This window comes from Desulfosarcina variabilis str. Montpellier, from assembly GCF_048565275.1.
Classification (GTDB): Bacteria; Desulfobacterota; Desulfobacteria; order Desulfobacterales; family Desulfosarcinaceae; genus Desulfosarcina; species Desulfosarcina variabilis.
Map to the genome: position 1 here is coordinate 4,901,363 of NZ_CP159846.1, position 57,671 is coordinate 4,959,033.

The 57,671-nt window shown below is 41.7% G+C and carries 47 protein-coding genes (2 of these 47 running past the window's edge); 36 read left to right on the forward strand and 11 right to left on the reverse strand.

The window, feature by feature from the left end:
• From Dvar_RS22120 to Dvar_RS22230, 23 genes are all read left to right on the forward strand, one after another.
• Positions 1 to 2,055, forward strand: partial view of a hypothetical protein gene (locus Dvar_RS22120; protein ID WP_419655294.1) — the 3' portion only. Its footprint begins 210 nt before the window's first position; the window shows 2,055 of its 2,265 coding nt (coding positions 211–2,265); its start codon lies off the left edge, out of view; the stop codon is at positions 2,053 to 2,055.
• Between the two features lie 62 nt (positions 2,056 to 2,117).
• Entirely contained in the window at positions 2,118 to 4,082 is a 1,965-nt protein-coding gene (locus tag Dvar_RS22125) for a glycosyltransferase family 2 protein (protein WP_419655295.1), read from the forward strand.
• A 286-nt stretch (positions 4,083 to 4,368) separates the two neighbouring features.
• Complete coding sequence (locus Dvar_RS22130) at positions 4,369 to 5,088, forward strand: class I SAM-dependent methyltransferase (protein WP_419655296.1); 720 nt, start codon at positions 4,369 to 4,371, stop codon at positions 5,086 to 5,088.
• Positions 5,089 to 5,328: 240 nt separating this feature from the next.
• Positions 5,329 to 5,745 carry a sugar 3,4-ketoisomerase gene (locus tag Dvar_RS22135; protein WP_419655297.1) on the forward strand — a complete coding sequence of 139 codons (417 nt, stop codon included), beginning with the start codon at positions 5,329 to 5,331 and terminating at the stop codon, positions 5,743 to 5,745.
• Positions 5,745 to 6,842: a DegT/DnrJ/EryC1/StrS family aminotransferase gene (locus tag Dvar_RS22140; protein ID WP_419655298.1), complete on the forward strand. Its 1,098-nt coding sequence runs from the start codon at positions 5,745 to 5,747 to the stop codon at positions 6,840 to 6,842. The genes Dvar_RS22135 and Dvar_RS22140 overlap by 1 nt, the downstream gene beginning before the upstream one ends.
• 104 nt (positions 6,843 to 6,946) lie before the next feature.
• Positions 6,947 to 7,906: a hypothetical protein gene (locus Dvar_RS22145; protein ID WP_419655299.1), complete on the forward strand. Its 960-nt coding sequence runs from the start codon at positions 6,947 to 6,949 to the stop codon at positions 7,904 to 7,906.
• Positions 7,907 to 8,032: 126 nt separating this feature from the next.
• A complete protein-coding gene (locus tag Dvar_RS22150) occupies positions 8,033 to 9,274 on the forward strand; it encodes an acyltransferase family protein (protein WP_419655300.1) in 1,242 nt (413 codons plus the stop codon).
• Between the two features lie 188 nt (positions 9,275 to 9,462).
• The gene (locus tag Dvar_RS22155) at positions 9,463 to 10,395 is read left to right on the forward strand and encodes a hypothetical protein (protein WP_419655301.1); all 933 of its coding nucleotides are present in this window, start codon (positions 9,463 to 9,465) and stop codon (positions 10,393 to 10,395) included.
• 3 nt (positions 10,396 to 10,398) lie between these two features.
• Positions 10,399 to 11,469, forward strand: coding sequence for a hypothetical protein (locus Dvar_RS22160; protein ID WP_419655302.1), 1,071 nt, complete (start codon positions 10,399 to 10,401; stop codon positions 11,467 to 11,469).
• A complete protein-coding gene (locus Dvar_RS22165) occupies positions 11,391 to 13,154 on the forward strand; it encodes a thiamine pyrophosphate-binding protein (RefSeq protein ID WP_419655303.1) in 1,764 nt (587 codons plus the stop codon). The genes Dvar_RS22160 and Dvar_RS22165 overlap by 79 nt, the downstream gene beginning before the upstream one ends.
• Positions 13,147 to 13,767 carry an HAD family hydrolase gene (locus Dvar_RS22170; protein WP_419655304.1) on the forward strand — a complete coding sequence of 207 codons (621 nt, stop codon included), beginning with the start codon at positions 13,147 to 13,149 and terminating at the stop codon, positions 13,765 to 13,767. The genes Dvar_RS22165 and Dvar_RS22170 overlap by 8 nt, the downstream gene beginning before the upstream one ends.
• Complete coding sequence (locus Dvar_RS22175; protein ID WP_419655305.1) at positions 13,748 to 14,680, forward strand: hypothetical protein; 933 nt, start codon at positions 13,748 to 13,750, stop codon at positions 14,678 to 14,680. Before Dvar_RS22170 ends, Dvar_RS22175 begins: the two co-directional genes overlap by 20 nt.
• A gap of 327 nt (positions 14,681 to 15,007) precedes the next feature.
• A complete protein-coding gene (locus Dvar_RS22180) occupies positions 15,008 to 19,804 on the forward strand; it encodes a glycosyltransferase 61 family protein (protein WP_419655306.1) in 4,797 nt (1,598 codons plus the stop codon).
• Positions 19,805 to 20,216: 412 nt separating this feature from the next.
• On the forward strand, positions 20,217 to 21,086 hold the full coding sequence (locus tag Dvar_RS22185; protein ID WP_419655307.1) for a UbiA prenyltransferase family protein: 870 nt from the start codon (positions 20,217 to 20,219) through the stop codon (positions 21,084 to 21,086).
• Positions 21,087 to 21,269: 183 nt separating this feature from the next.
• Positions 21,270 to 23,411 (forward strand): hypothetical protein, encoded by a 2,142-nt coding sequence (locus Dvar_RS22190; RefSeq protein WP_419655308.1) that lies wholly within the window; start codon positions 21,270 to 21,272, stop codon positions 23,409 to 23,411.
• A 454-nt stretch (positions 23,412 to 23,865) separates the two neighbouring features.
• Complete coding sequence (locus Dvar_RS22195; RefSeq protein WP_419655309.1) at positions 23,866 to 24,813, forward strand: NAD-dependent epimerase/dehydratase family protein; 948 nt, start codon at positions 23,866 to 23,868, stop codon at positions 24,811 to 24,813.
• Between the two features lie 3 nt (positions 24,814 to 24,816).
• Positions 24,817 to 26,106: an NAD(P)/FAD-dependent oxidoreductase gene (locus tag Dvar_RS22200; RefSeq protein WP_419655310.1), complete on the forward strand. Its 1,290-nt coding sequence runs from the start codon at positions 24,817 to 24,819 to the stop codon at positions 26,104 to 26,106.
• Entirely contained in the window at positions 26,103 to 26,504 is a 402-nt protein-coding gene (locus Dvar_RS22205; RefSeq protein WP_419655311.1) for a GtrA family protein, read from the forward strand. The genes Dvar_RS22200 and Dvar_RS22205 overlap by 4 nt, the downstream gene beginning before the upstream one ends.
• A 17-nt stretch (positions 26,505 to 26,521) precedes the next feature.
• On the forward strand, positions 26,522 to 27,814 hold the full coding sequence (locus Dvar_RS22210) for an FAD-binding oxidoreductase (RefSeq protein ID WP_419655312.1): 1,293 nt from the start codon (positions 26,522 to 26,524) through the stop codon (positions 27,812 to 27,814).
• Positions 27,811 to 28,548 (forward strand): SDR family oxidoreductase, encoded by a 738-nt coding sequence (locus tag Dvar_RS22215; protein ID WP_419655313.1) that lies wholly within the window; start codon positions 27,811 to 27,813, stop codon positions 28,546 to 28,548. Before Dvar_RS22210 ends, Dvar_RS22215 begins: the two co-directional genes overlap by 4 nt.
• Before the next feature lie 20 nt (positions 28,549 to 28,568).
• Positions 28,569 to 29,159, forward strand: coding sequence for an HAD-IB family hydrolase (locus Dvar_RS22220; RefSeq protein WP_419655314.1), 591 nt, complete (start codon positions 28,569 to 28,571; stop codon positions 29,157 to 29,159).
• Between the two features lie 29 nt (positions 29,160 to 29,188).
• Positions 29,189 to 30,103, forward strand: a complete 915-nt coding sequence (locus Dvar_RS22225) for a glycosyltransferase family 2 protein (protein WP_419655315.1) — start codon at positions 29,189 to 29,191, stop codon at positions 30,101 to 30,103.
• A 29-nt stretch (positions 30,104 to 30,132) separates the two neighbouring features.
• Positions 30,133 to 32,271: a glycosyltransferase gene (locus Dvar_RS22230; RefSeq protein WP_419655316.1), complete on the forward strand. Its 2,139-nt coding sequence runs from the start codon at positions 30,133 to 30,135 to the stop codon at positions 32,269 to 32,271.
• Positions 32,272 to 32,320: 49 nt separating this feature from the next.
• On the opposite strand, the gene Dvar_RS22235 is transcribed toward Dvar_RS22230, so the two are convergent.
• The 3 genes from Dvar_RS22235 to Dvar_RS22245 form a co-directional block, all read right to left on the reverse strand.
• Entirely contained in the window at positions 32,321 to 33,124 is an 804-nt protein-coding gene (locus Dvar_RS22235) for a glycosyltransferase family 4 protein (RefSeq protein WP_419655317.1), read from the reverse strand.
• 266 nt (positions 33,125 to 33,390) lie between these two features.
• Complete coding sequence (locus Dvar_RS22240; RefSeq protein ID WP_419655318.1) at positions 33,391 to 34,008, reverse strand: class I SAM-dependent methyltransferase; 618 nt, start codon at positions 34,006 to 34,008, stop codon at positions 33,391 to 33,393.
• Positions 34,001 to 35,524 (reverse strand): flippase, encoded by a 1,524-nt coding sequence (locus tag Dvar_RS22245; RefSeq protein WP_419655319.1) that lies wholly within the window; start codon positions 35,522 to 35,524, stop codon positions 34,001 to 34,003. Before Dvar_RS22245 ends, Dvar_RS22240 begins: the two co-directional genes overlap by 8 nt.
• 120 nt (positions 35,525 to 35,644) lie before the next feature.
• Between Dvar_RS22245 and asnB the strand changes: the two genes are divergently transcribed.
• From asnB to Dvar_RS22260, 3 genes are all read left to right on the forward strand, one after another.
• Positions 35,645 to 37,579 carry an asparagine synthase (glutamine-hydrolyzing) gene (gene asnB / locus Dvar_RS22250; protein ID WP_419655320.1) on the forward strand — a complete coding sequence of 645 codons (1,935 nt, stop codon included), beginning with the start codon at positions 35,645 to 35,647 and terminating at the stop codon, positions 37,577 to 37,579.
• A 127-nt stretch (positions 37,580 to 37,706) separates the two neighbouring features.
• A complete protein-coding gene (locus Dvar_RS22255) occupies positions 37,707 to 38,681 on the forward strand; it encodes a GDP-mannose 4,6-dehydratase (protein WP_419655321.1) in 975 nt (324 codons plus the stop codon).
• Positions 38,682 to 38,725: 44 nt separating this feature from the next.
• A complete protein-coding gene (locus Dvar_RS22260; protein WP_419655322.1) occupies positions 38,726 to 40,597 on the forward strand; it encodes a glycosyl transferase in 1,872 nt (623 codons plus the stop codon).
• Here Dvar_RS22260 and Dvar_RS22265 read toward each other — a convergent pair.
• Both Dvar_RS22265 and Dvar_RS22270 read right to left on the reverse strand, forming a co-directional pair.
• A complete protein-coding gene (locus Dvar_RS22265; protein ID WP_419655323.1) occupies positions 40,581 to 40,973 on the reverse strand; it encodes a type II toxin-antitoxin system VapC family toxin in 393 nt (130 codons plus the stop codon). The two genes, Dvar_RS22260 and Dvar_RS22265, sit on opposite strands and share 17 nt — an antisense overlap.
• Positions 40,970 to 41,212 (reverse strand): type II toxin-antitoxin system Phd/YefM family antitoxin, encoded by a 243-nt coding sequence (locus Dvar_RS22270; protein WP_419655324.1) that lies wholly within the window; start codon positions 41,210 to 41,212, stop codon positions 40,970 to 40,972. The genes Dvar_RS22265 and Dvar_RS22270 overlap by 4 nt, the downstream gene beginning before the upstream one ends.
• 99 nt (positions 41,213 to 41,311) lie before the next feature.
• Between Dvar_RS22270 and Dvar_RS22275 the strand changes: the two genes are divergently transcribed.
• Together Dvar_RS22275 and glmM are read left to right on the forward strand one after the other, a co-directional pair.
• Positions 41,312 to 42,511 carry a protein GlmU gene (locus Dvar_RS22275; RefSeq protein WP_419655325.1) on the forward strand — a complete coding sequence of 400 codons (1,200 nt, stop codon included), beginning with the start codon at positions 41,312 to 41,314 and terminating at the stop codon, positions 42,509 to 42,511.
• 27 nt (positions 42,512 to 42,538) lie between these two features.
• Positions 42,539 to 43,903 carry a phosphoglucosamine mutase gene (glmM, locus tag Dvar_RS22280; RefSeq protein WP_419655326.1) on the forward strand — a complete coding sequence of 455 codons (1,365 nt, stop codon included), beginning with the start codon at positions 42,539 to 42,541 and terminating at the stop codon, positions 43,901 to 43,903.
• A gap of 141 nt (positions 43,904 to 44,044) precedes the next feature.
• On the opposite strand, the gene Dvar_RS22285 is transcribed toward glmM, so the two are convergent.
• On the reverse strand, positions 44,045 to 44,740 hold the full coding sequence (locus Dvar_RS22285; protein ID WP_419655327.1) for a Bax inhibitor-1/YccA family protein: 696 nt from the start codon (positions 44,738 to 44,740) through the stop codon (positions 44,045 to 44,047).
• A gap of 176 nt (positions 44,741 to 44,916) precedes the next feature.
• On the opposite strand from Dvar_RS22285, the gene Dvar_RS22290 reads away from it, so the two are divergent.
• The 7 genes from Dvar_RS22290 to fusA all read left to right on the forward strand — a co-directional run bounded on the left by Dvar_RS22290 (position 44,917) and on the right by fusA (position 52,674).
• The gene (locus tag Dvar_RS22290) at positions 44,917 to 45,210 is read left to right on the forward strand and encodes a hypothetical protein (protein ID WP_419655328.1); all 294 of its coding nucleotides are present in this window, start codon (positions 44,917 to 44,919) and stop codon (positions 45,208 to 45,210) included.
• A 77-nt stretch (positions 45,211 to 45,287) separates the two neighbouring features.
• Positions 45,288 to 46,658, forward strand: a complete 1,371-nt coding sequence (gene xseA, locus Dvar_RS22295) for an exodeoxyribonuclease VII large subunit (protein ID WP_419655329.1) — start codon at positions 45,288 to 45,290, stop codon at positions 46,656 to 46,658.
• Between the two features lie 11 nt (positions 46,659 to 46,669).
• Entirely contained in the window at positions 46,670 to 46,906 is a 237-nt protein-coding gene (gene xseB, locus Dvar_RS22300) for an exodeoxyribonuclease VII small subunit (protein WP_419655330.1), read from the forward strand.
• Between the two features lie 2 nt (positions 46,907 to 46,908).
• A complete protein-coding gene (locus Dvar_RS22305; RefSeq protein ID WP_419655331.1) occupies positions 46,909 to 47,802 on the forward strand; it encodes a polyprenyl synthetase family protein in 894 nt (297 codons plus the stop codon).
• A gap of 21 nt (positions 47,803 to 47,823) precedes the next feature.
• Positions 47,824 to 49,752, forward strand: a complete 1,929-nt coding sequence (gene dxs / locus Dvar_RS22310) for a 1-deoxy-D-xylulose-5-phosphate synthase (protein ID WP_419655332.1) — start codon at positions 47,824 to 47,826, stop codon at positions 49,750 to 49,752.
• Positions 49,749 to 50,495: a TlyA family RNA methyltransferase gene (locus Dvar_RS22315; protein WP_419655333.1), complete on the forward strand. Its 747-nt coding sequence runs from the start codon at positions 49,749 to 49,751 to the stop codon at positions 50,493 to 50,495. The genes dxs and Dvar_RS22315 overlap by 4 nt, the downstream gene beginning before the upstream one ends.
• A 112-nt stretch (positions 50,496 to 50,607) precedes the next feature.
• Positions 50,608 to 52,674 carry an elongation factor G gene (gene fusA, locus Dvar_RS22320; RefSeq protein ID WP_419655334.1) on the forward strand — a complete coding sequence of 689 codons (2,067 nt, stop codon included), beginning with the start codon at positions 50,608 to 50,610 and terminating at the stop codon, positions 52,672 to 52,674.
• A 78-nt stretch (positions 52,675 to 52,752) separates the two neighbouring features.
• On the opposite strand, the gene Dvar_RS22325 is transcribed toward fusA, so the two are convergent.
• The 5 genes from Dvar_RS22325 to Dvar_RS22345 all read right to left on the reverse strand — a co-directional run bounded on the left by Dvar_RS22325 (position 52,753) and on the right by Dvar_RS22345 (position 57,598).
• Positions 52,753 to 53,424, reverse strand: coding sequence for a thermonuclease family protein (locus tag Dvar_RS22325; RefSeq protein ID WP_419655335.1), 672 nt, complete (start codon positions 53,422 to 53,424; stop codon positions 52,753 to 52,755).
• 23 nt (positions 53,425 to 53,447) lie between these two features.
• A complete protein-coding gene (locus tag Dvar_RS22330) occupies positions 53,448 to 54,545 on the reverse strand; it encodes a radical SAM protein (protein ID WP_419655336.1) in 1,098 nt (365 codons plus the stop codon).
• Between the two features lie 48 nt (positions 54,546 to 54,593).
• Positions 54,594 to 56,780, reverse strand: a complete 2,187-nt coding sequence (locus Dvar_RS22335; RefSeq protein ID WP_419655337.1) for an exonuclease domain-containing protein — start codon at positions 56,778 to 56,780, stop codon at positions 54,594 to 54,596.
• A complete protein-coding gene (locus tag Dvar_RS22340; protein WP_419655338.1) occupies positions 56,777 to 57,145 on the reverse strand; it encodes a response regulator transcription factor in 369 nt (122 codons plus the stop codon). Before Dvar_RS22340 ends, Dvar_RS22335 begins: the two co-directional genes overlap by 4 nt.
• A 225-nt stretch (positions 57,146 to 57,370) precedes the next feature.
• Entirely contained in the window at positions 57,371 to 57,598 is a 228-nt protein-coding gene (locus Dvar_RS22345; protein ID WP_419655339.1) for a hypothetical protein, read from the reverse strand.
• Between Dvar_RS22345 and Dvar_RS22350 the strand changes: the two genes are divergently transcribed.
• Positions 57,597 to 57,671, forward strand: partial view of a hypothetical protein gene (locus Dvar_RS22350; protein WP_419655340.1) — the start only. The gene runs 132 nt beyond the window's last position; only the first 75 of its 207 coding nucleotides appear in the window; the start codon lies at positions 57,597 to 57,599; its stop codon lies off the right edge, out of view. The genes Dvar_RS22345 and Dvar_RS22350 overlap by 2 nt on opposite strands.

Consider the following 57,671-nt stretch of genomic DNA (forward strand, 5'->3'; position numbering starts at 1 on the left):
AATAATGATCATGATAGCGTGAGGCAGGTGATTGATACTTATAATTCATCTTATCCAATGTGGGGGTATAAAAGACCTGCTTCACTACAAAGCTTGTCTTTTCTTCACACTTATTTTCGAAATCCCTATTACATCGTAATTTTCAGAGATATATTCTCTATTGCCAACCGTAATAGGATTTCCATACAAGCCGATGTGCTCAATGATATGAGCGTTTCATTAAGAATGTATGAAACGATTATTGAGTTCTTGAAAAGAGAGGAACCCAGGGCCTTGTTAGCTGCTTTTGATAAAGCCCTTAACAATAAAGAAGCGTTAATCCAGCAATTGATATCGTTTTGCGGCCTTCCCCCTGACTCGGAAGCAATCCAGGCTGCAATAAACTTTATTTCACCAAATCCAAAAGATTATTTAGATGCTTCAAGAACAACTCAAACAAGGGGCCGGATTGAAAAAGCAGATTCAGGATCTGTCTCGGGGTGGGCACGGTATGTGAACAATGAACGGCCTGCAGAGGTCGGGCTTTTTGTCCGCGATGAGCTCATTGCAAAAACAACCGCAGATCGTTTTTCCCAACGCTTTATTGATAAAAAAATTCATTCAACTGGAGAATGCGGTTTTGTTTTTGACAATTTGCCGGATAATTGGTTCCAGGAAGCAGACTATTTCAGGGTTAAAGTCCTTGATGATATCCAGGATTTGGAGAATAGCCCGTTTTCTGTTCAGCATCAGTTCCAAAAAGAACCGAACTCCCAGGCAACGCATGATCCTATCGTTAGTTTTTCAAATGCAGGGCAAAAAAGAGCGAAACGTTCTGATATCCATACCATATATATTCATGCCGGGTTGCATGGAACCGGTACTTCAGAGATTCAGGATGGTTTGTATGAAAATCGGGATATTTTAAGGAATAATAACATAATTTATCCAGAAAGATGGCCCAAAAATCATAGTGTGCCTCTGTTCCTGATGTTCTGTGATAAGTCCAGGCGTTATTCGTACCATGTGTTTAAAGGCAAGGGGGTAGGCCCGTCGGAAATCGATGATAAAAGAAGACAGCACCGTATCAATCTGATTGATGAAATTCAAGGTGCGAGGCAAGGAATAATTGTCCTGTCTGGACAGGACGTTTGTGCACTGAGCCGCGCAGACCTGGCCGAAATGAAAAATTTTTTTGAATCAATTACAGCGAATTCAACAATCAAAATCATTTTTTCCCTCCGGTCTCCAGTCGATTTGATTACTGAAGAGGTCAAAAGGAGAATTATAAACGGCGGTCATTTTTCAGATACTTTTTTCGCCCAGAAGGGAAAAAGCGAATATCGACAAAGAATTGAAAAATTTTTTCCTGTTTTTGGAAAGGAGAATGTTTGCTCATTTTCCTATGAAGAAGGGATAAATCATTCCAAAAGACTGTTGGGTGCCGTGGCTGAAATTATCGGAATTCAAAAGCAAGCGCTTGATAAATGTATAGTCAAGTCTAAAAAGATACGTTTATCCGATAAGGCCATTGATATTATTTCTTTTATTAATGAAACTTATCCTTTAAAATACGGTGAAAAAATAACTCAGGATGACATAAGACCACTTTTTAATCTAAGCGGTATTGAATTCCGCCTTCCCGAGGATATTCAAAGTCAAATTGCGGCTGTTAATCGGCAGGACGTTGAATGGTTGAAAGACAATCTCGGAATTAATTATTCAAAAAATTTGGAAGAACAAAAACATTCTACAAAGCTTATTTTTGATAAAAAGTATGAAACAAATATAAAAAACATTTATCCAATACTCCCCCATAAAATCCAGGGATTAATTAAAGACTATATTGAACATCGACTGACTATAGCCGATGATGAATCCAGCCAAGATATCTTAAAACAGCTTGTCGGTTGGATAGAAAAAGACGAGTCTTACTCAAGAAGTAACAATGATTCTCATTTTCTGGAATCAATTAAAACGAAAGCAGTAAATAATACTGTGCAGGAAATAAATTATTCTTCCTGGATTGATAAATTAAAGGCGGTTCTGATTAAATATAAAACATTTATTCGCTAACTATTTTATTAATTTTCTTTGCGACTTTTTTATGAACTGTTTTTCTTTGGGTAAGAACTGACATGAAATCAGAGAACACAAATAGTATATGGTTATTTCCTCATTTCAATCGTGTTAGAAGAATGCCTGCCTTGATAAGGCAAGTAGTTGTAGATACTGGCGGAATTAGAACCTCGCTAAGAAAAGCTTGGGATGTATATCATAATGAAGGTTTTTCCGGTATTAAAAACAGAATTGCTATTCGTAGGCTACAAAATGAATCAAATAACCAGTTAAACAATGATGCTTTTGATTATAATGATTATCAAGAGTGGATACGGCGATACGATACGCTAAGCGAGGATTCTCGCCAACGCATCAAGGATAGGATTGGTACTTTTTTAAAAATGCCAAAAATATCTGTTGTAATGCCGGTTTATGATCCTTCAGTCCAATTTTTAAATGAAGCCATCGAGTCTGTTCGCAGCCAGCTATATCCAAACTGGGAATTGTGCATAGCCGACGACGCATCTAAAAAAGAAGCGGTTCGAAAGCTATTGGCCCAGCATGCCAAGCGTGACCCAAGGATAAAGGTTTATTATCGAAAAACAAATGGGCATATCTCTGTTGCCTCTAATTCTGCTCTCAAGCTAGCAAGCGGCGACTATATCGCCTTGCTTGATCATGACGATATTTTGCCCGAACATGCATTGTTTATGGTAGCACAGGCAATTATAAAAAATCCTGAACTGTGTCTCATCTATTCTGATGAGGATAAAATTACAGAAACCGGAGAACGGTGTTCACCCTATTTTAAGTCTGATTTCAATAAAGAACTTTTTTTCGCGCAAAACATGATTTCCCATTTGGGTGTTTATCGGCGAGATCTGATTGATTCAGTCGGTGGATTCCGTTCTGGCTTTGAAGGCTCTCAAGATTGGGATCTTGCGCTTAGAGTGATTGAACAAATACAGCCGGAAAAAATTGCACACATTCCCCATGTACTATATCACTGGAGGGCGATTCCGGGCAGTACGGCCTTGGCCAGTGATGAAAAAAACTATGCAGCAGAAGCAGCCCGAAAAGCAGTGGCAGAACATTTGGAAAGATGCGGTATTAACGCTGAAGTGGTACCGGCACCCGAGGCCCCAGCTATGAACAGGGTCCGTCTTGCAGTCCCCAAGCCTGAACCGCTTGTGAGCATAATCATTCCCACAAAGGATTGCTCAGATCTCCTCTCAACATGTCTCAACTCAATTTTTAATAAAACCACATATCCTGCATGGGAAATAATCATTGTCGATAACGGCAGCCAAGAGCCTGAAACAAAAAAGCTGCTTGAAAATTTTCAGCAAAAGGGTGTCACCGTGGTTTATGACGGCGCCCCTTTTAATTATCCACGCCTTAACAACAACGCAGTGCGTATAGCCAACGGCGACCTGATTTGCCTGCTCAACAACGATATTGAAATTATTTCGGATGATTGGCTTGAAGAAATGGTGTCTTTCGCGGTGCAACCAGAGATTGGTTGTGTGGGCGCGCGGCTTTGGTATCCGGACGGTCGACTTCAACATGGTGGGGTGCTCTTAGGTGTCGGTGGGGTTGCCAATCATGCGCATTACCAGCAGCCAAGGGGCGCCGTTGGCTATTTTGGTCGCGCGGTTCTGCATCAGAGTTTTAGTGCGGTGACTGCTGCTTGCATGATGGTTCGGCGCAAGCTTTACAATGAGTTGAACGGACTGGATGAAAACCTGGGGGTGGCCTTTAATGACATTGATTTCTGCCTTCGTGTCAGACAAGCCGGCTATCGAAACGTTTGGACACCATATGCAGAACTCTATCATCATGAATCTGCATCTCGTAGTTATGATGTCAGTGATGAAAAACAGGTTAGACTAAATAAAGAGACTGACTATATGAGGAAAAAATGGGCCGATATCATAGATGATGATCCCTATTATAATATAAACTTGACCTTGGAAAATTTAGATTTTGGTCTTGCGTGGCCTCCGAGAAAATGTGGGAAATGGAATTGTTTAGGATCTTAAAGACCATGCCGTCCTTCACGTTTAATCGAAAACCCATTGGGAATGTAAATTCGAATAACAGCAAATACGCGGTGGTAGAGTTTGTAATTTGGTCTAACGTGCGTAAAAGACAAGACATCAAGCTGACTCAACAAGCAACTAAAAAATTCGGAAAGATGTTTGAACGATCACCCGAAATTTAGAAATAACAGTAGAAATATTTTGTTGCCGAATGGCTTGTATTGTCGGCCGCAAATAGTTTTATAGGCCTTGCCTATTAAAGTTTCTTAAGAAGGTTTAAATAGTTATGAAAGAAAAAAATGATATTAATGAGAACTATGAAAACTACTATGGGGCCCGTAAATATTTAAAAGTTTACCCAACAGAATTTGTTATGAGGACTTTTCTTCAAACTAAGCTTCCAAAACTTAATATGGACAAACCAAAGATAGGAGATAAAATTTTAGAAGTAGGCTTTGGGGATGGGAGAAATACGGTTTTTTTATGTGAGCAGGGCTATGATGTTTATGGAATTGAAATAACCAAAGGGATAATAAAGCAGACTTCTGAAAGAATGAGTAACTTGGGATTCAAAAACTTTTCCTTTAAAGAAGGAAGAAATTCAAATATTCCGTATAATGATAATACATTTAATTATATTTTGGCATCTCATTCTTGTTACTATTGTGATGAAGGAGAAACCTTAATAGACAACATGAAGGAATACTCCAGGGTCCTTAAAAGAGATGGTTATGTGATTTTTTCAATTATTCATGTTAGACCTGATATTATAGATGAGGTTAATATAATGAATGATTCTGAAAAACTTACTGACGGGACTTATGTCATAAGAAATGATCCTCTTGGTATAAGAAATGGTTACCGATTTCATGCTTTTGAAACAGAAGAAGAATTAAAAGCATATCTAACTCCTATGTTTAAAAACTTTTCAATTGGTTTGGCAGATAATACTTTTTACGGTGTATCTGAAAGATTGTTTTGGGTAGTTTGTCAAGTTAATAAATAGAACCCATTATAAAATCGGGTGCTTGGTGTATGATGAAAGTGGTAATAACGTCCGGGATTTTGATCTTCAGGACAATGTCGATCTTTAATCTGTACCATGTATCTATAAATTTACCAAAGTATTTAGTCTCTCAGGCTGTAGGGGTATAAAAAGGACAAGAGACGATCCATATCGCAATGAACTATGCAGCCATATTCCTCAACTAACGCCCCGGCTACCCCTAAGTAACAACGAGGAACCATGAAAAATAATAACAATAAACCGTACATCATAGATTTCCCGAAAATTCATGATGCAAGAGGAAATTTAACCTTTATACAATCGTTTGATCATATCCCATTTGAAATAAAACGAGTATATTATTTATACGATGTCCCGGGAGGGGAAGCTCGGGGAGGGCATGCGCACAAACAATTACGCCAAGTGATAATTGCAATGTCAGGAAGCTTTGATGTGGTTTTAAATGATGGACAAAAGAACTATACTTATACTTTAAGACAGCCGTATTACGGATTGTTTGTTCCAGTCATGTATTGGCGTGAATTGATCAATTTTTCATCTGGTGCATGTTGCCTCGTTCTCGCCTCTGATATTTATAATCCAGATGATTATTTATACAATTATTCTAATTTTCTTGAAAAGAAGAAATATATATAATGCAAGAAATCCCATTCCTCGACCTTAAAGCAGCCACGGGTGAGCTTCGCATTGAAATTGACGAGGCGATATCCAGAGTTCTCAACAGCGGTTGGTATATTGGTGGCGATGAACTCCGATCTTTTGAGCTGGAATTTGCCCAATTTCTTGGTGTAAAACACGTAATAGGCGTTGGGAGTGGTCTTGATGCCTTGAATTTGGCTCTTCGTGCAGCAGGGGTTAAAAGCGGATTTGAGGTTATCGTCCCTGGCTTTACTTTTATAGCGACATGGTTGGCTGTTTCTGCAACTGGGGCAACGCCTGTGCCAGTCGAGTGCAACAGATATGACTACAATATAGAACCATCAGCAATTGAAGCAAGTATTACTTCTCGAACTAAAGCCATTGTTCCTGTTCACCTTTTTGGATTGCCTGCAAAAATGTCAGAAATAAAGCAAATTGCTGATCGTTATGGTTTGCTTGTTATTGAAGATGCAGCTCAGTCCCATGGTGCCAAATTCCAAGACCAACGAACTGGAAGTTTGGGTGATATTGCGGGCTTTTCATTTTACCCAGGAAAAAACCTTGGTGCATTTGGGGATGCGGGTGCCGTTGCGACAAACAATGATGCTTTTGCTGAAAAGGTTAGGTGGCTTGGAAATTATGGGTCTAAAGAAAAATATGTTCACCTTGAAAAAGGAATTAACTCACGCCTGGATGAAATACAAGCGGCAATTTTACGTATAAAACTGAGTAGATTAGATGAATGGAATATGCGCCGAAGAAAATTGGCACAATTTTACTGTACTCAGCTTGAAGACCTTCCCATAGTAATACCACAAGAGCCTGATGGTTATTATCATACGTATCACTGCTTTGTGATTCAAGCTAAGAAAAGAAATGCGTTGAAAAAGTTTATGGAGACGCACTCCATAAGTACGCTTATACATTATCCAATTCCAGGGCATAAACAAAATGCGTATGAGGAACTATCCTATTTATCTCTGCCTTCATGTGAGAGGTTGAGCGATAGCGTGCTTTCTTTGCCCATTGGACCTCATCTATCTATGAATCAAGCCAAGACTGTTGTCGAAGTTATACGTAATTTCTACCAGTGATTCATGAACAGCTCCATACATTTCTATGAAACCACATCATCTTGTGAGCTATAAATAGGAATAGACACTTTAACCACTTAGAAAAAAATGGAATCTTGAAAATAATGAACCATCCAAAATATTGTATTGGCGTTGGATTTCCCAAATGTGGAACAACATCTCTTTTTCATCTTTTGGCTGAATCTGGAAATTTTAATATCTATGAGGCAAAGGAATCAACCTTTTTGAATAAAGAAGATTTTTCTTTGGATGGGTATGACTCCATTTTTAAGCAAAGCATAAATCCATGGCCAGATATGCCGCTACTACCCTATATGGAGATTACGCCTCATTATGTTTATAATGACACTTTTTATGAGAATATAAAGTGTATCTCTAAAAAATTTCTGTTCACTTTTCTTGTGGTGCGTAATCCAATTTTGCGCTCGATCTCTCATTATGTCCATGATTTAAGACTGGGGTTTTGTCCCGTTTCTCCGGATGTTTTTCTTGATCCACAATACAAAGATTTAACTTACTATGTCCATTCTCGGTTAGGACATTATCTGGAACGCTATTTGTCTGCTGAGATTGGTAAGGTTTATGTGCTTGAGCTGCTAAAGGAAAATAATGCATGGGATCTTAAGAATGATATTTACCAGGCTTTTTTTGCATCGTATGTAGAACACACGGAGTTCATTCAAAGCTTTAAAAAAGACATGCCTTCAAATAATGGTGCTGGTTTTGTTCCGTATGTAACCTATTATCCAGAAGCTTGTAAGGTCGTTGCGGATGGAAAAAGTATTTCACTTCCAGCTAAGTCTTATCTAATTGAGAGGGTTCTTGTACCTTATGGCTATCAAACTGAAATTGTCACTGATTTTAATGAGAGACGGAAGACGGGTTTGGACCGCCTGCGCTATTTAAGTGGAAAGGCTTTGACCTTCAAGAAAGAAGATATTCAACGCGTTCTGTCAAAAGTTTTTATTGAAGATCTTGATGTCTTGGAGAAAAACGGGATTCAGTTCCCACCTGTAGAAGATGTCACCTATGAGTGCGTTGAGTCACGATTAACAATGATATAGCTTTTTACCAATTTTTTCGACCTATGCAGATAGTAAACACTTTGATAACACCTGTTTTGCAGGTTTCTAAGTCTTAGACGCCATTTTTCCAATATTGCGCTATATGCGAATAATTTTACTCATAACATGAAACTAACTGTTAACTATCTTGGAGTTAATGATAATCTTTTGTCATTGCGTGGTATTGCTGCGATGGCGGTGCTTATCTTTCATGCCATGCTTTCCTTTAAGGTTGATGGTTTCGATACTAAGCTTTATGAGATTAGAATTAACACAATTAGCAGTGTGTTTAACCAATTGATCGTGCTCTTATTTAATGGTAGTGCAGCTGTTATCTTTTTTTTTGTTCATAGTGGGTTTGTCCTCATGCTTTCTTTCCACAATCGTCTAAGCGATAAGGTGGGTGCATGGCCTCGTCTTGTCTGTTTGATTTCTTATTATTCAAGACGGACTTTTAGGTTATACCCAACCATCTTCACATCTATCGTTGCCGGATATTTTTTTTATCATTATGTGTATGTTCCAATTGAGGGTACCTATACTAGCAAGTGGATGTCAAGTTTTTTTCCAAAAGGCGTTGATTTTCAAGAGCTTATACATGGACTGATTCTTATCTCGCATAATTTGAATAAGTTTTTATGGTCTCTTGTTGTTGAGGTGCAGCTCTCAATTCTTATACCCTTTTTATATTTTTTTTTGAAAGATCGTCGTTTATCCGTTTTCTTTATTGCATTACTTGTGGCTATGGTTCTGTTGAATTTAGGAACACAATTACATGAGGCCACGAAGATAGACAACAAATCATGGGTTATTCATAAATTCATATTTAGCTATGTACTCTGCTTCTTTATAGGTGGTATTTGCACAACATTTTCTTTGGATCGAATGAAAATATGCTATGACAAGGCAAAGTATATATGGCTTGTGCAATTTGTAATAAAATACAGAATAGAGTTAAGTCTTTTTGTACTAATTTTTATTCGACCGACACATATTTTGTCTCCAGAACTTACAATCTGGGGCGAGATGATAGCCTCTGCTTTGATCATATATAATACCTACTATCACAATGAAGGTTGGCTCGCCAAAATTGCAGCTCATCCCATTAGTCGTCATCTGGGCCTTATTTCTTACAGTCTTTATATGTATAGTACAATTTGCATTTATGCTGCTGCAATGATTGTTGTTTCATATGCGCCCCGTGATTTTATTCTCCAATATGGACTAATAACTAATCTTATAACTACATGCCTTTCGATTATAATTGTTGTTCCTTTGGCAACTGTTGCTTTCTACATCGTCGAAAAACCACTTATGACGATGGGTAAACGTCTTTCAAATATTATTGAGCGTGAGCCTGATCGATAGTATTTGATATAGTAATAATAAAGTTAAGCGAATTTACGCATTTCCGATATTCCACATTGTAAATCGAATTACATTTAATTAATTGCATGCTCGTCTTATATCCTGTTGCGAAATTTTAAAATATGGATAAAATGTGTCTTTAATGAACAAACTTAGAATGGTTTTGGCTTTATTTTGGAGTAAGTTAAATGAAATGGAATAAAAAAGGTTTAATTTGTAATTCAGAAACATTTGAACTTTCTTGGTACAAAAAGAACACAATGGTTCCAATTCCTTATTTGATTGATGAAAAAAAACTTCGTATTTTTATAACAATGTGTGATGAATATAACATTGGAAGAATTGGCTATGTAGATGTCAACCCTGACAATCCATCAGAAATATTTGGCTATAGTAAAAAGCCTGTTATTGATATAGGAGAAGACGGTTCTTTTGATGACAATGGAGTGGTAACTGCTTCAATATTAGAAGATAGTGAAAAATTGTATCTTTTTTATTCAGGCTACCAAAGCTGTGTTAAAGTCCCCTATTTGATATTTGGTGGACTATCCGTTAGTGAAGATAACGGTGAAACATTTACAAAAATTTCGAGTAGAGCCCCTATCCTTGACCGATTGCATGGTGAGATATGCACACGTTGTGCTCCTTATATTATAAAAGAGGATGGTGTGTATAAGATGTGGTATACAGCTGACTGTAAAAATGGCTGGGTAAAAAAAAACGATAAGTTAATGCCCCTCTATGATCTTAAATATTTAACATCCGATGATATTGAAAAATGGAATCATAGCGCGGGACAAACGGTAATTTCTTTTAATAATGAAGATGAGCACGGTATAGCAAAATGTACTTTGTGGAAAGAAGATAATCTATACAAGATAATTTATTCTATAAGAAGTCTATCTCAAGGCTATCGATTGGGTTATGCTGAATCAAATGATGGGACAGACTTTGAAAGAATGGATGATAAGGTTGGTATAGATGTCTCAACTGAAGGCTGGGATAGTGAAATGATAGCCTTTGGTGAGAGGATTAAAATTAAAGACAAAACGTACTTATTTTATTGCGGTAATCACTACGGTATGGCTGGTATGGGATTTGCAGAACTTGATAAAGGTTAACTCATGAAAAAAATTATCATTACAGGAGCAGGAAGTGCTCAGTCTAATGGAGTGATAAATAGCTTAGTGAACTCCGGAGACGATGAACAAATTATAGGACTAGGAGCTGACCCAACGGAGCTTGTTATGTGCAAGGCTCATAAAAAATACCTTATGCCATATGCCGTAGATGCTAAATATAAAGAGACCCTTTTAAAAGTTTTAAATGCTGAAAAACCGAATATGATACATTTTCAGCATGATTTGGAATTGGCTATAGCTTTGAATTTTAGAGATGAAATTGAAGCTACTGGTGTTAAAATGCTTGTTCCTGATTATGACACTATTGACACTTGCGTACATAAGTATAAATCATGGCAAAAGTTTAAAGATGCTGGAATTAAAGTACCTGAAAATAGGGTCATTAACAATGATGAAGATTTAAAAGCAGCTTTTAGGGAGCTTGGCAATAAAGAAGGAACCATCTGGCTTCGTTTGATGTCAATTGGCGGTGGCGGAAAGGGTGCTCTTCCTACCAATGACTATCAAGAAGCTTATGAATGGATAGACAACTCAAAAGGTTGGGGTGATTTTGTGGCAGCTGAGCTTTTAGAAAAAGATACGATAACCTGGCTTTCTATTTGGAATGAGGGTGAGCTTATTGTAGGACAAGGCCGTAAACGCCATGGGTGGGCACATAGCGCACTAAGTGTGTCCGGCGTTACAGGTGTGACAAAAGTGGGTGAAACATGCCACGATGACCTAGTTGATAATGTTGCAATGCAATCTGTTAGAGCTGTAAGTAAAGTGCCAAATGGAATTTATGGCGTTGATATGACTTATGATAAAAATGGAATACCAAATCCTACCGAAATAAACATATCTCGATTTTTTACTACTGTTGAGTTCTTTACTCAAGCAGGTTTAAATATGCCTAAAATATTCAAAGATTTAGTTTTGTACAACAAAAAACCTGAGCTAAAAACCAATCTTAACCCTCTCGAGGATGGTTTATTATGGTTAAGAATAATGGATTGTGCTCCAATGTTAACAACAAAGGAAAAAATAGAAAGAGAACTCGTGAAAATATGGTAAGTAAATCAATTACAGTTGCAGAGTATATTGCTGATTTTTTTATCCAAAAAGGTATAAAATACATATTTGGGTTTCAAGGCGGAGCAATATTAAAAATATTACATGAGTTGATTGCAACTGGAAAAGTTGAATATATTCAAAATTATCATGAGCAAGCATCTAGCTTTTGTGCAGACTCATATTCAAGGATCTCTCAAGATATTGGTGTTGCAATTGCTACTTCAGGGCCTGGAGCTACAAATCTTGTGACCGGAATAGCTAATGCCCAATTGGATTCTATTCCGACCCTTTTTATTACAGGTCAAGATTATACACAAAACGTGACAAGAAATAATGCTGCAAGGTTAAATGGATTTCAGGACTTAGATATTGTAAGCGTAGTCAAGCCAATAACAAAATATGCAATTATGCTCACAAATCCTCAAGATGTGAAATATGAATTTGAAAAATGCTATCATATGGCTAAAAATGGTCGGCCAGGAGCAGTTTTAATAGATGTACCTATCGATGTTCAATTTGCACAAGTTGATGTTGATTCGACAAAATCATTTACCCCTCCAAGAGAACAACCATATCATCTTGATAAAACTGTTGAAGTCATAAACTTATTAAAATCAGCGAAAAGGCCAGTTGTTTTAGCTGGGGGTGGGATACAAATCGCTAAAGCTACACCTGAATTAGAAGAATTTGTAAAACTATCCAAAATTCCTGTAGTTACAACTTTAAATGGGTTGGACTCTGTAAAACATTCATATTCATTTGCAGGTTTGCACGGTAATGTTTATTCAAATATTATTATTAGAAATGCTGACTTGATATTAGCGATAGGAGCTCGGTTTGGTCAAAGGCAAGTAGGAAAAATTCCTAAAAATTATACACGAGCCAAGATTATTCATGTTGATATTGATTTTGAAGAATTTGATAGATCAATAAAGTCTTATATAAATATTTTTTCGGATCTGAAGCTTTTCTTAAACAAGTTGAATAAAGAGCTTAGAAAAACAAATATAGCTAACTACACAGATTGGAGTAATACTGCTAAAAAATGGAAAAATAAATATAATGATACTGCTGAAATTAATACGGAAAAGCTAAAACCGATAATGGCAACTAAAAAAATTATTGATTTATTAAATGACAATTCCGTTATAACCTGTGATGTCGGACACAATCAGATGTGGGTAGCTCAAGCCTTCAAAAAAAAAGGAACTATGAGACTTATAAACTCTAGTGGATTAGGATCAATGGGATACTCTATACCGGCGGCCATTGGTGCCAAATACGCAAACCCACGAGCGAAAATAGTCTCATTCACTGGTGATGGTGGATTTCATATGAATATGCAAGAGCTTCTTTTAATTGGGCAGAAACAGTTAAATATAAAAGTTGTTGTATTCAAAAATAACACTCTTGGAATGATGAGAGAAGTTCAAGCAAGATATTACAACTCAAATTACCATGGAGCTAATCCTAAAGAGTTTGTTTGCGTTGATCTGAAAAAAACTGCTGATACTTTCAATTTACAATTTGCAAAAATAGAAAAAGAAGAACAGCTGGAATCTATAAGTGATCTAATAAATAATAATAAGCCTTGTATTATTGAGTTGGATATAGCTTTTGATTCTAAACTTTCTAATCGCTATGACGAAAGTCATATTATTGAGGAAAACATATTGGATGAATAGGATTAATATTTTTTTTGATTTAGATGGTACTCTTGTTGACTGTAAGTATAGATTGTACAATCTTTTTCAAGAATTAGTTCCTCAATCTAATTTTAGTTTTAATGATTATTGCAAAATAAAATCAAATAAAATTGACCAAAAAAAACTGCTCCAAAAATACTTCAATTATTCAAATGATGAGGTTGTTTCCTTTAAAAAAAATTGGCTGAATAATATTGAAGATGAAAGCAGACTTAAACAGGATAAACTTCTCTTTTCTTTCAAGTTAAGCAAATTTTCAAATCGGCATGATCTTTTTGTAGTGACAAATAGGCAATATAAAGACAGAGCGATAAAACAACTTGAAAATTTGGGTATTGCTAAATACTTCAAAAAAATATTAGTAACAGAACAAAAAATGTCTAAGCTGGATTTGATAAAAGCTAACGTCATTTATTCTTCCAGAGATATTATTGTTGGTGATACCGGAGAAGATTTAATAACTGGAAAAGAGCTAAATATAAAGACTGTTGCAGTTTTAACAGGAATTTTGAAAAAAGAAATTTTGATGGAGTATAATCCTGATCTATTAGTAAAGGACATTAAGGAGTTTTATGCAAGTACAGGTTTATAAATCTGAAAATAAAAAAATATGGGATGAATTTATCTCAAACTCCAAAAATGGTCTTTTTATGTTTAAAAGAGATTTTATGGATTATCATTCAGATAGATTTGATGATAATTCTTTGTTGTTTTATTACAAGGATAAGCTATTGGCTGTATTGCCAGCCAATATCAGAGAGGATGTATTATATTCACACCAAGGTTTGACTTTTGGCGGAATTATTAGTGACAATAGAATGAAAACACCTGTTATGTTAGATATTTTTGAATCTATCAGAATATATATGCAAAATCGATCTTTGAAAAAGCTTGTATACAAAGCTATCCCTTATATTTACCACCAAATTCCCGCTCAGGAAGACCTATATGCCTTATCGAACATAAAGGCCAGTATTTTTAGAACAGATGTCTCTTCAACAGTTGATTTAACTAAAAGACCTTCTTTTTCATCAATCAGAAAAAGAGGGGCCAAAAAAGCTTTAAAGAAAGGGCTGATTGTTGAAAAGAGCGAAGATTATGCCCAGTATATTCAGGTTTTAAATGATGTTCTATTAGAAAATCACAACACACAAGCTGTTCATTCGATAGAAGAAATTGAGCTTTTGGTTTCAAGATTTCCTGATAATATAAAACTTTATACAGCTTCTAAGTACGGAGAAATATATGCTGGCACTTTAATTTTCGAGTATCCAGAAGTAGTACATGCCCAATACATTGCGTCCTCTAATAAACATAGGAATTCAGGATCTTTGGATCTGGTTTTCTCTACACTAATAAATGAAACCTATCAGGAAAAAAAATATTTTGATTTTGGAATTTCAACAGAAGATTGCGGCAAGATGTTGAACGAGGGACTTATTGCCCAAAAAGAGGGCTTTGGGGCAAGGGCTGTAGTGCACCAGTTTTGGGAAATGAACGTATAACTTACATTTTATACGTTACGAAAACATTTCTAAAATAACTATTATGCTGAATTCAAAGAGTAATCGATCACGAGATGGGGCAGAAGCGCTGTTTATTCTCATGCACCCTTCAAGGTGACGAACTTTTGATGGATTTATTATGAAATAAGTATCGCCTATTGCGAAGGCGAGATTTAATGGATCTTTACTTTCCCATCTTATCTTTTGCCATATTCCTTAGAATCTTTCGTTCACTGGGAAGATGGCATTTTTTTTGGTCGGCATTCCAACTTCCTGATTAAATTATGGTGTTGACGGGATGACCACTGATCGTGAAAAGGACTCAACATGTCTGTTTTTTTAGGAAAAGATACAGTTGATACTGCTATTCGTTTAACTAATATAGAATCAGGGAACTATCTCGCCCAAAATGGGTATAAAACCACAACTGAAAAACGGCTTTTACATTTTTTGGAAATTGGGCAATTTTCTGGGGCATGCTCTTCCGAGTTTTCGATCAATAAATTTAAGAAAACTTCAGGCGTAAATTGGGATAAGTATTTAGATTTTCATCAAGACATTGCTAAACAAAAGAAGTTGAATTCCAATTTTTCAATTATACAACATTATGTTGAATTTGGATTCAAAGAAAATCGTTCTTTGTTTTTCAGAAAGGATGCTTGTAAATCAACGGAAATTTTATTCGATTTTATCGGACTAAAAGTCGATTTTGAGACATTTTCTAAAGATTGGACAGAAATTTTTCCTAATTTATCCTTGCCGAAACTCAAAGAGATTGTAAATTATTTCATTAATAATAATCTGACAGCTCATATCGGTAGCGATGTCCTCATATTTTTGCATAATGCGGCTCTTAAATTGCAGCGACCTGTTTCAGCGACATACTTTCTTCAACTATATCAGTTTGGATGTGCATGGTGCTTTCCCAATTGGCGAACACATGATCCAATAATGGTTTTTCCAAAGGCTTCAGCACAAGAATACTGCAGATCTCATTTAATAAAATATCAGATAAAAGCATTAGATCAAAGCCCCTTCGAAGCAAATGAGTTTATTCATTGCAAACTTAAAAATGCGACTATTATTTTTCAACCATCGGTTGTTTTAACTGAAAACAATTGGTGTATTGATTGTGAGCAGTACCATTTTAAATCAAATTGTTCAAAATGTGATACACATCAAGTTGTTTTAGCCGATACAAATAAGTATATTTCTTTCCGTATTCCAGGGGAAAATTTAAAATTAGATTCGCATGGATTCATGTTAAATCATTATGAATGCAAAGACATTATACATTTCTTGATTTATGGTTTTCCTAAAATCTTGTTTTTCTTAAAAAATAAATCTAAAGATCTCATTTGTTTTGTTAATAAACATGCTTTTAAAATATATGGGAAAGCATTTTCTCTTCTCGGTGGTAAAGTTAATATCAGAGGGTATAATCAAAATGTAGGAAATGTTGTAAAAAAACTGGAATTATTAGAAAGGATCCAGTCTACACATAACAACGAATATAATAACCGTAGTTATTTTGCGAAGCAATTTTGTGCCTTTATCAATAATCAGAAGACAGAAAAAATAAAATTTATTGAAACAATAAAATCTATTCAATCTCCAAGTTGCAATAATAATGTTGTTAAATATATAAAAACACAGAAACATGTGTGCTCAAATTTTATTAATGAGGAAGAGCTATTAAGCCGTTTCAAAACAGGAAGTATTGAAGAAATTATCATACATAACGATAATAACCATGATATAATAAAGATCTTTACATCAAATAAGAAAATAATTGTCCACCCATCAGTGGATTTAGGCTATTTAATTTTTTGTCAACCAGGCACTATTGTTTTCTCTCTTCATCAAAATATATATGACCCTTTGATCGAAACATACAAAACTTTGGCTGCAAGGTTGAGCGTTAAAATTATTTTCAATCCAGGAATAAAAATATCAACACTGGCAGATAAATGTAATTTCAACGATTTCTATATTAATGTCACATCCTTTTTGGACTTAGCTAATTCTGAATTCAATTGGAATATCATTTCTGCCAATGAAATGACTAAATGGAAGAAATATATAGGTAATGACTCCGTAAAGGACATAATTACAGTAACTCAATTAAATTCTGTTTTTTATTTATCAAAATACCCTGATGTCGCAAATGCTAATATGAATCCATGGACTCACTTTTTGTTTAAAGGGCGTTTTGAAGGGAGAAAAGCGAGACCCTTTAATCGGACCGAATATCTTAAAAATTGTAATATTGATTGGGATCATTATGTCAATAATAATGCCGACATAAAAAAAATAACTTTTAGTAATGTCAACTTTGATAAAGTTGAGCATTTTTTAATATTTGGCGTTAAAGAAAATCGTTTTGTTAAAACAACTGATGCTTGTGATATGCGTATTTGGTCGATGCTTTGGCCAGATGTATCAGAAAATATAATAGCAAATTGCAGTAATTACAAAAAATTGGAAATGCTGTATGAAACAAATAAAGAAAACTTAGAAAAAGTTCTTGAATTTTATAGTAAGCCTAATAATTGGCCTAAAAGAAATGATCCATGCACATTTATGCTTCACCATGTTGCTCTTCAAATTGACAAACCTATTCTCTCAGAATTTTTTTTAAATCGTTTCATGTTTGGTCTTGCTTGGAATGGTCCTGGCGGATCATCCTTTTTGGCAACGGTGATGCCTCTTTGTTCAATTAAGAGATATTGCGACGACAACAATATTCCGTATATCGAAGTTCTGCCTGACCGAAAATTCGAAGCTCCTCCTATAAAATTCTACAATGATAAAACCATTTATATGGGGGAGGTTAATTTACCGGCAGTTGTTTCTGCAACATTGCACGATGTTATCTTATGCGGTGGATCAAGAGGAGTGGTTTCAGCAGATTATTGCTTTATTGATGATCGTATTTACAATATCAAAGGGGATATCCGCCTGCAGATTAGTACTGAAGCAATTAAAGGATTTGGAATAAATTTTGTCAGCATGGTCAGGGAGGTTCCAACTCTACGAAAAACACAAGGAAGCTATTGTTCACTATTGCATGAACTTGATCCCAATTATTTTCATTGGATGGTTGAGATATTACCAAAAGCTTTACATTTTTTTGAAAAACTTACTGAAAACGAAAAAAATATAAATGCCGTCATTTCTCCGTGGTTACCACGTAGTTTATATGACTTATTGAAATTGATTTCAGATAATATTAATTATTTATATTTAGATTACAAACAAGCGCTTTTAGTCTCAACTTGTCACGTTGTTGGTGACTTTCATCAGGCGGCCTTGCGTAATAATGAACCTTTGCCGGGAGATCAAATTTATTGTGAAGAGACATTGAAACGTCTGAGAAGAGCCTTATTTAAAGACTTTAAAGAACAATTCCAATGGCGTAGAACAAGCATTCCACGAAAGAATAACAATTTTCGTTTCATGCACAATGCCAGCGAAGTTTATTCAATTTTAGATGAAATAGGTTATGTATCATTTGAACCAAATGCCGGGAACCTTGATCAACAAAGGGAGATATTCAATTCAAGCTATTCAATCATTGGTGAAGGTGGGTCTTCGTTTGCTAATATGATTTTTTGTCAACCAGGAACTAAAATTCTTATTTTGACTAACGGAGATAGCTGCAATGAATATAGTGCATTTACATCATTGGCACGAGCTTGCAATTTAGATTTACAACACCTTAAGGGTGTAGAAATAGAACACAGCCACGAGGTACTTACTCAATGTGATTTCTTTTTGCCGATAAATAACTTTAAAAAAATAATTGGAAGTCACTTTGGCTTAACGAATTTTCAAGTCTCGATTAAAAACATTTTGGACAAATGTCTAATTACTGCTATATCTGGATTGAAAAAAATGCTTTCCCAAGGTGAAAATAATGAATTATTGGAATGTTCTATGAAAATTGCCAATGAGTTGTATACCACAACTGTAAAGCTTGGAAAGCAATATGTGAATAACCAGTTTGATGAGGTTTTAAATCAACTTGGAGCAGATGTATTAAGATCTGTTAATTTAGCAGATAAAGTGAAGAATAATAGTGATAGAGAAAGATGTATATGTTATATTTCGTCAGCTCTTTATGAAATCGGAGGTCACACAAGAGTATTGGAGGATATGATTGAAGCTCTTCCAGAATATAGCCATAGAGTCATATTAACAAATGCTATAAACGCAAAAATGTCCTTCCATCGGAAAGATATCCTCAAAAAGATCGATAAAACTTACTCTCCAAAGGGAAGGACACTTGAAGATAAACTTCGGTCATTATTTATTTTGCTAAAATCCTTTGATCCAGATTTCATCGTTTATTTATCCCATCCAGAAGATACAGTCGCTTTAGCATCTTTGCAACCTGGTTTATCACGAAAAACATTCATAATCATGCATGCAGATCACTCATATACAATGTCAACAAAGCGTGACGACATATTTTATGTGCATCTGTTTAAGACAGCATTGCGGGGAAAAAGTCTTTCAAAAAATCATGTTTCAATTAATCTTACAGCGAGGACATTTGATAATAATAAAAGTGAGATAAAAAATCTATCAGTTTACAGCAACCAATTTTGTACTGCTACCTCTGGAAGTCCCAACAAATTTGCTTCAATATCTGGCAAATCATATTTAGAAATGTTGCGGTATCGTTTTATGGCGAAAAAAGGTTTACATGTTCACATTGGAGAACTGCCCAATGAACAACTTGAGGGAATTAAATCAATAGTTCCTGCCGAGTGCTATTTTAAACATCTAAAGTATGTTGATAATTTAGCTACAGTACTTAAAATTTTGGTTCCTAACATTTATATTTCTTCATACCCATTTGGAGGAGGTAAAGCAGCAATTGAGGCCATGGCTGCAGGGTGTCCTGTTGCTTCGTATGCCGAAAATGGAATCACAGATTGTTCATTGATTTTATATCCAGGTCATTTATCATTTAAATCTATGCAAGAGTTCTATAATATCTTGATTAACTATTCCGCAGAGCAGGAAGCTGAACAAAGATCCTTGTCAAAGAAATTTTTTGATCAGCATCATTCCCCAACACAGTGGAGAAATGATCTTAGGGAATTGTTAAGTTAAAAAATTTTATAAATCTCTATTAATAAAAATAATGCGGTTGAATCATGTTGTGTTTCGCTGTCGTATTATGGTAAATGAGAACAATCTTTAATTTCTCATACTCATAACAGTCATAAATGTAAGTAAATATTTGATAGACGATAGCCAGTGTTACGCCACGGTACGCCAATTGCGTTTGTCGGAAGGCACACAGTTTTCGTTCCATGCCTCTAAGGTTCACAAAAAAAACACCAAAGGCCGACGATTCAGTTTCAAGGTATTCAGCAGTTGAGTACGGCATTTAAAACCGGCTGGATAAAATGGGGCCACAGACTTAAACGAAGACCACCATTATTTTGTAGGCATTACCCAAAAGAGTGTGAATCACACCGCTGGCGAATATGCCAGAGATAATTTATTGACCATATAATTTATGATTAAAGATATTCTCATACTTGCAAGACCTCATCAGTACACAAAAAACCTTTTTATCTTCTTGCCTGCCTTTTTTGCCTTCAAACTCCAACAACCTGAAGTTTTATGGAAATCATTCATTTCTTTTTGCTCTTTCTGTTTTTCTGCAAGTGCAGTATATATTCTCAACGACTGGAAGGATCGTTTTGAAGACGCCATGCATCCGGCAAAGAAAGACAGACCTATAGCAGCAGGGCGTATTGATGGAAAGATTGCGATTTGTACTTTTGGCCTCTTTTTTTCTGGAGGCCTTTTTTTTGCGGCATCTATTTCAATAAATGTTCTGCTTATTACCTTTATTTATATTTCAATAAACGTCCTATATTCATTGAAGCTAAAACATATTTCCATCATTGATATCGTTATTATTTCCATTGGATTTGTCCTTCGGCTTTTTGCTGGAGCCGAAGCAACCGGAGTCGTTTTGGTAAACTGGATCATTGTTATGACATTTTTGCTGGCAATATTTTTAGCTTTGGGTAAGCGTCGGGATGATGTTCTTTTGTTTGAAAAAACAAATCAAAAGGTCAGAAAAGTTATAGAGGGATATAACCTTAAATTTTTAGATGCTGCCATGGTCATGACAGCAGCGATTGTAATTTTAGCATACATCATGTGGTCCATATCACCTGAAGTGGCATCAAAACATAATTCTCATCATATATATTTAACTGCAATTTTTGTAATCGTTGGAATTTTACGATATATGCAGATTACATTTGTAGAAGAAAAAAGCGGGAGTCCTACAGAAATATTGCTCCGTGATATAACAATAAAAATGATATTGGTAGGGTGGATTCTTTCCTTTGTGGTAATAATATATTTATAGTTAGTGTCCATCCAGAAATGGCCAATTTGCCCGATATCGGCGTTGCTCGAAAAATTTAATCCTCGGAATATCAACCATATGCCTGTGGATAAATTTTTCGGGTGCCTTGATCTCAACCAAATTTTCCTATTTCTGGATGGACACTATTTAATAATGAAATAGAATAAGAATAACGACCTATTCATGAGAATAAAAACAACTTTATCTTGCAACAACTCAAAAATTACGATTATTTTTTTAGCCTTTTCATTTGTATTCGTACTTTTATCAATCTTTGGAGGCATAAACAACTATTCTCCTGTACCATATATGGATATGTGGGATGGAACGATTTCTTTCTACCTCAAAAGCCTCTCTGGAAAATTGTATCCATGGATCGCACAACATAATGAACATCGTATTATTATACCAAAGATCTTCTTTTGGATTGATTTAGCTTTGTTTTCCGGCAAGGGTATTTCACTTATTATCGTTAATTACGCTTTATTAACTCTTGTGGTCCTTTTTTTTTCAATTTTATTATGGAAGAAAACTATCCCAGAAACAGGATTCCTTTCTTTTTTTATAATTTCATACCTATTTTCATGGATTCAGAACAGAAACTTATTTTTAGGTTTTCAGAATCAATTTATATTGGCTCAACTTTTACCTTTATGCTCTTTTTATTTTTTATATAAAGCAAAAATTACAAACGGCAACTTTTCAATAAAATACTTTACAATTTCAATTTGTTTCGGAGTTGCATCTGCTGGAAGTATGGCAAATGGGGTTATTGCGATTCCTCTTATGTTTCTATATTCTATTATAGTTAAGATGAGGTGGCGGGTCAGCGCGCTATTATTTTGCTTTTCTATTGGTATCATTTTCTTATACTTTAATAACTTTCATGCAAACCCAAAGCATGGTTCATTACTTAGCACGCTTTCCCAAGAACCTGTATTATTTATAAAATATATATTATACTACTTAGGCGGACCTTTTTACTATTTTTCTGGGAAAGGGACTTTTGGATTATTCTTTGCGCAGATAAGCGGAATAGCTCTTGTAATCAGTTCAATTTATTTTGCTTACAAATCATTGATTGACAGGGATAATCACCATTTAGAATTAGCCCTTCTGACTTTTCTTCTCTACATCGGCGGCACCGCTTTCGGTACGGCTGGAGGACGGGCGATATTTGGCATAGATCAGGCCTTTTCTAGCAGGTACATGACACCTGCATTAATGGCATGGGCAACAGTTTTAATATTATATATACCGTTACTCAATAATTGGGCTCGGAAACGAGCGATAATGGTCTGGTTTCCCTTTTTGTTTATGCTGTGTTGCATGTTTCCATTCCAACTTAAAGCATTAAACAAACCAAAATGGAAATTATTTGAAGATAAAGTTGCAGCCCTTGCCCTAGAACTTGGAATTCCTGATCAAAGGCAGATCCTCCATATATATCCGAATGCTAAACATGTCCTCGAAATAGCAAAAAAAGCAGCCGAAGAGAATATTTCAATTTTTGATCTATATCCAATCAAAGATGCCAGATACCGCTTGGGAAAAAGTAAAAATATCAAGAAATATGATGTTACTGAAAAAAAGAATAATTTAGGGCATATTGATGAAATTTATTATATAAGCAGTGGAAAAAAGGAATTTATTCGATTTAAAGGCTGGTGTTTTAACAAGGCGGATTTTAAATTGCCTGAGCTTATTGAAGTTGTCGATGAAAAAGGCGTTGTTATTGGCGTTGTATTGACCGGGCAACCTCGGCCTGATGTGGCTAAAAGGGTTCACAAGAAAGCAATATATTCAGGTTTTAAGGGATACATAACGGATTCTGCATCGCCGGGTGATAAATTGTGGCTTCTCGGGGTAGATTCTAATTTTATGTGCCAGGTGACGGTGCCTGATACATTAGGAAATTACGTAGCCACCACAAAAGCACTTTCGAAAATTACAGTAACAATGGATCAAGTTCTACCTGGAAATAGTTGGACAGGAACTGATTATTATAAATCTAATTTTGACGGGAAACGTGTTTTAGGAAGTTATGTCAAGTCTGACCATGATGTTGGAGAAATAAGATTAAAATTACAAAAGGGAGATTCAATTTATTATCGAACGGGTCCGGTTCACACCTCTCAAATTGTCACCATACAAAGTAACAGCCCCGCTGAATTTACTGTGCCAGGCGCTAAGGATTGGGTAGAAATGAATTTCACAGGGCGAAAATTACCGGATGAGTTCATCGTACAATTTTCTGATCAAGGAAACCAATGGGGAGAATGGTCTGCAATTGCTTTAAGAACTAACGATGATGGTGTGAAGTGATAGCATCTTATTTTTCATTTCAAAATATAAAAACCAATTAATTATCTCAAAATCTAAGAGTTTATATAGCCATTTCAAAAAATGTAATAAAAAATGAGTGGATTGGTGCCGCCTCTCATTCGATTTTTTCTGGAAAAATGACTTTGCCTGGTATGAAGATCTATGGCTCTTACATACAGTCAGATGCAGATACTGGTGAATTGATATTGCATCTAAATAGGGGAGATCAGATTTGGTACCGTTCAGGACCGAATAACAAAAACCAAAAAATTGAAATTCTCTCAAAGGAACAAAAATATTATACAACATCTGCTCCAGCAAGAAAATGGACGTTGTTAGAGTTTTCAAACAAGTCATTGCCACAACAATTTGATGTCAAATTTCGCGATGATGGTGTTGGATGGGGTGAATGGTCAGCGATCGCATTAAATCAACATAGTGAAAAGCGAAAATTATGCCGAACAAATCAAACAAAATTATTCTTCCCGGGGGCGCAGGCCTTGTGGGGCAAAATCTGGTCGCCGGTCTCAGACGTGAAGGCTATTCGAATATTGTCGTATTGGATAAACACAGGGGAAATATTGAAATCCTTCGTCGCCTGCACCCTGAGATTATAGTCCAATACGCAGATCTTGCAGAGCCAAAAGGGGATTGGGTTTCGTATTTTGAAAATGCGGATTCAGTGGTTATGCTCCAAGCACAAATTGGAGACTTATGCTTAGCGCCCTTTATGCGTAACAATATCACTTCCACGAAAAATGTTCTCTCAGCAATGAGAAAATATGATGTTAAATACCTTGTCCATATTAGTTCATCAGTGGTCGAATCTGTAGCCAATGACTATTACACCAACACCAAAAAGGAACAGGAGCAAATCGTCCTTCAAAGTGGGATAGATTGTGTCGTTCTCCGTCCAACTTTAATGTTTGGCTGGTTTGACCGCAAACATCTTGGCTGGCTTTCCCGTTTCATGCAAAAGGTTCCCATCTTTCCAATCCCTGGAGACGGCAAATACATGCGGCAGCCGCTCTATGCCGGAGATTTTTGCGCCATCATCATGAATTGTCTGGAAAACAGGATAAAAGGCAAGACGTTTAACATCACCGGGTTGGAAAAAATCGATTATATTGACATCATCCGTGAAATTAAACATGCCATCAAGGCAAAGTCCCTGATTCTAAACATTCCTTATTCCTTTTTTTTAGTTCTCCTCAAGACATGGGCACTTTTTGATAAAAATCCCCCATTCACGGCCCAACAATTAAAAGCCCTGGTCGCTCATGATGAATTTGAAGTCATCGACTGGCCTGCGATTTTTAATGTCCCACCAACTCCTTTTGCCGAGGCCATTGATATGACGTTCAACGACCCCGCCTACAGCGACATTATTCTGGAGTTCTGAAAAATGAAAAAAAAGCGAATCGCCGTGATTGGCGCCGGACCAATGGGGCTGGCCGTTGCTTATCAACTCGCGCGGGATGGTCACAAGCCCGTTCTTTTAGAAGCAGATGATCGTATCGGCGGCATGGCTGCTACGTTTGACTTTTCCGGTGAACTTCTGGAGCGGTATTACCATTTTCATTGCACATCGGATCTGGCTTTTTTCAAGGTCCTCGATGAACTTGGACTGGCCGATAAGATGCACTGGAAAGAAACCAAAATGGGCTACTGGTTCCAAAACAAGGTTCAACCATGGGGCAACCCCATCGCTCTGCTGAAGTTTCAAGGTCTACCATTGATTGCCAAACTCCGCTACGGATTGCATGCCTTTTCCTGCACAAAAGGCAATGACTGGCACAAGTTCGACAAGATCGAAGCAACCTCATGGATAAAAAAGTGGGTGGGCGCAAAGGCCTATGAGGTATTATGGAAAAATCTTTTTGAGTATAAATTTTATCAGTATGCAAAAGCGTTATCCGGAGCCTGGATCTGGAGCCGAATACGCCGTATCGGTCGATCCCGCTACAATATATTTAAGGAAAAACTCGGCTATCTGGAAGGCGGTTCAACTACTTTTTTACAGTCTATGGCAGATGACATTCGTGTCCGCTCCGGCGAAATCCGCCTTGATTCTCCGGTGGGAAAGGTGGTGATAGAATCTGGTGCAGTTAAGGGCATTGAAATTCATGGCCGGTTCGAACCGTTTGATTCAGTGATTAGTACGATTCCTCTGCCATATATACCATCGATCATCCCTGATCTCCCGCCCGAAATAAGTTCACAATACAAAGCATTGAAAAATATCGCCGTGGTCTGCGTCATCGTCAAACTTAAAAAACCCGTATCCGATAACTTCTGGCTCAACACCAATGATCCGGAGATGGATATTCCAGGAATTGTGGAATATACCAATCTTCGACCCCTTGACAGCCATATTGTTTACGCCCCGTATTATATGCCGGGTGAACATCCAAAATATCAGGACCCAGACGAGGTCTTCGCAACCAAAGTGTGTACATTTCTGAAGAAAATTAACCCAACCCTGACCAATAAAGATTTTCTCGACCTGCATATCAGCCGCTATCGATATGCCCAGCCGGTTTGCGGGCCTGAATTTCTAAATAGCCTGCCACCTTATTCACTACCGATAAGAGGACTATGGGTTGCTGATACATCTTACTATTACCCTGAAGATCGGGGAATCTCAGAAAGCATACAATTTGGTCGCAATCTGGCATTAAAGGCAATGGCGTGATACAAGAATTTTGTTCGCGTCAATTTATCGCTTTTTTGTTGACCGGCGGATTTGCCGCTGTAGTTAACTTCGGTTCACGAATTGTCTATAATCAGTGGTTGGGGTTTTCTACTGCCGTTATCGTAGCCTATATCACCGGTATGATCACCGCTTTTATGCTGGCAAAGCTCTTTGTTTTCAAGACGTCGAGCCAATCCATCCAACGATCGGCCTTTTATTTCATTCTGGTCAATATTTTTGCAGTGATGCAAACATGGATAATCAGCATGGGATTAGCGTATTATATTTTACCTTGGTGCGGTGTGGTACAGTTGGACAAAGAAATTGCCCATGGAATAGGGGTGATTATTCCGGCTTTTACTAGTTACTTAGGACATAAATACTGGTCATTTAGATAAAATACTCAGGACATTAGATGAAATATACCGCTTGGGGACGATTCCCCGTAATAGATGCAACGCCTGTTTTTTTTGATGAGAATCTGGTGCTCAATAATCCGGCATTTGAGAGTGATTCTTTAATTCCCTTTGGCAATGGACGAAGTTATGGGGACAGTGCCCTTGCTTCACGCTATATCCCCATGCGGAATCATGACAGGATGCTTTCCTTTGACGAAGAAACCGGTCATCTGGTGTGCGAAGCAGGGGTGCTTTTATCCGAAATCATTGAAGCCTTTATTCCCCGTGGATGGTTTCTCAAAATTACCCCGGGAACGAAACTGATTACCGTTGGTGGCGCTATAGCAAGCGATGTTCATGGTAAAAATCATCATGTGGCAGGATGTTTCAGTGAAAGTGTAGAATCTATGCGAATCTTGCTTCCTGATGGAACAATTCAAACCTGCGCCAAGGGAGACGAACTCTTTCATGCAACCTGCGGAGGAATGGGCCTGACTGGAATTATCCTGGATGCGAACTTGTCTTTAAAAAGGGTAACTTCCCAAAACATCAATCAAACCTGCATTAAAACCCAAAACCTGCAAGAAACATTCAGCGCGTTCGAGGAATACGCGGTACAACCATATTCCGTCGCTTGGATCGACTGCCTGGCAAAGGGAGATGAAATAGGGAAATGTTTGCTGATGGTGGGAGATTTTACCGATGATGGTGATTTTGAATACAAAGCCAAAAAACGGGTAACGGTGCCTTTTGATTTTCCATCCTTTACCCTCAACAGCTTCAGCGTCAAGATGTTCAACCGACAGTACTATCGTAAGGCAGCAGAGGGAATCTCTCAACAGAAGGTAGGCATCGATACTTTTTTTTACCCCCTGGACGCCATCAACAACTGGAATCGGATTTATGGTAAAAACGGATTTACCCAGTATCAGTTTATCCTTCCGAAGGAAGGTAGTTTTGACGGCCTCAACGAGATACTGAAAAGCATTACCGAAAGTGGAAAAGGGTCGTTTCTGGCGGTTTTGAAGCTTTATGGCCCAGCCAACGAAAACTATCTATCGTTCCCCCTGGAAGGATACTCTCTGGCGCTGGACTTTAAGATCGAAAAAGACCTGTTCAAGTTGTTGGACCAATTGGATAAGATTGTCGCCCATTATGGCGGCCGAATTTATCTGACCAAGGATGTTCGTGTTAGTCGTGAAACATTTGAACTGGGATATCCTCAGGTTGAAGCCTTCCGGGCTTTTCGAAAAAAAATGGGATTGGATACAGTGCTTAATTCCTTACAATCACAAAGGTTAGGTTTATGACAAAAGATTGGGTGCTCATTTTAGGAGCAAACAGTGATATGGCAAGGGCAACTGCCAGGAGGTTTGCTTCAGCTGGCTATAATATCCAACTCGCTTCCAGAAATATAGAAGAATTAAAAAAGGAATCAGAGCATATTAGAGTGAAATACCGTGTTGAAGTGCAAGAATTCTTTTTTGACGCTTTAAATTTTGATTCCCACGCTGATTTTTATACAGAACTCAAAGAAAAACCATCCGGTGTGGTGGTTGCCTTTGGAATATTAGGCGATGAAAAGAATGCCAGACGTGATTTTCCTGCAGCGAAAACCATTATCGATACCAATTATACCGGTGCCGTGAGTATCCTTGAAATCATAGCTGCTGATTTTGAACGGCGCAGGTGGGGGTTTATCGTCGGTATCTCTTCTGTTGCCGGAGATCGTGGTCGGCAGAGCAATTATCTTTATGGTAGCGCAAAGGCAGGTTTTTCAGCCTACCTGGGGGGATTGCGTCACCGTCTGTTTGCGGCAGGCGTTTCGGTGCTTACTGTAAAACCTGGTTTTGTGCACACCAAAATGACCAGAGACCTGGATCTACCAGAAAAATTGACGGCGACGCCTGAGGAGGTTGCAGAAAAAATTTTTTCAGGTGTTGAAAAAAAGAAAAGCACAGTCTATGTCAAGCCTGTCTGGATGCTAATCATGTCGATCATCATCCACCTTCCGGAATGGATTTTTAAAAGGACGAAATTGTAGAAATCAGGATTATGCCTGGCATGACAGCACTTGCCTTGTTCGATTTTGACGGTACATTAACCAAGAGAGATTCTCTCCTTGATTTTATTCGTTCAGCAGTAGGCATGCCGAAATTGCTGCTCGGAACATTTTTTCTACTTCCGGTCCTTTTCGCCTACACTGCAAGATTGATGGATAATGAATCGGCCAAGGAAAAGGTACTAAGCCATTTTTTTTACGATTGGGAAGGGCAGCAACTGGAAGCGCTTGGGACGCGATATGCCGTAGAACGCATTTCTCAGATTCTGCGCCCCGGAGCAAAAGAATGCCTCCAATGGCATTGTGAACAGGGGCATGTCGTCTGCGTTGTAAGTGCATCACCTGACATTTGGTTGAGAACCTGGACAGACAAACAGGGACTCTTTTTGATTTCGACACGTCTGCAAATGAATAATGGCCGTTTTTCCGGGAAGTTCGCAGGCCGAAATTGCCACGGGGTTGAAAAGGTGCGCAGAATCAAAGGGTGTTTCAATCTAAAAAACTATAACAGGATTTACGCTTACGGAGATTCAAAGGGTGATCGTCCGATGCTCGCATTGGCAGATGAAGCCTTTTACAAACCATTCCGATAGATATCGGCAAGTCGGTTAAGCGAATGATATTGAATAAAAAATGTTGTGCTGTTTGTATTACATATGAGCCAAATTTCTCATTGTTAGATAGCGTTATCAAATCGACACTTGCCCAAGTCGATAGACTATATATTGTTGATAATGGTTCAAAAAATGTAAACTGGACATCTATAATCAAGTCCAACCATATAGACTTAGTTCGTTTAAAAAAAAATTTTGGTGTCGCTTACGCGCTTAACAAAGGCATTAAATTAGCGATTGAGTCAAAGTACCGGTATGTTCTTCTGCTAGACCAAGACAGTATTCCTCCTAAAGGAATGATTAATCGATATACCGAAGTTATACGGAAAATTGAGAAAAGAGATAAATTAGTAGCCGGTATCGGGCCACGATATATGAATAAAAATATGGGAAATATTTCCCGCTTCGTTCGTTTCAAATGGTTTCACAATCAGTATTGTGGTAGTGATACAGAAGATAAGATTGTTCAAGCTGATTTTTTAATTACCTCCGGTTCTTTTTATGATTTAAGTATTTTTAATAAAGTTGGTCTTTTCAATGAGAGCCTTTTTATTGATCATATCGATACTGAATGGTGTATTCGCGCTACTCATAAAGGATTCAAATTCTATGGCATATGGGATGTTATTATGCAGCATTCACTCGGTGAAGATTCAATAAAACTTTGGTTTATTAGATGGAGATATCAACCGATACATAAGCCTTTTCGTCTTTATTTTATAATTCGAAATAGCATACTATTATATCGAATGCCATTTGCGAAATTAAAATGGATTAGTGGAGATATCGTACGATTGCTACGACTTGCTTTGATGTACAGTTTCTTTTTGCCAAATCGTTTACAAAGTATAAAATGGCTAATTAAAGGATTATTCGACGGTTTTAAAGGTATAACTGGTGGTAACATTATAAGTAACAACTAATTTTGAATTGAATTAAAAATAAAGAAATAATGATCGATATACTATATGTAAATTATAATAGTTCTAATGTACTTATACAAAGCATAAGTTCAATTATTAATTCAAAAGATAACTATCAAAAGAAAATATTTATCTGGGACAACAATTCAAAAGATAATGTCGATAAAATAAAAAAAATATTTCCAGATGTTGTACTATTCAAATCAACAAAAAATTTAGGATTTGCGAAAGGCATTAATAGACTTTTAAAATACACACGTTCGACTTATCAAGTCATTTTAAATCCAGATACGCTAATTACAAATGATTTTTTAGGAAAGTCTGTAGCGTATTTGGAAGCCAATCAACAGGTGGGTATTTTAGGACCTAAAATATTGAATGTTGATGGCACGATCCAGGGGTCCGCAAGAAGTTTCCCAACTCCGCTAACGTCCCTATTTGGTCGTAACTCACCCATTACCAAACTCTTTCCAAACAACTCCATCACTGCAAAAAATATTCTAACAGCAAAAAACGGCATCAAAAATCCAACTGTAGTCGATTGGGTTTCTGGTGCCTGCATGGTGGTTAGAAAGGAAGCGATTTTATCAATTGGCGGATTTGATGAAAGGTTTTTTCTTTATTGGGAAGATGCTGATCTTTGTAAGCGCATAAAAATGACTGGTTGGGATGTGGTGTATTTCCCAGAAAGCCAGGTTGTCCATTATGTCGGGGAAAGTAGTAACACACGACCAATATTTGCCAATTACCAATTTCATAAAAGCTGTCACCAATTATTTGAAAAACATGCGAATTGGCCTCTTTCTGCTATTAGTCCGGTAGCTGGAATCGCATTGATGCTGCGCTTTGTTATTTCCATTATTTTTAACTGGAGCAATAGAGTCTTAAATCGATTAAATAAAATACAAGTGAAAAAAAGCTGTAGAAACAAAACAAAAAAAAATAAAATTAGAGTGCTACGTGTTATATCACGAATGAATATAGGAGGGCCTTCCATTCATGTTAAAAATTTGATTGAAAATATTGACTCTAATAAGTTTGAATCCAAGCTTATTACTGGCACCATATCCCCAAGTGAAGGAGATATGGAATATATCGCAAATTTTAAAAAATATACAAAAATATATATCCCAGAGCTTCAAAGAGAGATAAATTTAAAAAAAGACTTTATTGCGTTTATAAAGGTACTTCGTGAAATCATTAGATTCGATCCCCATATAATTCATTCCCATACGTCCAAAGCAGGGACTGTTTCAAGATTATCCGTTTTTATATATAATATTATTAGGAATAAAAAAGCTATAGTCGTTCACACATTTCACGGTAATATTCTCGATGGATATTTCAATCGCTTTAAATCATTTTTATTTTTATTAATCGAAAAATTGTTGGCAATAGTTACTGATTGTATAATTGCCATTAGTGAAAGTCAAAAATGGGAATTATCCTCAATATATAAAGTATGTAATCCTAAAAAAATCAAAACGATAAAGCTTGGTTTCGATTTAAATAAATTTTTAAATATTTCTAAATATAAAGGGGCTCTTAGAAAAAAATTAGGGCTTTCAAATGATACAATTATTATCGGGATAATTGGAAGGATTGTACCCATTAAAAATCACAAGATGTTGATTGATTCTGCAAAATTATTTTTGGATAATTTTAAAAATACGAAAATACTATTTTTGTTGGTTGGTGATGGAGAACTTAGATCGTTTTTGGAGGATTATGTCGCTAATTGTGGAATTAAAGACCATGTTCTATTTTATGGATGGGAAAGAAATATTCCTTTGATTTACGCGGATCTTGATATTCTTGCATTAACCTCATTGAATGAAGGCACACCGGTATCCATCATTGAGGCGATGGCGACAAAAATACCGGTAATAACAACGGGTGTCGGCGGCGTTAAAGATCTATTGGGCAAATTTGATATTGAACAACCGAATCCTTCAGATTTCAAAATTTGTGAAAGAGGTATCCTTTGCCCAACAGAAAATCCATGTTCATTTTACAGGGCTTTGCAGTACATGATCGATAGTGGGTACTTGTCTGATAAATGCCGTTTTGAAAGAGCCAGAAACTATGTTGTCAATAACTATTCCGTGGATCGCCTCATAAAGGATATGGAACTTCTATATGAAGATCTTCTGGCGGAACGCAACTGACCATAGCTATTGTTCCCAAAGCAAGTATGGCTGTGTTTAGTTGAAAGTGCTATCTTTTTGGAGATTGTAACAAACAGCTAGCTATACGTGGAAAGGTCTTATCAAGGTTGAAAGTCTTTTCTACCTGTTGTCGACCGTTTTTTCCCATGTTTTCAAGTAGATTGGCGTCCGCCACTAACCTTTCGATGGCGTTGACCCATTCTTCAGGTTTGGAAACGAGAAATCCGTTTTCTCCTGAATTTACAATATCCTTATTTGCACCCACATTGGAAGCGATAACCGGTATACCGCAAGCCATATACTGAATTAGTTTGTAACCACACTTGCCTCTTGTCCAAGGGGTGTCCGGTAAGGGCATTATCCCGATGTCAAACAATTTTAGCAATTCAGCTTCAGTATCCTCAGACCACGGATAATAGGTAAATGGAAATTGCCGCTTCAACCTTGGATCAACGATGCCAACAATAACGATGCGTATGGGCAATCGCTTTTTAAGATCGATAAGAATCGGTGCGATAGACCTTAAAAAGTCAAAGGTTGCCGGAGATCCGATCCAGCCGATTGTCAACGGCGTATTGCCTTTATTTTGTTTAACAGCGTATCGATTCAAATCAATGACCGTGGGGATGGTTACTACGGCTTTTGCACCAGAGTCACTTGCCCGGTCCGCGATATAACTGTTGCCGGCAATAACAACGGATGCAAGCTGCATGATTGTATCTATTTTTTTTCCTAAAAGATGCCGTACAAGCCAGTTGGTATGCAAGTCATAGCGGTGAAAAATGGCGTCATCATAGTCAACCACAAAAGGGATGCGCCACTGGCGCAACAATAATTCCGCAAACGGCGGCATCCACGGGAAAATCTCTTGCTCAAGCCAGAGTACGTCATACCGAGCAGCGGACCTTAAAAGTGTCCAAAGCCGTTGATTATATCTAAGGGCAATATGCTTTAGACTGCGTCTGTTTGATTGATATAATTCATTTAGATAAGCCTCATCATATAATGCCGTAACGTCAACTTGAACACCACATTGGGACAATCTGGGGACATATTGGAGAGATCGTAATCTACTACTGGCACCCAATCGGCAATAACGGCTAAGCAACAACACCCTCATTATAACCGCCTCAAATCATAGCATATCTCATAACATGGAATCATCCAGCACAGATTTTCCTCGTAAAATTCCATTGCATACCGATTACAATTGAATATTATCTGAAACATTTTCTTAATCGCATAACGCCCATAGAATGGACGGGGAGATTTGAACACCAGCTTGACACGTTGAAGCTCAAAGTCGATGTTGCGTTGATAGGTCGGACACCGGCGTTGAAACAGGCGCTCACTGGACAGATAGGAGAACGTGTATAAACCAAATGGCTGGCAGTGGGAGTAGTCAGAGTAATAAAAAGGATTTGAAAAGTGCGGTACCTCGACATGGAGGAACCCTTTTGGTTTGGTTATCCGTGCCAGTTGATCCATTACCCCTGATAGATTCTTCAGATGTTCGAAGCAGTGATAGGCATAAACGGTTTCAATGGATTGCTCAGGAAACTTAACAAGCGCGGAAAAAATGTCTCCAACGATATCAACACCATCGTATGCGATGATATCGATACCAATGGCGTTAAAATGGCGTTTGCGATTGCCACACCCCAGTTCCAGTTCTACCGGTTCACCGGATTCAATTTTTTTCGAAACTTCCTCTGGCAGAATTATGCTTTCACGCACTACGCTTTCCTCCACGACCCATAATTGATTGAAACGTTGTGATTAATATTTTTTTTTCATCTCTGGACAGCAGATAAGACATGCCTACATAGAAATATATGACAATCACCAAAAAGAATCCCAATATGCGCCAACCCATGGAATGCAATGACGCCAGTATCAACATTGGAACGATCGCAATTGTAATTGCAATCAGTTTTGGTTTCGTTTTAATTTGATAGTCGCCAAGCAGTTTTTGCGAGGTCAGATACATAATCAGCGTATCCACCATAAATCGCAGGGTCCATACAAGTGCAACACCCTCGATCCCTGACAATTTAAGAAAAATAATCAGCAAAACAATGTAGGGTGGCAACTCCATAAGATGCAGTTTGCCCGTCAAGTCTGGACGTCCTGCCCCCTGAATGAATGCATATGGGATTTGCCCTAGGCAAGTGAAAAAAATCCCAACGGAAAGTATCCGTGCGACCCAAGCGCTGTTTTGCACAAAACGGTTATCGAGCCATAAGGCCAACCCTTCGGGTGCAAAGGTTACAATGATTAAAATGATCGGAAAAATTGCTATAAATACGTATTTCAACCCTCGGTCCAGCAACACGGCGCTACGCTGCCGATGTACACTAAAGCTCGACGCAATCGCCGGGAAAAGAACGCTCATCAACGCCCCAGAAAGAAGGGTTAATTTTGTTATCACTTCACTGGGGGTCGCATAGTAAGTGACGGCGGTAACAGATATCATCGAACCAATAAAAATTCGATCCAAATAAACCAAAAGCGGACTAACCACATTGGTAACTGTCATCCAACCGCCAAATTTCATAAGAGACCAGAATTGATTCGCCTCAAGGGAAATTTTGGAAACCAGATCTGGAACGATCCTGCAACAACACATAAATTGGAAACATGCCGCAACAGCCCGCCCGACGCACAGTACTAAAATAATTAATGGCAAATTGATAGAAAAGGAGATCACTACCACTGGTGCAGCAAAAGAGAAGATACCAAGTGGAATACGTACGGCATTAACCAAATCAAACCTTTGATATGCTTCTAATATTCCACGGAATCCCACACTGACGATTACCACGGGAATAAACAGGATTAAAATAAGAAAGGCATGATGGGTTTCCGGTTCAAGGGTGTCAGGGATGTTCAATATTTCATAGATCAACCAATGACTGCAGAAAAAAATCATGACACTGATCAGTAAGGCGACCAGAAGCATGGACAAGAGAGCGGTCCATATCGTTGATGGAATCTCAGCTGTCTGATCGAGACCCAGTTTCTCCGAAACAACCATGGTCAGCGCTCTGCCCAGGCCTAAATCCAGTAATCCGAAATAGCCAATCAGTACCCACGCCAATGTTAGAATGCCGAACCGATCCGTTCCCAGTCCTGCTATAATCGCCGGAATAGCAAATACCGCCACGATCAACGGTGCGCCATATCCCAATATGTTAAAGAGGGTGTTTTTTGCCAGTAAAGGAGAGTGGGTCAACGACGACGCGTGTTTCAATGTTAAAGACTCCGTTTGTTTTCAATGCCTTTTCATTCATAGTTGTTACTAACGGATTTTTGATCTTTCGCCAAGCAATGAATTATTCAATCTCAACCAAAATTCAAGCAGACAAAAGATATGTGCGGCATTACAGGTTTTTTTTGTCCTCGACAGTTTGACAAATTGCAATACGAGCTTCCCCAATCAGCTGCGGTGCTGTCCTATCGGGGGCCGGATGATTCTGGTTTTTTCTATGAAAAGTCGTCAGGCGTTGGCTTGGCTCACCGCCGGCTTTCCGTCATTGACTTGTCGATGACTGGTCATCAACCGATGTATAGCCAGGATAGTCGAGCGGTCATCGTATTTAACGGAGAAATCTATAATTTCAAATCCATAAGATCGCAATTGGAGCAATTCGGATATCACTTCAAAAGTGAAAGCGATACGGAGGTCATATTAAATGCATACCTGCATTGGGGCACCGCATGCCTTGATCATTTTGTTGGGATGTTTGCCTTTGCGATATGGGACAGTTTAAAAAAGGCGCTGTTTCTTGCACGGGACCGTTTAGGCATAAAACCGCTGTATTATTATTTGAATGGGGATACCTTCCTTTTCGGATCTGAACTCAGCGCCTTGATGGCGTTTCGCGGGTATCCACGTACGGTGGATCCGGATGCGTTTCAATCGTTTCTTCATTATCAATATATTCCCACACCCAGAACCGTATTTCGAAATACATTTAAGATAGAACCCGGTCACTTTATCATTTACGATGGAAAGACATTGCAGAAAAGGCAATGGTGGAAGATTCCGGGCGATGACCCTGATAGCGTTTTTCTGCAGCCCCCGAATGAACAGGACTATGTCAACAAGCTGGATTACCTGTTGACCCAAGCTGTTTCCGATCGCTTGATCAGCGATGTTCCCTTGGGTGCGTTGCTCAGCGGTGGTATTGATTCCTCAATCGTGGTTGCCATCATGCAGAAAATAAGCCCATCGAAGGTAAAAACCTTTAGTATCGGTTTTCAGGAAAAAGGATTCAACGAGGCGCCATGGGCGGCGAAGATAGCAAAACATCTTGGCACGGACCACATGGAATTGTATGTCTCTCCCCAAGACGCATTGGCAGTGATTTCGGAATTGCCTGAAATATATAATGAGCCCTTTGCGGATTCATCTGCGCTGCCCACCTTGATAGTCAGCCGGATGACACGCGAACAGGTTACCGTGGCCCTGTCCGGGGATGGCGGCGACGAGCTGTTTGCCGGCTATGCACGTTACTGGATGACCCAAAAGATGGCAACCTGGATGAAACTGCTGCCTGAAGCAATCCGTCATCCGTTAAAACAGGGTCTGGACAGGCTGCCGATAGCGGCAGTGAATCGATTTTATTCTGCCATTCGCCATGTACTCCCCAATAGACTGCAGGTCGAGAATTTCCCAGACAAATGGGTAAAGCTGATCAACCAATTAAGTTGTCGAGAGCTGTCCGAACTGTATCGAATGACGATTTCGATCTGGTCAAAGGATGAAATTTTTAAGTTAACTGGGGCCAATGTACCAGTCAGCACCTATGATATGGTGTTTCCCAAACTGGCAAATAGTGCTGCGATCCAGATATTGCTGATGGTGGATCAACAGACCTATCTACCCGACGACATGTTGACAAAGGTTGATCGTGCGAGTATGGCTGCCAGTTTGGAGGTAAGGGTACCGATATTAGACCACCGGATCGTGGAATTTGCCGCTCAATTGCCTGAATCTTTAAAGTTCAGAAACGGAAAAGGCAAATACCTGCTAACCCGACTATTGCTCAATCATGTCCCCCGCGAACTGGTCGAACGGCCGAAAATGGGATTTGGCGTTCCCATCGCGCAGTGGTTAAGAAAAGAATTGCGTGAATTGGTGGACGATTATCTATCTCCTGCGCGGCTGGAGCGAGAAGGGCGACTCGATCCAGCATTCGTCAGCCAGATACTGCATGAACACATGAGTGGGGTCAAAAATCACCAACATAAGCTTTGGACATTGTTGATGTGGCAGATGTGGCGTGAGAAATGGTCAATCTGATTCCTGATTTAAATAGCAGGACGCCATGGCCATTGTCATCTTGATCGTTATCGGTTATTAGATGACTACCCATTTGTCATTCTGAATAATCGTAATCAATTCGTATATAAAAAAAAAGGGCATCATAATGCGCATACTCATCACCGGCGGCGCCGGATTCATTGGTTCTCATTTGGCCCAAACCTGTCTTGAACGCGGCGACGAGGTATACATCATCGACGATTTGTCCACCGGATCGATGGACAATATCCGTTTTCTGCAGGACAATCCAGCCTATGAAAACAAATTGTTCGTGCATATCAATACAATCTTGAACGCCGACATCATGCTGGAACTTACCGGCATCTGCGATATGGTCTTTCATCTTGCCGCAGCGGTCGGTGTGCAGACAATCCTTGACAAGCCTTTGGAATCCATCGTGACCAATATTCAAGGGACTGAAAAGGTTCTTGAAATGTGCAACAAATTTAAAAAACGGGTGCTGATTGCTTCGACATCAGAGGTTTACGGCAAACACATGCATGCACCGCTTGTTGAAACCGACAATATTATTTACGGCCCGTCCAGTAAATTCCGTTGGAGCTATGCGGCTTCAAAATTGATGGATGAGTTTACCGCGCTGGCCTACCATCGCACCAACGGCCTTGAGGTGACCATTGCCCGCTTGTTTAACACGGTTGGTCCCAGACAAACCGGTGCATATGGGATGGTGATTCCCCGGTTCGTAACCCAGGCCCTTAAAAATGACCCCATCACCGTTTTTGGTGACGGCAACCAGACGCGGACGTTTACTTTTGTTAAAGATGTTGTCACCGCGCTGATAAAACTCATAGAAAGTGATCAATCCGTGGGTGAAGTGTTCAACGTGGGCGGCCATGAGGAAATCTCCATTTCCGACCTGGCCCAAAAAATCATACAAATGACCGGGTCATCCTCCACCATCAAGCTGATTCCCTATGAAGAAGCCTTTGGAAAGGACTTTGAGGATATGCTGCGCCGTGTCCCCAGTACGGATAAACTGGAATCGATCACTGGTTTTAAGCCGGATAAGCGTTTGGATTTTATCCTCTCGCAAGTGATTGCGTCGATTATGGGGAAATAATCACGCCCGCTTCGCTCAATCCGCAAAGAAAATTCATAAAAAACATGATTGAAACAACACAACTGGGTTATGGTGTGCTCGCGTTCCTAATCTCACTGATAATGACCCCGGTGGTGCGCCTGGTGGCCATCAAAAACGGCTGGGTCGCCCGTCCCAAAGAAGATCGATGGCATAAAAAAACCACTGCCCTGATGGGAGGAATCGCCATTTTTCTTGGCATCGGCATATCCATTTTGATTGGCGGCGATTTGTATGCTGCTTTGAGGGAAATTACCTTCAACGGGCAAGGCAAACCCGTTTTACCGCTGTCCATTGTTGTTTTTGGCGGAACGTTGATTTTGTTTCTGCTTGGCTTGGCCGATGATTTTGTCAATCTAAAGCCGCAAACCAAGCTGATAGGTCAAATAACCGTGGCCAGCGTAGTGATTTTTTTGGGATTTCGCCTGAACTGGTTTACATCCCTGACCTTGGATACCATGTTTACCCTGATTTGGATTGTCGGCATCACCAACGCCTTCAACCTGTTGGATAATATGGACGGGCTTTGTGCGGGCGTGGCCATGGTGGCCTGCATGTCCATGGTATTTTTATACAACGGCATCAATCCTTCAGCCTGCCTGTTGGCATTGATCGTTGCCGGTGCCTGCCTGGGGTTTTTAATTTATAATTTTAATCCAGCCTCCATTTTTATGGGGGATTGTGGAAGCCTGGTGATTGGGTTTGCCATCGCCGTGTTGAGCCTGCAATATGGAAAAACGGCCATTTTAAATCCGCTTTCCGCGTTTGCCGTTCCCCTGCTGATCCTTATGGTGCCCATTTTGGACACCACGTTGGTTACTACCATCCGTTTGTTAAGCGGCCGAAAAGCATCTACCGGTGGGCGCGATCACACCTCCCACCGATTGGTGCTGATGGGGCTCAGCGAGAAACAGGCCGTGCTCATCCTCTATGGTATCGGTGCCGTGTCCGGGCTATCGGCTGTTTTTGTCAGCCGCAGCGATAGCTTGACTTCACCGGCCGTGATTATCCCCGTTGCACTGTCTACCCTGTTGATGGGCATTTACTTGTCGCAATTGAGGGTTTACCCGGAAAAAGAGTTTTCGGTTCTGCGGGGACATAAATACACGCCAATATTGATCGAGCTGACCTACAAACGCCAATTGGCCATGATTGTGCTCGATCTGGGATTGGTTGCGTTTTCTTATTATCTGAGCTACCGACTCAGGTTCGATGGAACTGATTTCGCATTTTATTTCAAGGTATTTTTAAAGTCTTTGCCTGTGATTATCGCCATTAAGCTGATCGTTTTCTTTTTTGGCGGAATATACAAGGGGTTTTGGAGATACCTAAGCACAAGAGACGTGTTTCTTTATATTCGCAGTTCCACCATGGCCACCATTTTGGCGATCACCTGCGTCACGATCTTGTTTCGCTTTAAAGACTTCTCAAAAGGGGTTTTTATCATTGACTGGCTGCTGACAACGGTTTTCATTTTAGGTACGCGTGGATCGTTCCGGTTCTTTACGGAAACCATGAAGCGTAAAACCCTTGCCGGAGATCGGGTAATTATTTACGGCGCAGGGCAGGGGGGGGAATTGTTGATGCGCGAGATCATCAACAACAAATCATTGAATCTCAATCCGGTGGGATTTTTAGATGACGATCCGCTTAAGATCGGAAAAAAAATTCAAGGTTACGCCATTTTAGGCAACTTCGAAAAACTGCACGATTTAGTAGAAAAATACGGCATTCGAGGCGTGCTTCTTTCATTCAATGGCCGGGCCAACCAAAACGCTTGTCAAACAGCGCTTCAGTATTGTCGCAAAAATGGGTTGTTTGTTAAAAAATTTAAGATAGAATTAGAACCGATGGATCTGACCGCCGAACACCATGACGTTGCTACCAGATTGAATTAACATGAGGATAGGCGAGAATCTTTTTATCAGCTGTAAGAATCGTGTATTTTTTTATCCGAGCGGTTGCGGTAATAATACGATCAGCGGGATCTGCGTGAAAATTATCTGGCAAGGAATAGGCTTCTTCCATAATTTCAAGGCTGACGCTTTCAACCTGCCATCCATTTAGGTCAATATAATGTCTAAACCACTTTTTCCAGTGGCGATCGATAATAACACGTCCCCGTTCAACTGAGCAGGCAAGTTCTGCCACACTGATCGCAGAAACACTGATTTCAGATTTTTCAGCAGTTAAGAGCTTGACAGCATTTTGCGAAATGGCAGTGGGTTCAGAGACGGCCCATATAATACAACATGTATCTAACAGCAATTTCATTGACAGTGCATGTCCCAGCTGTCTTCAGGGATCAAGGGGTCGGTCAGATCGGCTTTTATTTGAACCGTGCCCATCCCACAACCGAGCTTGGTTTGATTGCTCTTTGATTTGGAGTGATGAGGAATAATCATTGCAATTGGAATATTGCGTTTGCAAATAGCAACCATTTCGCCTTTTTCGACGAAGCTAATGAATTTACTTAGGTTGTTTTTTAATTCGCCAATATTTGCTGTTTTCATAGCCTTAATTTAGGCCAAGAACTTGGCCAAGTCAATAAAAAAGAAACCTTATTCATTTTGATATCAAAAACATATTGTAATGACCGTTAAAGTAAGAAAGTGATTGATTCTTTGAAACAGTATGACATCTTTATTGAAGTGGACGTGGATCGCAGCCGGATATCCGATGCTGCCACCATTTATCCAGGTTGCAAGATCTTTGGGAATCAGACCCTGATTTGCGAGGGTGCTGAGTTGGGTTATGAGGCACCGGTCACCATAAAAAACTGCTTTGTGGGGCCGGGTGTTAAACTAAAAGGCGGGTATTTTGAAAATGCTGTGTTTCTGGAAGGGGCCAATGCTGGATCGGGGGCCCATGTCCGGTCTGGAACCATTTTTGAGGAACAGGCCAGCATCGCCCACACCGTCGGTTTGAAACAAACGATTCTTTTTCCCTTTGTCACGCTTGGCAGCCTGATCAATTTTTGTGATTGTTTCATGGCCGGTGGCACGGATCGTAAAAATCACAGTGAAGTGGGCAGCTCATACATCCATTTTAATTACACACCGAACCAGGATAAAGCCACAGCATCATTGATTGGTGATGTGCCAAAAGGGGTGATGCTGGACCAGAACCCGATCTTTCTTGGAGGGCAGGGCGGCTTGGTGGGGCCATGCCGTATCGTCTATGGTACGGTAATCGCTGCGGGTTCTATTTATAGAAAAGACCAACTGAAACCTGATCATCTTGTGTTTGAGGGCGTCAACAGGGGCGGAAGTGTTCCTTATTCCACTGGCATTTATAGAAATGTCAAACGGCCGACAATCAACACTATCATCTATCTGGCCAACCTGGTGGCCTTGATGGCATGGTACACCCAGGTCAGGCGACAGTTTGTGGACGATCCGTTTCCATTGGCACTTTACGAGGGACTGGTTCAAACGCTCGACGTGGCCATCAATGAACGCGTCAAGCGATTTGTCGCCTTTTGTGAAAAACTACCATCCTCTACTCAGCTTTACAAACAGCAGATGGGGGATCGTGCTTCTGCTGGATTGATTGAGCAAAAAGAACAACTGTTCAACAAAAGACATCAGGTGGCAGACCTGATCCAGCGCCACATAGAAACAATCAAGAAACAAGAGCCCGTAGCATTTTGCAAAATCATCAAGAAGAAAAAAGAAGCACAAAAATCTGATTATTTATCGGTTATCGCGAACCTTCAACCGGAAGAGCGTAGCGTGGGAACCAAGTGGTTGCAGGATATTGTAGAAGAAGTCGAAAAAGAATTGCTGGAAGTATTCTCAACCATTCAATAGTTAAAAAAAGTAGATAAAGGATACCTTGTGGGAAAATTGTTCGGAACAGACGGGATTCGAGGGGGCGCCAATCAATATCCGCTGGACTGCTTGACCGTGGCTAATATCGGCCGTGCAATCGCTTTGTTTTTTAATCAAAACCAGAAAAACGGTGCCGGTCGTTTTTTAATCGGACAGGATACGCGAATTTCCGGCGATATGCTCGTTTCAGCGCTTTCGGCCGGAATATGCGCAATGGGAAGTGATGTCTGTCTTGCCGGTGTGATCCCCACACCAGCAGTTGCCTATCTGACAAAGACGATGAAATTCGATGCCGGTATTGTAATATCCGCTTCCCACAACCCGTATTTTGATAACGGAATCAAACTATTTAAAAAAGATGGCGTCAAGCTTTCCGATGACATGGAAAAATCCATCGAACGCCTACTGGCCGATGCGGATTCTCTATGCAGGCAAAGCGAAGCCATTCAACGCACAGGGACGATCGAGCGGATTACGGATGCCGGCGACCGCTACCTGCAATTTTTGACGGATTGTCTTTCAGGAGAGCAACCACTTCAAGGGCTTAAACTTGTTGTCGACTGTTCCCATGGAGCGGCAAGCCAGATCGCGCCTGATTTTTTTAAACAACTTGGCGCCGAAGTAAAAGCGCTTTTTTGTTCACCCGATGGAATCAATATTAACGACCATTGTGGTTCACAGCATCCTGAAACTTTAGCAAAAACGGTGAAATTCGAGAAAGCGAATCTTGGTTTGGCCTTTGACGGCGATGCCGACCGCCTAATAGCGGTGGACGAAAAGGGCAGGGTGCTGACTGGCGATCAAATCATGGCCATTTGTGCCAACCATCTGTGGGCCAAGGGGGCGCTTGCCAATCCTGTGGTTGTTACCACGGTAATGAGTAATCTGGGATTGGGGATAGCCCTGAAAAAAATGGGGCTCCAGCATATTCAAGCCAAGGTCGGCGACCGTTATGTCATGGAGGAGATGGTCAAGACGGGTGCCGTCATGGGCGGCGAGGATTCCGGCCACATGATTTTTTTAAATCATCACACCACAGGGGATGGAATGTTGGCCGCGTTGATGTTGATCGATGCCATGCGCTCGTCTGTAAAACCATTATCCGAGCTGTCCAAGGTTATGTCCGTGTTTCCGCAATGCCTGATCAATGTTGATGTCAAATCCAAACCGCCGATCGACTCGGTTGAGGCCTTGCAGAAAGAAATCGAACGCGTAGAAAACCATTTGGGAGAGAACGGACGCGTACTTGTCCGCTATTCCGGAACCCAGCCTCAATGCAGGGTGATGGTCGAAGGGCCATCCGACGATGAAACCCATACCTTGTGCCAACAAATTGCAGCAGTGGTCGAAAAGGCGTTGGGGAAAAGCTGAAGGGTGTGCTCCAATGTTACCCGTAATGAATCTGCCTATTGCTGAAAGCTAAACGGCTAATCGCTCAGTTTGGTTTAAAATACAAACCCCGAATCACTTTCTTGGTGATTCGGGGTTTTTGATTTTTACGGAATAACTGTCTTAATCTCGACTTCCACCAAAGATCATCAACAAATACTGAAACATCAGGATAAAATCCAGATACAGGGTCAATGCTCCAATGATGGCGCCTTTGCGAACAACCGCTGCATCCAGGCCGGCGGGCTGGGACATGGCCATGCCTTTGAGTTTCTGCGTATCATAGGCGGTCAAGCCGGTGAACACGATTACGCCGATATAGCTGATAATCATCTGCATGGCCGGACTTTTGAGAAATATATTGACGACAGAGGCAATCAATATACCGATCAGGCCCATAAACATAAAGTTTCCCACTCCGGTCAGATCACGCTTGGTCACCCAACCAAAGATACTACACACGGCAAACGTGCCGGCACAGATGAAAAACGTCGAAGCGATCGAAGACATGGTGTAAGCAAGGAAAATAAACGATAGGGTCGCTCCGTTTAGCGCCGCATAAAACATGAACATGCCGGTTGCAGTGGACGCTTTCATTTTATGAACCCGTCCGGCGAGCATGAAGACCAGTGCTATTTCTCCGATAAAGAAAATCCAGCGTGCCTGATACACAAACCTAAGCACCGGTTCATTGTGAGCGACGAACCACGCGACGACGCCGGTTAAGGCCAGTCCGATCGCCATCCAATTGTAGACGCTGCGGACAAATGAATTCACGCGGATTTGCGCTTGGGTTCTTTCCATTGGAATCGACTGCATCGAAAACCTCCATATGATTTTTTTTATGTTTTTTACGTTATTATCGAAACAACTGGAATATAACACAGGTCGCTTTATTTTCAAGAATAAAGCTGATATATGACGAAAAGCGTTTTTAGCCGCGAATGGTCAATCAACCGCAACATTGAAGCACGCTTGATGGTCGATCAAATGCAATGAAACCAGAGCAAATTTATCAGGATCTTAAAGACTTAGCTGAAAAATTGGACGTCACCGTGTCCGAGCAGAGTTTTCGAGCCAGTGGCTTTCCCGTAAGAAGCGGCGCTTGTTTGATCAAAGGAAAAATGCACTGCATTATCGATCGTAATATTGGTTTGCAGGGCAAAATAAAAGTATTGGCCAAAAACCTGGTCAATTTGGCCCATGAAAATATTTACGTGAAGCCCGAAGTCAGGGACGTGATCCTTAAGTATGATAAAGGTGAAAAAAAGCTGGAGGCCAAAGCATGAAACCGAAGCATAAGCCGGCTTAGATGATCATCAATTTTACATAATATATCTTATCAGACGTTGTTTCTATTTTATCCATGACATTCAGAGACACCCCCGGACAGCAAGCACGGCAACATATTTTTCAAGTTAGTGAGCTCAATGGCCAAATCAAGCGCTTGCTTGAAGAAAAGTTTCCGTTCATCTGGATATCCGGCGAAATTTCGAATTTCAAAACACCGTCGTCAGGCCATTGTTACTTCACGTTAAAAGACCAATCCAGTCAAGTCAGTGCGGTAATCTTTCGTGTCCAGGCCCAGGCATTAAAATTCAGGCCTGAAGACGGGATGTCGATCGTTGGTCTTGGACGCGTCAGTGTGTATGAGCCCCGGGGCAGCTACCAGGTTATCTTTGAGTACATGGAGCCCCAAGGTGTGGGTGCGCTTCAAATCGCCTTTGAAAAACTCAAACAAAAACTTTCCGATGAAGGACTTTTTGACGAGCGGCACAAAAAAGAAATTCCTTTCTTGCCGCACAAAATAAGCATCGTCACTTCGCCGACTGGTGCAGCCATCCGCGATTTCATCAACGTGGCCCAGCGGCGCTTTCCCAATTTAGCGCTTGAAGTGGTTCCGGTTGCGGTCCAAGGCGTCCGATCGCCAGGCGAAATAATTAATGCCATTGCGCTGCTAAACCAAATCGGCACCACCGATGTGATTGTTCTGGCGCGTGGCGGTGGATCCATAGAAGATCTTTGTGCATTTAACGACGAGGCACTTGCCAGAGCCCTGTTCGCCTCCCGGATTCCGATTGTTTCCGCAATCGGGCATGAAACGGATTTTACCATCGCCGATTTTGTTGCCGATCTACGGGCCCCCACCCCATCTGCAGCAGCGGAAATAACGGTTCCTTTGAAAAGTGAGCTACAAGAACAGATCTTATTTATTAAACAAAAACTTTATAAAAATATTAATTACAATCTGATATTATTAAAAAAAAATATCGATTCAATCTCACTTCGAATCGTTCACCCCAAACGCAGGCTGCAAGATCTGCGTTTGGGGATTGATGATTTTACGGCGCGTATTAGCCTATTGATCCGTGAAGCATTGGCGCGTAATAAGGAACGGGTGGATTATCGTTATCGGGCGCTCATTCAGGCATCACCGGCAAAAACGGTGCATTATGAAAAAGCGCGTATCATGACCCTGTATCAGGCATTGAACGGCCAAATGGACCGGATTCTCAAAAAAGCGCATGATGATTTGGCACGTCATACGGACATGCTTGAGGCTTTGAATCCGCTGGCCATTTTGAAACGTGGGTATAGTATTACCCGGTCTGTGCCCCAGCGAACCATTGTGCGCAATGCCCGTCAGGTAAAAATCGGCCAATCCCTTGAAATCGTGCTGGGGCGCGGCCAATTGACAGTCAGCGTCGAAGACAAGCAATCAGATGCATATAAATAAGGTAAAAACACATGTCCCCTAAGGCCAAACCGAGTTTTGAAAAATCGATCAATGATCTGGAAAAAATTGTCAAGGCATTGGAATCAGGAGACCTTCCGCTGGAAAAAGCCCTTGAAAAATTTGAAGCGGGGATCAAGCTTTCCCGTTACTGCAACGAGATGCTGGATGAAGCCGAAAAACGGGTAACCCTTCTGATGGCAGACGATACCGGACAGCCTGTGGAAACGCCGTTTAACGTGGAGTCCTGATCATGTTCGACTTGAAATCGTATTTGGCCGGTGTGCGGCAGATGGTCGACAATGGGCTGCAACAGTACCTGGGGGACACAGCCTCGGACGTACGGATCATGCAGGCCATGACTTACTCTGTCATGGCCGGTGGCAAAAGACTGCGCCCGGTGTTGTGCATTGCCGCCGCCGAAGCGGTCGGTGGTCAACGTCAACACGTCCTGCCCCTGGCCTGTGCCATTGAGATGATCCATACCTACTCATTGATTCATGATGACTTGCCGGCCATGGACGACGATCAAACGCGACGCGGCAAGCCGACCTGTCATGTCAAGTTTGATGAAGCAACGGCGATTTTGGCCGGTGATGCCCTGCTGACCCTGGCTTTCGAGATCCTGGCCGATACCGGCAGCCGGAAATCCGCCGATGAGCGCACCAGCTGGCTTACAGCCATCTCGGAAGTGGCATCCGCTGTTGGCTTCAAGGGGATGATCGAAGGTCAGATGCGCGATATCACCTTCGAGGGAACCGTGCTTTCCGAAGCCAGTCTGGAAACCTTGCATCGGCTGAAAACCGGGAGGCTAATCGAGATTTCGGTGGGTACAGGTGCCCTTCTGTCCGGTGCATCCGCAAAGCAGCAGGCGGCCCTGAAAACCTATGCACAGCGCATCGGTCTGGCTTTTCAGGTCGCCGATGATGTGCTGAACATCAAAGGTGATCCCGAGCGGTTGGGTAAAGCCACGGGAACGGATCAGCAGCGCGGCAAGAATACGTATCCAGGGTTGCTGGGCCTTGACGGTGCCGAACACTTGGCCGGCCAACTGATTAACAATGCCTTGAAGGCAATCGATACTTTTGATAATAAAGCAGATTCTTTGCGGGCCATTGCACATTATGTCGTTGAACGGACCCGATAAATCGTCAGGGAGCTCAAAACCTTGTCTTCTTTCACACCGTTGTTAAAAAAAATCAACTCTCCCGCCGATCTCAAGCAGCTGAAGCGATCGGAACTGCCTGAACTGGCCGAGGAGATTCGCAATACCATCGTTGATGTGGTCTCGGTTTCAGGCGGACACCTGGCCTCCAGTTTGGGCGCCGTGGAACTTGGGATAGCGCTTCATTATGTGTTTGATACGCCCAACGACAAAATCCTGTGGGATGTCGGTCATCAGGCCTATGCCCACAAATTGCTCACCGGACGCCGCGACCAGTTCCCTACCCTGCGTCGCCATGGTGGTCTTTCCGGTTTTACCAAGCGCAGTGAAAGCGAACATGATGCGTTTACGACCGGACACAGCAGTACGTCCATCTCTGCGGGATTAGGGATTGCCTGTGCCAAGCGCCTGAAGAAGGATCCTGCCAAAGTCGTAGCCGTCATTGGCGACGGCTCCATGACGGCCGGTCTGGCCTACGAAGGGATGAACCAGACCGGCGATACCCACAATGACAAAGATCTGATTGTGATCTTAAATGACAATGAAATGTCCATTTCCCACAATGTGGGGGCCATTTCATCACTGCTCAGCCGGACCTTTTCCGCGTCCAAGTTGCAGATCATGCGCAAGGAATTCGGTGAATTTCTCAAGTCCTTGCCCCGCATCGGTGAGAACGTCTACCAATTGGCCAAACGCAGTGAAGAATCCTTTAAAACCTTTGTTACGCCGGGAATGCTCTTCGAGGCCTTTAATTTCGAGTACTTTGGCCCGATCGATGGGCACAATCTCGATCACCTGATCGACATCCTAAAAAATATCAAAAAAATGGATGAGCCGGTATTGCTGCATGTGCTGACCAAAAAGGGCAAGGGGTATCGCCAGGCGGAACAGAACCCGGTTTATTTCCATGGTGTTGGATCGTTTGACATCGATACGGGAATCTGCCGAAAAAAGGCCACGGATATTCCTAATTATACTGAGGTATTTGGTCAAACCATGGTCGAGTTGGCCCAAAAAGACGACAAAATCATCGCCGTCACCGCGGCCATGCCCGAAGGGACCGGACTGGTCCCCTTTTCCAAGGCCTACCCGGACCGTTTTTTCGATGTGGGCATTGCCGAGCAGCATGGTGTCACCTTCGCCGCCGGCATGGCCACCGAAGGTTTTCGTCCAGTGGTGGCCATCTATTCGACTTTTTTGCAACGCGCCTATGATCAGATCATCCATGATGTCTGCATCGAGAAACTACCTGTGGTTTTCGCGCTTGACCGGGGTGGTATCGTCGGTGAGGACGGGCCCACCCATCATGGTCTTTTTGACTTATCTTTTCTAAGATCGATCCCCAACCTGGTCGTCATGGCACCCAAAGACGAAAATGAATTGCGTCATATGCTGGCCACGGCAGTGGCCTTCAACGGGCCCATTGCCCTTCGTTACCCTCGTGGCCGGGGGGTTGGCGTGGATCTGGATGACGAATTGTCTACGATTCCCATCGGCAAAGCGGAAATTCTCAGCCAGGGAGACGACTTGCTGATTCTGGCCGTCGGCAGTGGGGTTGATGAAGCGGTTTGCGCAGCGGCCCTGTTATCGAAAAATCATCAGATACAATCCACGGTTGTCAATGCCCGCTTTATCAAGCCATTGGATGAAGCCCTGATTTTGCCTTTGGCCGATTCGATTGGCCGCGTGATCACGATCGAGGAGAATACGCTTGCCGGTGGATTCGGTAGTGGCATTCTTGAAATACTGGCTGATCACGGCATGGGGCATGTTCACGTCAAGCGCTTAGGCGTCAACGATCGTTTTGTGGAACATGGTCCCCAAAACAGTTTGCGCTGCGACTATGGATTGGATGCGGCCGCCATCGTTAAAGCAGCGCTTGAGATGCTGGGGCAAAAGGAATCGGAATTATTACGAATCCATCATAATTGAAAAAACGAATCGACATTTTACTGGTAGAAAAAAAGATCTGTCAGAGTCGGCAGCGTGCCAAAGCCATGATCATGGCCGGCCGCATTCTTGTAGATCAAAAGCTGTGCGACAAAGCCGGTGCCCAATTCCCGGAGGATGTTGTCATTACGGTCAAAGGCGAGGATTTGCCATATGTCAGCCGAGGGGGGCTTAAGCTGGAGGCGGCCCTCAAGGCCATGCAAATGGATTGTACCGGGTGGATCTGTCTGGATGTTGGGGCCTCGACCGGCGGATTCACCGATTGTCTGCTGCAACAGGGGGCTGCACACGTTTTTGCCGTTGATGTGGGCTATGGTCAACTGGCATGGTCACTTCGAACCGACGCACGGGTGACGGTGATTGAACGGACGAACATCCGCAAAATGGATCCGGCCCTGATCACCGCCCCGATCGATCTAGTTACCATTGACGCATCATTTATCTCCCTTAAGATTGTTGTTCCATCCATCCTCCAATACTTGAAACCCAATGCTGTGATATTGGCGTTGATCAAGCCCCAGTTCGAAGCGGGTAAAGGCAAGGTCGGCAGAGGCGGGGTGGTCAAGGATCCGGCGCTCAGAGAAAAAATCATCGACGACCTGCGCCGGTTTTTTAACGAGCGGTCGCTGATTTGCGGTCCCGTTGTTCCCTCCCCCATTCTTGGGCCCAAAGGAAATCAAGAGTTCATCATCCGCCTGCACCAAGCAGCAGATTCCGGATTATAATCAGGATTTTGGGCTTGCTTTTTTTTGGTTGCCGATCTATTAATATTGGCTTTAGACAAATTCTGCCAACCTTGCAGAAAATACCATGGAGAGAGGAGCTTGAGTGGGTCAAATGAATGAAACCTTAAGAAATGTTGCACTGGTTGCCCATGGGGGGGCTGGCAAAACCTCCCTCGCGGAAATCATGATTTACAAAGCCGGCATGACGACCCGTATCGGACGTGTGGAAGACGGCAATACGGTAATGGATTTCGAACCGGAAGAGCTCAAGCGGCAGGCCAGTCTTTCCAGTGGTTTTTTTCAACTGCCTTGGAAAAAACATACCATCAGCCTGATTGACACTCCTGGTGATCAGAACTTTATCTCTGATGCCAAACTTTGCATGCAGGGCGCCGAGGTGGCTCTCATTCTGGTGGATGCCGTCGACGGTGTTAAAGTTCAGACTGAACAAGTGGCTGAGTTCGCTGCCAGCTATAACATGCCTTGTGTGATCTTTATCAACAAGCTGGACCGCGAAAGAGCCGATTTTACCAGCGCCGTTGATGATGCGGTGCAATGTTTGACTCCCAAACCCATCATCGTTCAACTGCCCATCGGCGCCGAAGCGGATTTTAACGGTGTTATCGATTTGATCGGCATGAAAGCCTACAATTACGATGACAGCGGTAAGGCCACACCAATCGATATCCCGGCCGACATGCAGGACACCGTTGAGACCGAGCGCGAAACCCTGATTGAAAATATCGCCGAAGCCGACGATGAATTGATTGAACGGTACCTGGAAGGTGAAACCATCACCAACCAGGAACTTCGGGACACCCTGAAGAAAGGCATTCTTTCGCGGACTTTTGCACCGGTGCTGTGTGGGTCGGCAACCCATGATATTGGCGTGGACCTTCTGATGGACTTTATCACCACCTGTCTCCCCTCCCCGCTTGAATGTCCTCCCAAAGCGGGCGTCAATCCGGCCAAGGATGAACCCATTGAACGCAAACCAGATGAAAACGAACCGTTTTCCGGCTTTGTATTCAAGACCGTTGCAGACCCGTATGCCGGTCGCCTGACCATTTTTAAGGTGGTTTCAGGGAAACTGGGCAGTGACGGCAATTTTTACAATTCCACCAAGGAAACCAAAGAGCGCTTCAACCAGCTTCTGACGGTCAACGGAAAAGAACAAAAACCGGCCAAAGAAGCCGGCCCGGGATCCATCGTGGCCGTGGCCAAGCTCAAGGAAACCAAAACCGGAGACACCTTGTGTGACGACGGCAATAAGATTCGCTACACCTGCGCTGAGCCCATGCCCACGCTGATTTCTTTTGCCTTGGAATCCAAGGCCACCGGTGATGAAGATAAAATATACATTTCACTGACCAAACTGCTTGAAGAAGATACTGCCCTGAGATTGGAACGAAATGCGGAAACCAAGGAAATTCTGCTTTCCGGTTCGGGCCAGGTGCATATCGAAAGCACTATTGAAAAGCTCAAACGCAAATACAACGTGGAAGTTTTGCTCAAAACCCCCAAAATCCCCTACCGTGAAACCATCAAGAAAAAGGTCCGCGTGCAGGGCAAGCATAAGAAACAATCCGGTGGGCATGGACAATACGGTGACTGCTGGATCGTTATGGAACCCCTTCCCCGGGGGGCGGGGTTCGAGTTTGTGGATGCCATCGTCGGTGGCGTAATTCCCAAGCAGTATATTCCAGCCGTTGAAAAAGGGATCGTCGAGGCTTGCCAAAAAGGCACCCTGATCGGTGCCCCCTGCGTGGATTTCCGCGCGACGGTGGACTTTGGTAGCTACCATGCCGTTGACTCTTCTGAAATGGCCTTTAAGGTGGCCGGTTCCCTGGCATACAAGAAAGCCTGCGAAGAGGCCAACCCCGTGCTGCTAGAGCCCATCATGAAAGTCACCATCACCACCCCGGATGAGTACATGGGCGACATCATGGGCGACATGAACTCTCGTCGTGGACGCGTGCTGGGGATGGATTCGGCCGGGAAAAACCAGATCATCAATGCGGAAGTACCGTTGGCTGAATTCCAGACCTATGCACCGGATCTGCGATCCATGACCGGTGGTCGGGGGATGTACAGCATGGAATTCCTGCGCTACGACGAAGTGCCGGCACAGATTGCCAACAAGGTCATCGAGCAGCTCAATGCGGAAAAAGAAGAATAGCCCAATTTTTTGGACGAGCACTAATTAGACTATTATGTAAAAACGAAAACGGAAGGGCTGCTGCCCTTCCGTTTTTTTTTAAGGAAACGCAATACATTCCCTGGCCGGAGAAAATCCGGCCCAGAATGCCGCCCACTTGTTCTTGAACCAGACCTGGTTTTTGGAGGACATGGTCTTTCCTTTGGGGCAGTCATGGCTATGAAATCGCTTTGACCGGCGGTTTCCCCGATACGGCTTATCCGGCACCTCATCTTTTTGAATATGCTGCCAGATTCCTCCCCCATTTTCCATGGCATCCCGTTGGGCATCGATCAGGACCTTGGTTTGGCTGACGTTCGGCCATTGGACCAGTACATGGGCGCAGCCTTTTTTAACCAGTTCAGCATTCACAAAAAGTCCATCGCTTCGATAAACATAGGCCAGCGTCCGGCCGTACCGGTCGGTTTTTTCCTGGTCAAAGACAAGCCGCAGCCGCTGGTCCTTGACAAGCTGCTCGTTGGCCGATCGAGCCGGGTTGCCCATGGGTTCACCACGCTGGTGATGATGCGCTGTTTCCGGGGCATCGATTCCTATATACCGCACATGCCGGCCATCGCGTAAGATGATGGTATCCCCGTCCGCCACCCATTTCACGGTTACCCATTGGGTGCCAGCCGCATCCGCAGGAAAGGCAACGCCGGCCCAAAACAGCAGACCGACAACCAAGCTGATACAACTCCACACCGATCGATTCAACAATGTCATCTTCATAAAAATCTTCTTCAACAAAACCATCATGGATTCAGGTTGCATATGGCAGCAGCGCTGTTGTCCAGCAAGCGTCCTAAACCGCCATCCGGTGCTGGAACCCAGTCCATGGTCTGCTGCCAAACTTGATCATCTTCCATGCAATAATAGACCGTCACATCAGGTGCGGCCTTGCGAATCCAGTCCACCATTTGCCGGTACAGGGCAATGCGTAGGGGCTTGAAATAGCGCATCTTATTATCCAAGCCGGTAATGAATTCGCCGTAGGCAATTTTTGATGCGGGAAACCGCTTGGCGATGACGGATTTGAGGGGCGGCATATAGCGGAAGGTACCTATGCTGATCCAAACGATGTTTTCCGGAGATACTTTTTCGAACAGCATGTTGACCACCTGCTGGTAATCCGCTTCACAGCCGGGGTAAATGACCATTGGGTCAAAATGAAAGGCCAGCGGGTACCCACACTGTTGGCAGGTTGACGCTGCTGTAAGACGCGCAGACAGCGATGCGGTGCGTCTTTCTTCATGCTTCATCACATAGGGGGTATTCAGAGACCAGGCCAAAATGGTTTTTCGCTGATGATCGAGCCCCTTTAATCTTTGGATATTGACGGTTTTGGTTTTAAGTTCAAGCACCGCCTTGTCCTGGGCGGCAAAACGGCTGACCAAGTGCTCGTTCAGGTCCGTCCACGGTTCCCAGATCAAACTGTCGGTAAATTCACCGGTTCCCACCCGTGTGATGCGTTCTTGCAGAAAAAGATCGTCAAGTTCTGCGTCCAGGTCTTCCCGATTGACAAAAAACTGTAGTACCGGCGGGTGAAAATAGGATTGCAAAATACAGTAGGAACAGTCCATGGTGCAAAACGATGCCACATGCAATATCTTGTAATCACAACAGATGTATTCCCGTGTGCCTGGGCATTTTTTAAAAAAGCCACCTTTGTTACGGGTCAGGTAGAGCACCTGCTTGCCGGTTGCAATCGGATCGGCAGAACGATTGACATACTGGAATAAGGTGATAGGATCCTCGATCTTTTCCGTTGGCAGATTGAGCTTGCGGCAAATCTGCTGGGTTTCCGGATAAGACTCGATGCTGGTATCGACAAATAAAGTATGTATGGACACGCGTCTTTTCTCTTGCTCAATAGGTCAACGCTTCAATATTTCAATTTTTCAATACTTCTTGAGTTTGGCGTAGTAGGTTCGCTGTGAGGCAAGCAGCGCTTCTTTTAATGTATAGATGCCTTTTTCATTTAAAAGCGGTATCGTCTTTAAAAATACCTCACCGGTGGCCATGGCATCCCCAAGGGCGTCGTGCCGTTTGCTGATGGCAACGCCCAGCCGCTGGGCAATGGCATCCAGATTATGGTTATTGTGGGCGGGATGGATAACCGCCGACAGATGCATGGTGTCCAGTACCGGATTAATGAATCGCAGGCCGGTTTGTTTTTCTTTCATTTGCAGCATGCGCATATCAAAGGCAGCGTTGTGCGCCACCAGGATCGTGTTTTTAGCAAATCGATGGAAAAAAGGCAAAACCTTATCAATTGTAGGCTTTCCCGCCAACATCTCATCGTTGATGCCGTGAATCTTGGTGGATTCGATGGGCACCGGTCGACCCGGATACACAAGTTGGTTGACCGTCTCTGTAGTCAGCAGCCGGCCGTTGACAATACGGATGGCGCCAATCGAGATGATTTCATCTCCACTTCGTGGATCCAGGCCGGTCGTTTCCGTATCAAACACCGTATAAACGAGTTCCGTAAGCAAACGGTTTTCCATTTCCGGGGTTTGCCCGGCCTGGTTGAAAAGGTCGAAATCATAAAACTCCGGTCGGCCCTTGGGTAGAATCGTCACTTGGCGTATATCCGGCGTAATAGCTTCAGATTGCACCATGGGGATAAAGAGACGCAGGCAAACGTCCCCACGATTGTGTTGATTCGGCGTGTGGGGCCAGATTTCGGCATGGTGGTGATCCAGCACCTCTTTGAGCGTTAATGGATATCCTTTTTGGGTGCCGGTCAAGGAAAGCTCGCTCCAGCGCCTTAAGGTCTCGATTTTGATTGGCTCACCCTGCCAGATGAGATCCAATTGGACAAGATTTCCCGGCGCGCTCAAACGGATACGGCTGCATTTCGCATGACACTCATTTTTCAGGCAATTGAGGATATATTCAACGGCAGTGATCATTGCGTAGCCGTCCACTTTAATCATGCAGCGGGAATCACAGTCGTGCACGTCAATGGGCAGATCCGCGACCGCTTCAATTTCCTCCTTTAGCGTGGCAATGAAATCGGTGACTAAAATGGGAGATAACGGCCAGCGAGATCGGGCATAGCGGTCTGCCTCTGGTAGATCGCTTCTCAGTATCCGGCTCAGACTCTGGGTTTCAGCAGAAATGATACCTATAAAATCTTTTTTTTGGTCCACGTCCATGTCGGGAAACTGAATCATCAGATCGATAATCGATCGAATGGAGGCGGTCGACGAGCGCAGGGTTTTGGCCATCTCCTTGAAACGCTGGCTGAATTTTCCATCATATTCCAATTGATGGGTGATATCCGAAAAAATGAGCACAAACCCAGCAAAGCCATGATCTTCATCCAAAATCGGAAGTGTTTCCACGCGGAGTTGACGCTGATCACCGGTCACCATGACAAAATGAGAGGAAATATTTTCTTTTTTTTGGTTCAGTTTGTTTTGAATATCCTTCAGGGCATATTGGATCAGATGTTCATCGATCAACGCATAGATCGATCGTTTTAAACCGATGAAGCCTTCAGGGACCACCGTTTCGATCTGCCCCGACACGCCAATGGCATCTTGCGCTTTTTCAAGCACCCGTTGGGCTTGCCTGTTGTAAAGCAAAATCCGACCTGCCGCATCGCAGATCAAAACACCCTGGGTCAGTTCTGCCATGATCGTGGCCAGGATGTTTTTTTCCGCCTCGATTTTCGATTTGGCGGATTCCACCGTCTGATCGATAAGATGTTTGGCAGATTGTAACTGGTCGCCGCAAACGTTGATCAACTCGGACAACACCCTGACCTCACGGCTGCCATCGATCTTGAGCCGATGGGCCGGATTAACGGTGTTCATGACTTTGGTTTCTTCAATGACTTGATTTAACGGAAGGATATAAAAGCGGAAAAACCAGTCCAGCGTAAAACCGAAAGCGGCAAATAAAAACACACCGGTGCTGAAAAAGTACCAGAACTGCTGCTTGAAAATTTGAATCAACAGTTGTTGTTCAACGGGCAACAGTTGTCGCCAGAAAAGAATGGCTAAGGTTGCGGCAATGGCGGTGGTGAAGACTGTACAGACAATGGCGAAAAGCCAGAATTTGTTGTTCAGTTTCATTCGTTTAAGAGATCTTTGACCTGATTGACCACATCGGCGTTTGAGAACGGTTTGGTAATGTAGGCATCCGCCCCCAAGGTATTGCCCTTGGCGATATCCAAATCTCGGGTCATGGCGGAGAGAAAAACCACTTTTATATTTCTGGACGATGGTTTTTCTCTGATACTTTGGCAAACTTGAAATCCATCCACTGCCGGCAGCATTACGTCCAGCAAAACCAAATCCGGCTGGAAATCATCCACAGCCGTCAAGGCATCTTCACCGGAATGAACCACCCTCACCTGAAACTGGTTTTGTTCCATCAGAAACTTCAGAGGTACGGTGATGCTTGGCTCATCATCGACAATTAAAATCTTTTTGCCCATAATTATCCATACCCTCGCGAGAATAGAATTTCAAGGTTGCAGATGAAGCAAAGGCGGATTTTATTAGACGTTTGGTTAGACAACAGATGAGGCACAAATGAATGGTGTGCGGATTTAAAGCATACCTAGACGAACCTGAAATGCGATAGAAGGATCGCTTCACCATGGCGAGGTCCTCCATTTCCGGCACAAAAAAAAGCGTATCAATAAAGGGCGATGATAGACTCAGGCAGACAAGAGTGGTGATGCAATCAGTTCCATAAATACGTAAGTTAAAAAAGTGACCACCGCAACGATGATGCCGGCCACATAAAGATGGTTCATCCGATGTTTGTTTTTATCTTTTTCATGGTAATACACCGCCTCACAGCACTTTTCACACCAGCTGCGGTTACGATCGGTAATAAACGAGTGGCCACATCGGCAGGTAACTTGTTTGGGTTTGAGTGCCATGATGATAATCCTTATCGGCTATGCGCTGACGTTGGCGTGTCAGCGGTTATTAAAAGTAGGGGCCGGCCGCGTG

Coding starts and splice junctions, on each gene's coding strand:
- Dvar_RS22125 (WP_419655295.1), top strand. CDS start 2,118: ATGAAATCAGAGAACACAAATAGTATATGGTTATTTCCTCATTTCAAT.
- Dvar_RS22130 (WP_419655296.1), top strand. CDS start 4,369: ATGAAAGAAAAAAATGATATTAATGAGAACTATGAAAACTACTATGGG.
- Dvar_RS22135 (WP_419655297.1), top strand. CDS start 5,329: ATGAAAAATAATAACAATAAACCGTACATCATAGATTTCCCGAAAATT.
- Dvar_RS22140 (WP_419655298.1), top strand. CDS start 5,745: ATGCAAGAAATCCCATTCCTCGACCTTAAAGCAGCCACGGGTGAGCTT.
- Dvar_RS22145 (WP_419655299.1), top strand. CDS start 6,947: ATGAACCATCCAAAATATTGTATTGGCGTTGGATTTCCCAAATGTGGA.
- Dvar_RS22150 (WP_419655300.1), top strand. CDS start 8,033: ATGAAACTAACTGTTAACTATCTTGGAGTTAATGATAATCTTTTGTCA.
- Dvar_RS22155 (WP_419655301.1), top strand. CDS start 9,463: ATGAAATGGAATAAAAAAGGTTTAATTTGTAATTCAGAAACATTTGAA.
- Dvar_RS22160 (WP_419655302.1), top strand. CDS start 10,399: ATGAAAAAAATTATCATTACAGGAGCAGGAAGTGCTCAGTCTAATGGA.
- Dvar_RS22165 (WP_419655303.1), top strand. CDS start 11,391: ATGGTTAAGAATAATGGATTGTGCTCCAATGTTAACAACAAAGGAAAA.
- Dvar_RS22170 (WP_419655304.1), top strand. CDS start 13,147: ATGAATAGGATTAATATTTTTTTTGATTTAGATGGTACTCTTGTTGAC.
- Dvar_RS22175 (WP_419655305.1), top strand. CDS start 13,748: ATGCAAGTACAGGTTTATAAATCTGAAAATAAAAAAATATGGGATGAA.
- Dvar_RS22180 (WP_419655306.1), top strand. CDS start 15,008: ATGTCTGTTTTTTTAGGAAAAGATACAGTTGATACTGCTATTCGTTTA.
- Dvar_RS22185 (WP_419655307.1), top strand. CDS start 20,217: ATGATTAAAGATATTCTCATACTTGCAAGACCTCATCAGTACACAAAA.
- Dvar_RS22190 (WP_419655308.1), top strand. CDS start 21,270: ATGAGAATAAAAACAACTTTATCTTGCAACAACTCAAAAATTACGATT.
- Dvar_RS22195 (WP_419655309.1), top strand. CDS start 23,866: ATGCCGAACAAATCAAACAAAATTATTCTTCCCGGGGGCGCAGGCCTT.
- Dvar_RS22200 (WP_419655310.1), top strand. CDS start 24,817: ATGAAAAAAAAGCGAATCGCCGTGATTGGCGCCGGACCAATGGGGCTG.
- Dvar_RS22210 (WP_419655312.1), top strand. CDS start 26,522: ATGAAATATACCGCTTGGGGACGATTCCCCGTAATAGATGCAACGCCT.
- Dvar_RS22215 (WP_419655313.1), top strand. CDS start 27,811: ATGACAAAAGATTGGGTGCTCATTTTAGGAGCAAACAGTGATATGGCA.
- Dvar_RS22220 (WP_419655314.1), top strand. CDS start 28,569: ATGACAGCACTTGCCTTGTTCGATTTTGACGGTACATTAACCAAGAGA.
- Dvar_RS22230 (WP_419655316.1), top strand. CDS start 30,133: ATGATCGATATACTATATGTAAATTATAATAGTTCTAATGTACTTATA.
- Dvar_RS22235 (WP_419655317.1), bottom strand. CDS start 33,124: ATGCCGCCGTTTGCGGAATTATTGTTGCGCCAGTGGCGCATCCCTTTT.
- asnB (WP_419655320.1), top strand. CDS start 35,645: ATGTGCGGCATTACAGGTTTTTTTTGTCCTCGACAGTTTGACAAATTG.
- Dvar_RS22255 (WP_419655321.1), top strand. CDS start 37,707: ATGCGCATACTCATCACCGGCGGCGCCGGATTCATTGGTTCTCATTTG.
- Dvar_RS22260 (WP_419655322.1), top strand. CDS start 38,726: ATGATTGAAACAACACAACTGGGTTATGGTGTGCTCGCGTTCCTAATC.
- Dvar_RS22265 (WP_419655323.1), bottom strand. CDS start 40,973: ATGAAATTGCTGTTAGATACATGTTGTATTATATGGGCCGTCTCTGAA.
- Dvar_RS22270 (WP_419655324.1), bottom strand. CDS start 41,212: ATGAAAACAGCAAATATTGGCGAATTAAAAAACAACCTAAGTAAATTC.
- Dvar_RS22285 (WP_419655327.1), bottom strand. CDS start 44,740: ATGCAGTCGATTCCAATGGAAAGAACCCAAGCGCAAATCCGCGTGAAT.
- Dvar_RS22290 (WP_419655328.1), top strand. CDS start 44,917: ATGAAACCAGAGCAAATTTATCAGGATCTTAAAGACTTAGCTGAAAAA.
- xseA (WP_419655329.1), top strand. CDS start 45,288: ATGACATTCAGAGACACCCCCGGACAGCAAGCACGGCAACATATTTTT.
- xseB (WP_419655330.1), top strand. CDS start 46,670: ATGTCCCCTAAGGCCAAACCGAGTTTTGAAAAATCGATCAATGATCTG.
- Dvar_RS22305 (WP_419655331.1), top strand. CDS start 46,909: ATGTTCGACTTGAAATCGTATTTGGCCGGTGTGCGGCAGATGGTCGAC.
- fusA (WP_419655334.1), top strand. CDS start 50,608: ATGAATGAAACCTTAAGAAATGTTGCACTGGTTGCCCATGGGGGGGCT.
- Dvar_RS22325 (WP_419655335.1), bottom strand. CDS start 53,424: ATGAAGATGACATTGTTGAATCGATCGGTGTGGAGTTGTATCAGCTTG.
- Dvar_RS22335 (WP_419655337.1), bottom strand. CDS start 56,780: ATGAAACTGAACAACAAATTCTGGCTTTTCGCCATTGTCTGTACAGTC.
- Dvar_RS22340 (WP_419655338.1), bottom strand. CDS start 57,145: ATGGGCAAAAAGATTTTAATTGTCGATGATGAGCCAAGCATCACCGTA.
- Dvar_RS22345 (WP_419655339.1), bottom strand. CDS start 57,598: ATGGCACTCAAACCCAAACAAGTTACCTGCCGATGTGGCCACTCGTTT.